General features: G+C 56.8%; 51 protein-coding genes and 4 pseudogenes (2 of these 55 only partly in view). 28 read left to right on the top strand and 27 right to left on the bottom strand.

Features of this window, described 5'->3' with window-relative positions:
• A protein-coding gene (locus AC1Q5O_RS24075) for an SIS domain-containing protein (protein WP_464665066.1) crosses the window boundary here: on the bottom strand, positions 1–732 show its 5' portion. 270 nt of this gene lie to the left of the window's left edge; 732 of the gene's 1002 nt are visible here — the first part of the coding sequence; it begins with the start codon at positions 730–732; its stop codon lies off the left edge, out of view.
• 207 nt (positions 733–939) lie between these two features.
• On the opposite strand from AC1Q5O_RS24075, the gene AC1Q5O_RS24070 reads away from it, so the two are divergent.
• Positions 940–1782 (top strand): PfkB family carbohydrate kinase, encoded by an 843-nt coding sequence (locus tag AC1Q5O_RS24070; protein WP_472460508.1) that lies wholly within the window; start codon positions 940–942, stop codon positions 1780–1782.
• Here AC1Q5O_RS24070 and AC1Q5O_RS24065 read toward each other — a convergent pair.
• Positions 1764–2870 carry a LacI family DNA-binding transcriptional regulator gene (locus AC1Q5O_RS24065; protein WP_472460509.1) on the bottom strand — a complete coding sequence of 369 codons (1107 nt, stop codon included), beginning with the start codon at positions 2868–2870 and terminating at the stop codon, positions 1764–1766. The two genes, AC1Q5O_RS24070 and AC1Q5O_RS24065, sit on opposite strands and share 19 nt — an antisense overlap.
• 312 nt (positions 2871–3182) lie before the next feature.
• On the opposite strand from AC1Q5O_RS24065, the gene AC1Q5O_RS24060 reads away from it, so the two are divergent.
• From AC1Q5O_RS24060 to AC1Q5O_RS24040, 5 genes and pseudogenes are all read left to right on the top strand, one after another.
• Positions 3183–4052: a transporter substrate-binding domain-containing protein gene (locus AC1Q5O_RS24060; protein WP_492566504.1), complete on the top strand. Its 870-nt coding sequence runs from the start codon at positions 3183–3185 to the stop codon at positions 4050–4052.
• Positions 4053–4127: 75 nt separating this feature from the next.
• Positions 4128–5069, top strand: coding sequence for an amino acid ABC transporter permease (locus tag AC1Q5O_RS24055; RefSeq protein ID WP_472460511.1), 942 nt, complete (start codon positions 4128–4130; stop codon positions 5067–5069).
• Positions 5066–5836, top strand: coding sequence for an amino acid ABC transporter ATP-binding protein (locus AC1Q5O_RS24050; RefSeq protein ID WP_464665058.1), 771 nt, complete (start codon positions 5066–5068; stop codon positions 5834–5836). Before AC1Q5O_RS24055 ends, AC1Q5O_RS24050 begins: the two co-directional genes overlap by 4 nt.
• A gap of 28 nt (positions 5837–5864) precedes the next feature.
• Complete coding sequence (lhpI, locus tag AC1Q5O_RS24045; RefSeq protein ID WP_464665056.1) at positions 5865–6818, top strand: bifunctional Delta(1)-pyrroline-2-carboxylate/Delta(1)-piperideine-2-carboxylate reductase; 954 nt, start codon at positions 5865–5867, stop codon at positions 6816–6818.
• Between the two features lie 486 nt (positions 6819–7304).
• Positions 7305–7991, top strand: a pseudogene (locus AC1Q5O_RS24040) (IS6 family transposase).
• A gap of 285 nt (positions 7992–8276) precedes the next feature.
• On the opposite strand, the gene AC1Q5O_RS24035 reads toward AC1Q5O_RS24040, so the two are convergent.
• The 4 genes from AC1Q5O_RS24035 to AC1Q5O_RS24020 are packed head-to-tail and all read right to left on the bottom strand — an operon-like array spanning position 8277 to position 13147.
• On the bottom strand, positions 8277–9278 hold the full coding sequence (locus AC1Q5O_RS24035; RefSeq protein WP_492566501.1) for a TRAP transporter substrate-binding protein: 1002 nt from the start codon (positions 9276–9278) through the stop codon (positions 8277–8279).
• 18 nt (positions 9279–9296) lie between these two features.
• Positions 9297–11099, bottom strand: a complete 1803-nt coding sequence (locus tag AC1Q5O_RS24030; RefSeq protein WP_492566666.1) for a TRAP transporter large permease — start codon at positions 11097–11099, stop codon at positions 9297–9299.
• Between the two features lie 59 nt (positions 11100–11158).
• Positions 11159–12289 carry an LLM class flavin-dependent oxidoreductase gene (locus AC1Q5O_RS24025; RefSeq protein ID WP_492566499.1) on the bottom strand — a complete coding sequence of 377 codons (1131 nt, stop codon included), beginning with the start codon at positions 12287–12289 and terminating at the stop codon, positions 11159–11161.
• Positions 12290–12304: 15 nt separating this feature from the next.
• Positions 12305–13147, bottom strand: coding sequence for an ABC transporter substrate-binding protein (locus AC1Q5O_RS24020; protein WP_492566497.1), 843 nt, complete (start codon positions 13145–13147; stop codon positions 12305–12307).
• Positions 13148–13371: 224 nt separating this feature from the next.
• Here AC1Q5O_RS24020 and AC1Q5O_RS24015 point away from each other — a divergent pair, with 224 nt between their 5' ends.
• The 3 genes from AC1Q5O_RS24015 to AC1Q5O_RS24005 are packed head-to-tail and all read left to right on the top strand — an operon-like array spanning position 13372 to position 14799.
• Positions 13372–13746, top strand: a complete 375-nt coding sequence (locus AC1Q5O_RS24015; protein ID WP_492566496.1) for an ArsR/SmtB family transcription factor — start codon at positions 13372–13374, stop codon at positions 13744–13746.
• A gap of 7 nt (positions 13747–13753) precedes the next feature.
• Positions 13754–14383: a glutathione S-transferase family protein gene (locus AC1Q5O_RS24010; protein WP_492566494.1), complete on the top strand. Its 630-nt coding sequence runs from the start codon at positions 13754–13756 to the stop codon at positions 14381–14383.
• 53 nt (positions 14384–14436) lie between these two features.
• The gene (locus tag AC1Q5O_RS24005; protein WP_492566492.1) at positions 14437–14799 is read left to right on the top strand and encodes a hypothetical protein; all 363 of its coding nucleotides are present in this window, start codon (positions 14437–14439) and stop codon (positions 14797–14799) included.
• A 40-nt stretch (positions 14800–14839) separates the two neighbouring features.
• Here the strand turns inward: AC1Q5O_RS24005 and AC1Q5O_RS24000 are convergent, their stop codons facing one another.
• Genes AC1Q5O_RS24000 through AC1Q5O_RS23990 form a run of 3 tightly spaced genes read right to left on the bottom strand, consistent with a single transcriptional unit; the run spans position 14840 to position 18179 of the window.
• Entirely contained in the window at positions 14840–15883 is a 1044-nt protein-coding gene (locus AC1Q5O_RS24000; protein ID WP_492566490.1) for an amino acid ABC transporter permease, read from the bottom strand.
• Between the two features lie 29 nt (positions 15884–15912).
• Positions 15913–17121 (bottom strand): amino acid ABC transporter permease, encoded by a 1209-nt coding sequence (locus AC1Q5O_RS23995; protein WP_464665044.1) that lies wholly within the window; start codon positions 17119–17121, stop codon positions 15913–15915.
• A 14-nt stretch (positions 17122–17135) separates the two neighbouring features.
• Positions 17136–18179, bottom strand: coding sequence for an amino acid ABC transporter substrate-binding protein (locus AC1Q5O_RS23990; RefSeq protein WP_464665042.1), 1044 nt, complete (start codon positions 18177–18179; stop codon positions 17136–17138).
• 312 nt (positions 18180–18491) lie between these two features.
• Here AC1Q5O_RS23990 and AC1Q5O_RS23985 point away from each other — a divergent pair.
• The 6 genes and pseudogenes from AC1Q5O_RS23985 to AC1Q5O_RS23960 all read left to right on the top strand — a co-directional run.
• Positions 18492–18570: pseudogene (locus AC1Q5O_RS23985) on the top strand (DMT family transporter); the annotation flags it as partial.
• A gap of 354 nt (positions 18571–18924) precedes the next feature.
• Positions 18925–20517, top strand: a complete 1593-nt coding sequence (locus AC1Q5O_RS23980; RefSeq protein WP_464665041.1) for an ABC transporter substrate-binding protein — start codon at positions 18925–18927, stop codon at positions 20515–20517.
• A gap of 108 nt (positions 20518–20625) precedes the next feature.
• Positions 20626–21600: an ABC transporter permease gene (locus AC1Q5O_RS23975; protein WP_464665039.1), complete on the top strand. Its 975-nt coding sequence runs from the start codon at positions 20626–20628 to the stop codon at positions 21598–21600.
• Positions 21597–22454, top strand: a complete 858-nt coding sequence (locus tag AC1Q5O_RS23970; RefSeq protein ID WP_464665038.1) for an ABC transporter permease — start codon at positions 21597–21599, stop codon at positions 22452–22454. The genes AC1Q5O_RS23975 and AC1Q5O_RS23970 overlap by 4 nt, the downstream gene beginning before the upstream one ends.
• On the top strand, positions 22447–23280 hold the full coding sequence (locus AC1Q5O_RS23965; RefSeq protein ID WP_464665036.1) for an ABC transporter ATP-binding protein: 834 nt from the start codon (positions 22447–22449) through the stop codon (positions 23278–23280). Before AC1Q5O_RS23970 ends, AC1Q5O_RS23965 begins: the two co-directional genes overlap by 8 nt.
• Positions 23277–23960, top strand: coding sequence for an ABC transporter ATP-binding protein (locus AC1Q5O_RS23960; protein WP_464665035.1), 684 nt, complete (start codon positions 23277–23279; stop codon positions 23958–23960). Before AC1Q5O_RS23965 ends, AC1Q5O_RS23960 begins: the two co-directional genes overlap by 4 nt.
• 317 nt (positions 23961–24277) lie before the next feature.
• Here AC1Q5O_RS23960 and AC1Q5O_RS23955 read toward each other — a convergent pair whose 3' ends face one another.
• Together AC1Q5O_RS23955 and AC1Q5O_RS23950 are read right to left on the bottom strand one after the other, a co-directional pair.
• Entirely contained in the window at positions 24278–25849 is a 1572-nt protein-coding gene (locus tag AC1Q5O_RS23955) for an ABC transporter substrate-binding protein (protein ID WP_464665033.1), read from the bottom strand.
• Positions 25850–26830: 981 nt separating this feature from the next.
• A complete protein-coding gene (locus AC1Q5O_RS23950) occupies positions 26831–27718 on the bottom strand; it encodes a LysR family transcriptional regulator (protein WP_464665426.1) in 888 nt (295 codons plus the stop codon).
• Positions 27719–27878: 160 nt separating this feature from the next.
• On the opposite strand from AC1Q5O_RS23950, the gene AC1Q5O_RS23945 reads away from it, so the two are divergent.
• Complete coding sequence (locus tag AC1Q5O_RS23945) at positions 27879–28775, top strand: DMT family transporter (RefSeq protein WP_464665032.1); 897 nt, start codon at positions 27879–27881, stop codon at positions 28773–28775.
• 124 nt (positions 28776–28899) lie between these two features.
• Here AC1Q5O_RS23945 and AC1Q5O_RS23940 read toward each other — a convergent pair whose 3' ends face one another.
• The 3 genes from AC1Q5O_RS23940 to AC1Q5O_RS23930 all read right to left on the bottom strand — a co-directional run bounded on the left by AC1Q5O_RS23940 (position 28900) and on the right by AC1Q5O_RS23930 (position 31359).
• The gene (locus AC1Q5O_RS23940; RefSeq protein WP_492566486.1) at positions 28900–29196 is read right to left on the bottom strand and encodes a c-type cytochrome; all 297 of its coding nucleotides are present in this window, start codon (positions 29194–29196) and stop codon (positions 28900–28902) included.
• Between the two features lie 287 nt (positions 29197–29483).
• On the bottom strand, positions 29484–30485 hold the full coding sequence (locus AC1Q5O_RS23935) for an NADP-dependent oxidoreductase (protein ID WP_464665030.1): 1002 nt from the start codon (positions 30483–30485) through the stop codon (positions 29484–29486).
• Positions 30486–30546: 61 nt separating this feature from the next.
• Complete coding sequence (locus AC1Q5O_RS23930; protein WP_464665029.1) at positions 30547–31359, bottom strand: oxidoreductase; 813 nt, start codon at positions 31357–31359, stop codon at positions 30547–30549.
• A gap of 87 nt (positions 31360–31446) precedes the next feature.
• Between AC1Q5O_RS23930 and AC1Q5O_RS23925 the strand changes: the two genes are divergently transcribed.
• The gene (locus AC1Q5O_RS23925) at positions 31447–31881 is read left to right on the top strand and encodes a winged helix-turn-helix transcriptional regulator (RefSeq protein WP_464665027.1); all 435 of its coding nucleotides are present in this window, start codon (positions 31447–31449) and stop codon (positions 31879–31881) included.
• A 284-nt stretch (positions 31882–32165) separates the two neighbouring features.
• Here the strand turns inward: AC1Q5O_RS23925 and AC1Q5O_RS23920 are convergent, their stop codons facing one another.
• Together AC1Q5O_RS23920 and AC1Q5O_RS23915 are read right to left on the bottom strand one after the other, a co-directional pair.
• The gene (locus tag AC1Q5O_RS23920) at positions 32166–35282 is read right to left on the bottom strand and encodes an efflux RND transporter permease subunit (protein ID WP_492566483.1); all 3117 of its coding nucleotides are present in this window, start codon (positions 35280–35282) and stop codon (positions 32166–32168) included.
• Positions 35282–36400: an efflux RND transporter periplasmic adaptor subunit gene (locus tag AC1Q5O_RS23915; protein WP_464665024.1), complete on the bottom strand. Its 1119-nt coding sequence runs from the start codon at positions 36398–36400 to the stop codon at positions 35282–35284. The genes AC1Q5O_RS23920 and AC1Q5O_RS23915 overlap by 1 nt, the downstream gene beginning before the upstream one ends.
• A 258-nt stretch (positions 36401–36658) precedes the next feature.
• On the opposite strand from AC1Q5O_RS23915, the gene AC1Q5O_RS23910 reads away from it, so the two are divergent.
• From AC1Q5O_RS23910 to AC1Q5O_RS23885, 6 genes are all read left to right on the top strand, one after another.
• Positions 36659–37237, top strand: a complete 579-nt coding sequence (locus tag AC1Q5O_RS23910) for a TetR/AcrR family transcriptional regulator (RefSeq protein ID WP_464665022.1) — start codon at positions 36659–36661, stop codon at positions 37235–37237.
• A 34-nt stretch (positions 37238–37271) separates the two neighbouring features.
• A complete protein-coding gene (locus tag AC1Q5O_RS23905) occupies positions 37272–37784 on the top strand; it encodes an SDR family NAD(P)-dependent oxidoreductase (protein WP_492566480.1) in 513 nt (170 codons plus the stop codon).
• Positions 37785–38252: 468 nt separating this feature from the next.
• Positions 38253–38831: a hypothetical protein gene (locus AC1Q5O_RS23900; RefSeq protein ID WP_492566478.1), complete on the top strand. Its 579-nt coding sequence runs from the start codon at positions 38253–38255 to the stop codon at positions 38829–38831.
• A gap of 208 nt (positions 38832–39039) precedes the next feature.
• Positions 39040–39531 (top strand): hypothetical protein, encoded by a 492-nt coding sequence (locus tag AC1Q5O_RS23895; protein ID WP_492566476.1) that lies wholly within the window; start codon positions 39040–39042, stop codon positions 39529–39531.
• 15 nt (positions 39532–39546) lie between these two features.
• Entirely contained in the window at positions 39547–40251 is a 705-nt protein-coding gene (locus AC1Q5O_RS23890; RefSeq protein WP_492566474.1) for a hypothetical protein, read from the top strand.
• Positions 40248–40493 (top strand): hypothetical protein, encoded by a 246-nt coding sequence (locus AC1Q5O_RS23885; protein WP_492566472.1) that lies wholly within the window; start codon positions 40248–40250, stop codon positions 40491–40493. Before AC1Q5O_RS23890 ends, AC1Q5O_RS23885 begins: the two co-directional genes overlap by 4 nt.
• A gap of 570 nt (positions 40494–41063) precedes the next feature.
• On the opposite strand, the gene AC1Q5O_RS23880 is transcribed toward AC1Q5O_RS23885, so the two are convergent.
• From AC1Q5O_RS23880 to AC1Q5O_RS23860, 5 genes and pseudogenes are all read right to left on the bottom strand, one after another.
• The gene (locus tag AC1Q5O_RS23880; RefSeq protein ID WP_492566470.1) at positions 41064–42194 is read right to left on the bottom strand and encodes an alpha/beta hydrolase; all 1131 of its coding nucleotides are present in this window, start codon (positions 42192–42194) and stop codon (positions 41064–41066) included.
• A 222-nt stretch (positions 42195–42416) separates the two neighbouring features.
• A pseudogene (locus AC1Q5O_RS23875) lies at positions 42417–42575 on the bottom strand (hydrolase); the annotation flags it as partial.
• Positions 42576–42797: 222 nt separating this feature from the next.
• Positions 42798–43139, bottom strand: a complete 342-nt coding sequence (locus tag AC1Q5O_RS23870) for a hypothetical protein (RefSeq protein ID WP_492566468.1) — start codon at positions 43137–43139, stop codon at positions 42798–42800.
• Positions 43140–43522: 383 nt separating this feature from the next.
• Positions 43523–43753 (bottom strand): pirin family protein, encoded by a 231-nt coding sequence (locus AC1Q5O_RS23865; protein ID WP_492566466.1) that lies wholly within the window; start codon positions 43751–43753, stop codon positions 43523–43525.
• 39 nt (positions 43754–43792) lie between these two features.
• Positions 43793–44701 carry a LysR family transcriptional regulator gene (locus AC1Q5O_RS23860; RefSeq protein ID WP_492566663.1) on the bottom strand — a complete coding sequence of 303 codons (909 nt, stop codon included), beginning with the start codon at positions 44699–44701 and terminating at the stop codon, positions 43793–43795.
• A 251-nt stretch (positions 44702–44952) separates the two neighbouring features.
• Between AC1Q5O_RS23860 and AC1Q5O_RS23855 the strand changes: the two genes are divergently transcribed.
• Positions 44953–46758 (top strand): amidohydrolase, encoded by a 1806-nt coding sequence (locus AC1Q5O_RS23855; RefSeq protein ID WP_492566464.1) that lies wholly within the window; start codon positions 44953–44955, stop codon positions 46756–46758.
• 322 nt (positions 46759–47080) lie between these two features.
• A complete protein-coding gene (locus AC1Q5O_RS23850) occupies positions 47081–48586 on the top strand; it encodes an alginate export family protein (RefSeq protein ID WP_492566661.1) in 1506 nt (501 codons plus the stop codon).
• Positions 48587–48735: 149 nt separating this feature from the next.
• Here the strand turns inward: AC1Q5O_RS23850 and AC1Q5O_RS23845 are convergent, their stop codons facing one another.
• The 3 genes from AC1Q5O_RS23845 to AC1Q5O_RS23835 all read right to left on the bottom strand — a co-directional run bounded on the left by AC1Q5O_RS23845 (position 48736) and on the right by AC1Q5O_RS23835 (position 51737).
• Entirely contained in the window at positions 48736–49152 is a 417-nt protein-coding gene (locus tag AC1Q5O_RS23845; protein ID WP_492566462.1) for a VOC family protein, read from the bottom strand.
• A gap of 842 nt (positions 49153–49994) precedes the next feature.
• A complete protein-coding gene (locus AC1Q5O_RS23840; RefSeq protein WP_492566460.1) occupies positions 49995–50735 on the bottom strand; it encodes an SDR family NAD(P)-dependent oxidoreductase in 741 nt (246 codons plus the stop codon).
• A 168-nt stretch (positions 50736–50903) separates the two neighbouring features.
• Entirely contained in the window at positions 50904–51737 is an 834-nt protein-coding gene (locus AC1Q5O_RS23835) for an enoyl-CoA hydratase/isomerase family protein (RefSeq protein WP_492566458.1), read from the bottom strand.
• Positions 51738–51863: 126 nt separating this feature from the next.
• On the opposite strand from AC1Q5O_RS23835, the gene AC1Q5O_RS23830 reads away from it, so the two are divergent.
• Positions 51864–52250, top strand: a complete 387-nt coding sequence (locus AC1Q5O_RS23830; protein ID WP_492566456.1) for a winged helix-turn-helix transcriptional regulator — start codon at positions 51864–51866, stop codon at positions 52248–52250.
• Positions 52251–52356: 106 nt separating this feature from the next.
• Here AC1Q5O_RS23830 and AC1Q5O_RS23825 read toward each other — a convergent pair whose 3' ends face one another.
• Positions 52357–52842 carry a TetR/AcrR family transcriptional regulator gene (locus AC1Q5O_RS23825; protein ID WP_492566454.1) on the bottom strand — a complete coding sequence of 162 codons (486 nt, stop codon included), beginning with the start codon at positions 52840–52842 and terminating at the stop codon, positions 52357–52359.
• Between the two features lie 245 nt (positions 52843–53087).
• Between AC1Q5O_RS23825 and AC1Q5O_RS23820 the strand changes: the two genes are divergently transcribed.
• Positions 53088–54095 carry an NAD(P)-dependent oxidoreductase gene (locus tag AC1Q5O_RS23820; RefSeq protein ID WP_492566452.1) on the top strand — a complete coding sequence of 336 codons (1008 nt, stop codon included), beginning with the start codon at positions 53088–53090 and terminating at the stop codon, positions 54093–54095.
• A gap of 179 nt (positions 54096–54274) precedes the next feature.
• Here AC1Q5O_RS23820 and AC1Q5O_RS23815 read toward each other — a convergent pair whose 3' ends face one another.
• Positions 54275–54859 carry a TetR/AcrR family transcriptional regulator gene (locus AC1Q5O_RS23815; protein WP_492566451.1) on the bottom strand — a complete coding sequence of 195 codons (585 nt, stop codon included), beginning with the start codon at positions 54857–54859 and terminating at the stop codon, positions 54275–54277.
• A gap of 91 nt (positions 54860–54950) precedes the next feature.
• On the opposite strand from AC1Q5O_RS23815, the pseudogene AC1Q5O_RS23810 reads away from it, so the two are divergent.
• Positions 54951–55953 (top strand): annotated as a pseudogene (locus AC1Q5O_RS23810) (SDR family NAD(P)-dependent oxidoreductase).
• A 117-nt stretch (positions 55954–56070) separates the two neighbouring features.
• On the opposite strand, the gene AC1Q5O_RS23805 reads toward AC1Q5O_RS23810, so the two are convergent.
• A protein-coding gene (locus AC1Q5O_RS23805; protein WP_492566448.1) for a LysR family transcriptional regulator crosses the window boundary here: on the bottom strand, positions 56071–56932 show its 3' portion. Its footprint extends 26 nt past the window's final position; 862 of the gene's 888 nt are visible here — the last part of the coding sequence; the start codon falls outside the window, past its right edge — the gene reads right to left on this strand; its stop codon occupies positions 56071–56073.

Here is a 56932-nt window from a genome sequence, read left to right as displayed (position 1 = left end):
TGTATCCTTGTCGACGACTTCGAACGGTCCATGGAAGAATTCGTTGGCATGGATAGCCTGCGAATTGATCCACTGCATTTCCATCAAAACACAGATTGCAAAGGAATAGGCGGCACCATAGTTCGCGCCGCTCGCCGTCGTATAGATCACATCGCGATCCTTGAAACGCTCGGCAAAGGTCGTGAACAGATCGGCGTACCGCACATGCGCCGCCTCGATGGCCGGCTGCAGGTTGCTGAGGCTCCTTAGCAGAGAAGGCAGATAGTCGGCTCCGTCGGCAATCTTTACCAGGCCGGCGAGCAGCATGTAGAGGATGGCGTAGTTGCTATCTGCAGCGTCGATGGCAATGCCTGTCGTGTAGGACGCTTGGTAACGCAGCACGAAATCGGCCGCATCGGCGAGCGGCGATGACGGATCGAGCGTCATGCCGATCACGGTTGCACCCTTTTCCTTGGCATGTCTGGCGGCGCGCACGGTCTCGCGGGTTGTTCCCGTCTGCGAGCATAGGATGACGATGGCGTCGGCATCGAGTTTCATCGGATCGCGGCAGACGAATTCATCGCCATTGTAAACATCTGACGTGATGGTCTTTGAATGGCGGTCGAGAAAATACTTGCCCGGATGCATGATGGACAGCGAGCCGCCGCAGGCGACAAGAAAGACTTGGGAAACAGGCTTTTTCGCGAGCGCCTCAAGCGCTTTGGCGATATCCGGACTAAGGGTAGCTTTCATAGAATCCTCTTGGGTATTGGCGCCGTCGCGGCGCTGCTTTTGAAATCCGGCTGTCGAACATTCTTCCTGTCCTGGCGCGGTTGGAAGCGCTGCCGGAGGGCATTTTCATTCCGACATTGCTACCAACCGTCCCGATCATCGTTCGCATTGACAGCTTTTACGCAATGTGCGAACGTTCTCACAACTTGTCAATCGGAAAGACTCCAGATGATCAAAATTGCTGCGATGGGCGACAATGTCGTTGATTGCTACATTTCCAAAGGCACGATGTTTCCCGGCGGAAACTGCCTCAACGTTTCCGTGTTTATCCGGCGTTTTGGCGGGTACTCAGCCTATATCGGGGTCATCGGCCAGGACGCAGCCGGCAAACTGATAGAGGCCGCTCTCCTAGATGAGGGCGTGGATCTGACAAGGCTGCGCATCTTTGACGGACCGACTGCATATTGCATCATCGGCCATCGCGATGCCGACCGGGTCTTTGTGCGCGCGGACCTCGGCGTGTCGATGTTTTCACCGGTCGATGACGATATCGCGTTCCTCAAGGATTTCACAGCCGTGCATATCGGACAATCGAGCGGGCTGGACAACCATGTTGCGGCGGCGGCGGCACAGACATTGCTGTCCTATGATTTCTCGACCCGCCGCGATCCCGGTCATCGCCGTGCGATTGCGCCCCATTGTTTCCTGGCATCGGTCTCCGGCGGCGACCTGACGAGCGACGAGGCGGTGGCCGTGGCAACCGAGCTCCGTGAGGGGGGCGCAAAATGGGCTCTGATCACACGTGGTAGCAAGGGCGCGATACTTCTGGGAGCTGAAGGCCAGTTCGAGGTTCCCGCCTCCCCCGCCGAACTGGTCGATACACTCGGTGCCGGCGACACCTTTATTGCACGCACGCTTTACGGACTGGTTGCCGCTGAGACGCCTCAGATTCTGCTCTCGGCAGCCGCAATCGCAGCCGCCGAAACATGCCGCTATTTCGGGGCCATCGGCCATGGCGCGCCGATCGCACTTTCGGGGGACGTGCCGGAGCTTCAGACTCTTTCGGCCTGAGGCGCCGTGACCGAACCGCGCAGCGCCAGCGTGTGCTTCAACACCTGGTGCTGTTCTTCGCCGCACTCTCCGCCGATCCGCGCGAGAATGAGTCGCGCGGAAGCCTCCCCCATCTCTGTCAAGGGCTGCGCGATCGCCGTGATGCCTGGCTTCAGGAAGCTCATCCAGTCAAGATCATCAAAGCAGATCAGTGATAGGTCTGTCGGGATTTGCAGGTCGAGCGAGGTGATCGCATCCATCGCAACGGCCGACATCAATCCGTCTGCGGTAAACAGCGCCGTTGGCCTATCGGGACGCGAAAGAAGGTCCATCGTCGCCGCTCTTGCCGCCGTTACCGAATAGGTTCCCACCCGGCCGATGAGGCTGCGGTCAATCGAAAGCCCAGCCGCACGGTGCGCCTCTATATAGCCAAACAAGCGTTGCCAGCTGGGAAACAGGCTTGCGGGATCGATCGATCCCTCGATGACCCGGTCGATGAAAGTTGCCATATCCCCGAACTCCCAGCGTTCCAACTCGGCCACCATGCCGATCCGGCGGTGGCCCGCGGCAAGCAACTGCGCGACACTATCGCTCGCCGCCCCGCGGTTGTCTAATGTTACCGAATCGGCAGGAAGCCCATTGACGCGCCGGTCTATCTGGACGATCGGGCAGCCTGAGGCAGCGGCAGCATGCAGATGGTGCGAAGCGGATGTGTCGCAAGGTGCGACGATCAATCCATCGATCTGTTTTTCGAGCAGCAGTTGCACAGCTTCGAGCTCGCGCTCCAGTAGTTCGTCGCTGTTGGTCAGCAGTACACCGAAGCCCTGGGCACGTGCAACGTCGGCGATCCCTCGCAGGATGCTGGCATAAAACGGGCTTTGGATATCGCCTGCGACGACGCCGATTGTCTTGGTTTTGCCAGTGATCAGGCTGCGGGCGAGCAAGTTGGGACGGTAACCCAAAGCCTCGGCGCTGCGGCGCACCCTTTCCTTGTTTTCCTCACTGGTATAACCGTAACCGCCCAGAACGCGGCCCGCCGTTGCTGTGCTCACTCCAGCCCGCTTCGCAACTTCGGTAATCGTCACTTTGTCAGCGCGTTTGTCTGCCATTCCACTTTCCCGTCACTGACTGCATCAACATCTTCACCGCTGAAAATCGACCGGACCTCGGCGGGAATGAAAGCGACGAATGCGGTCGGTCGGTTTCGGATACAACGCCAGACCTAATTTTGACAGGCCCTTTTGTTCGATTTTCCAGACGAAATGGCATTCGTGAACTTTATCCCTTGACGGATGTGAAAAACAGATGCTTGTATTGTGAGAACGTTCGCACAATTAGATCGCAGGTTCAATCTCCAATTTTGAGTGGCCTGTTTCCGGTGCGAACCGGAGGAGCAAATAAAGACAAGAAAGGGGAATGACATGACGATCAAAGCTCTTGCCAGCAAGCTTCTTGCCGGAACGGTTCTGGTCATCGCCATAGCGGTATCAGCCAATGCCGCGGGCGTCGATCAGAAATTGCACGGCGCAGTTCCGTCGGAATACCAGAAGAATGGTGTCAATGTGGCTGCGTTTAACGACTGGCCACCCGATGAATTCGTCGAAACCGGCGAGTTGAAGGGATGGAGCATCGATATGGCGAAGGCCATGTCGGAAAAGCTCGGTGTCGAATTCAAGTTCACGCCGACGAGTTTCGATGCCATCATTCCAGGGCTGGCTAGCAAGCGTTTCGATGCTGGTTTCTCCTCCTTTGGCGTCACCGAGGAGCGGCTTGAGGTCCTTGATTTTGTACCACAACGCAAGGAAGGAACGGCCTATGCGTTCCTTAAGGAAAAGAGCCTGGACATCCAATCGGAGAAAGATCTTTGCGGTCATTCCGTTGCTGTTCTGACCGGTGCCTGGGATTTCCAATACTTGACCAAGGTCAGCGTTGAAACTTGCGCCAAGGAAGGTGCTGCGTCGATCGACCTGCAACAGTTCACGACACAAAATGCGGCGGAGCTAGCGGTTTCGTCTGGTCGTGTCGAAATGGTCGCGGCAGGTTCGGCCAAATTGCAGTATCTTGCCAAACAGACCGGCCGCTTTGGTGTATCGAAGCTGACCAGCAATGCCGTCTTCAACGGCATCGGCGTGCGCCGTGACGATCCGCTTGGGCCAGTTCTCAGGGACGCGCTTCAAGCAATGATCGACGACGGCACCTACACGGCGCTGATGGCGAAATGGGGTGTCGACGGTTCTGGCATGCTCGACAAGGCATTACTGGTCAACAAGGCAAACCCTGTCACGAAGTAAGGGTGGATGATCCGCTCGATTCAAAATCGCGGAGCCGTATGCAGCGGCTCCGATCCTTTTCTGCCAGAGGTGCAAATGGCTCACGACAAGAAACCCCCAGCATCGGCGCGTCCCAATATTCACGAGACCAAACCGGTGCCACTGCGCCATCCATCCTGGTGGATTGGCGGGGCTGCTCTTTTGATCTTCGTGGTCATGTTCATTCGCCTCCTGGTCACGAATGAGAACCTGCATTGGGAGGTCGTCGCGCAATATATGTTCAGTGCGGAAATCCTGGCTGGGCTCGGACGCACTCTGCTGCTGACCTTCATCGCCATGATCATTGGCCTTGTAATCGGAGTGGTGCTTGCCATCATGCGTCTGTCGCGCAATCCAGTGTTCCAGACCGCAAGCTGGGTCTGGATCTGGTTTTTCCGTGGTGTACCGCCCCTCGTTCAACTGATCTTCTGGTACAATCTGGCGCTGCTGATCCCGACTGTGTCGATTGGTGTTCCCTTCGGACCTGAACTCTGGTCCGCCAGCATGAATTCGCTGATCACGCCCTTCAGCGCAGCCGTTCTCGGACTGGCCTTGACTGAAAGTGCCTATGCCGCCGAAATGATCCGTGCCGGCATTCAGGCAGTCAATGCTGGACAAACGGAGGCGGCCGCAACGCTCGGCATGACCCGCTCCCAAACGCTGCGGCGCATCGTGCTGCCGCAGGCGCTGAAAATCGTCATTCCGCCGATCGGCAACGACACCATCTCCATGCTGAAATTCACCTCGCTGGTCAGCGTGCTCGCGCTTCCGGACCTGCTTTATTCCGCGCAGATGATCTATTCGCGCACCTATCAGACCATCCCGCTGCTGATCGTTGCGACGATCTGGTATCTGGTGCTTTCAACTATCCTGACCCTTATTGAGCATTACATCGAACACCGTCTGAACGACGGCAAGTCGCTGGAACTCAGCCTTGTCCTGTCGTCCCTGTTTTACAGCAAGTTCTGGGCGCCACGCCGCACGAAGGTTTCCGCATGATTGCCACCATGCCTCTGCTCAATGTCGAGCGCCTCTCCAAGAGTTTCGGAACGCATCGGGTGCTCCACAGCATCGATATGAGCGTCAAGCTGGGCGACGTCACCTGCATCGTCGGGCCGTCGGGCTCCGGTAAGAGTACGCTGCTGCGCTGCCTGAATTATCTCGAAGTGCCGGATTCGGGCGTCGTTTTTCTCGACGGGAACCCTGTTGGCATGCGCTGGCACGGCGACACGCTGCGTCAGATGTCGTTCAACGAACTGGCAATCCAGCGCCAGCGCATGGGTATGGTTTTTCAGAGTTTCAACCTCTTTCCGCACAAAACCGCCCTTGAGAACATCATCGAAGCGCCGATCATCGTCCAGCGTCGCAAGAAGGCTGAAGCCATCGAGGAGGCGGTAGCGCTGCTCGACAAGGTTGGCCTTAGCGATCGCGCGCACTACTATCCGAAACAGCTTTCCGGCGGGCAGCAGCAGCGCGTGGCGATCGCCCGCTCGCTCGCGATGCGGCCAGCGGTGATGCTCTTCGACGAGCCGACCTCAGCTCTCGATCCGGAACTGGTAGGTGAGGTCCTGGCCGTGATGCGTCAGCTCGCAGAGGACGGCATGACGATGGTCGTCGTCACGCATGAAATGAGCTTTGCCCGTGACGTTGCCGATCACCTGATCTTCATGGATGGTGGCGTCATCGTCGAAGCAGGTCCGCCGAAGGAGGTGCTGTCCAATCCGCAGCACGCTCGTACAAAGTCTTTCCTCGCTCGCGTGCTCTGAGCCAGATATCCAAATCCGAAAGCGCCCCATGCAGCATCTGAATGCCGATACCGTCCATGCCCTGCTCGACTATCCCCGCCTGGTCGAGGCCCTGCGTCGTGCCCACCGCGATGGCACGATGCCCCAATCCCGCCTACAGGTTCTGAGCGACACTGGCAACGAGGCCAACAAATTCGTTTCTCTGATCGCCTGGGCGTCAGGGGACGTGATTGCGATCAAGCTTGTCGGCGTGTTTCCCGACAATCCTTCGCTCCCGGTTCCAGAGCCGTCGGTACAGGGTCTGGTCACGCTGATCAACGGCAAGACGGGCGCGCCGCTGATGACCTGCGACGGTGCGGCCCTCACCTTCCGCAAGACGGCGGCCGACTCGGCACTGGCCGTCGATCTTTTGGCCCGCAAGGATGCCGAAGTGCTGCTCGTTCTCGGTGCCGGCGGTCTCGCGCCGCACGTGATCGAGGCGCATATGACCGTGCGCCCATCGATCACCCGGGTAATGATCTGGAACCGGCATCCGCAGAAGGCGACCAACCTTTCGGAAAACCTCAGACATCTGCCTGTTGACATATCTGCCGTCGATAATCTGGACAACGCCCTGGCGCATGCCGACATCGTGTCCTGTGTAACCATGGCGACGGCCCCGCTCGTGAAGGGTGCCTTGCTCAAGTCCGGCTGCCATGTCGACCTGATCGGCGCCTACTTGCCCGAGATGCGCGAAGCGGACGATCAAGTTGTACGGCGAGCCGGCCGCATCTTCGTTGATACCCGGACCGCCTGCGAAGGATCCGGTGACGTGGCCGAACCGCTTGCCCGTGGGCTGATAACGCGCGAGCAGATCGCCGCCGACCTGTTCGATCTGTGTCAGGGTCGACATCCAGGGCGCAGCGACAATGACGAAATCACAATGTTCAAAAATGTCGGTGGCGGTCATCTTGATCTCTTCACCGCGCGCCACTTGCTTGGTCGAGCAGACATTGTCGGATGAGCCGTCGCCGCTTGCTCGCGCCAGGAAGGGTTCTGAATGGGGTGACCGCCCCTCGACGGCATCGATGTGCCAGGATGGAGACGTTGATCACCATTTAAGGGGGGCGTCCACCCCATCAGAACCATATGATCTCCCCAGGCCAAAGAAGAGCGCGGTTTAAGTGCTCCAAGGATATCCCTATCTTGGTCATCTGCCGCTCGAATGAAAACTTCCATCACCGCTCCTGTGTGAATTGCTATCATTACACTTTGGCCCATTTTCTACCTTGGCGGTCGTTCGAGCCAAGGGCTTCGTAAACTTAACCTGAGGTATTCCCCTTCTGTCCAACGGCAAGGCATTCGGCAACCATCAAGCGATGCGCCGACAGACTTAGACAACGCAAAGTAACTCCAGCTTCGGCTCACATGCCGGTTGACTGGTTCTGTTGCAAATGTTTCGTCAATGAGATGGATGTAGCGTTTGGGCTTTATCTGCAGAGTATAATCGATGTTCAAAGGCCGCCATTTCGACAAATCCGTCATCCTTCTGTGCGTGCGATGGTATCTGACTTAGAATCTGAGCCTGCGTGATTTGAAGGAGATGATGGCTGAGCGCGGCATTGCTATCGACGATTCGACCGTGCATCGCTGGGTTTTACATTTCAGCCCCAAATTGCTTGAGCGCTTCCATCGCAGGAAGCGCCACGTTGGGCGGAAATGGAACCTCGACGAGACCTACGTGAAGGTCAAAGGTGAGTGGATGTATCTGTATCGTGCCATTGACAGCAACGCAGATACGGTTGAGTTCTATTTCAGAAGAAATCGCGATCTCCAGGCCGCAAAGCGCTTTTTGCGCAAGGCTTTGGCCCGTCATGGCAGGCCAAAGCGGATCACCATTGACGGAAGTCAGACCAATCGCACGGCAATCATGCAGTGCGATGCAGAGAACCGGCTTTGGCGAGGTGGTCATCCCATCGCCATTCGCTCCAGCAAATACATGAACAATGCCATCGAGCAGGATCACCGCCGGGTCAAACGCCGGATAAAGTCCATGCTCGGTTTCAAATCCGAGCATGCCGCTGGGATCAGCCTTGCCGGTATCGAACTCATTCACATGATGCGCAAACAGCAGGGTGTCTCTGCAACAGCGAAAACCTTATCGCTCAGACAGCAATTCGCGGAACTCACTGCATAATTGCGTCCAGTGGTAAGCCGCGCTCCCTCAAAACCGAATTTTTGCAACAGATCCCAACATTCCCTTTTACACACAAGACTTTGTTAAAGGGGCTGTATTGGTCGGCACCCTGGCTATTACCTACGGTATTGGCCGGTGTTCATATTCCTGAACGTCTGAGCGATGGCGGACATCGCGGCAATGATATTGCTTATTTCAATGGCCCGCAGCACCACAGGTCGTTTCAAGAGCTGAAACGACTATGCGAAGCCGCAGGCCAGTCTGGTGTTCCTTTAACGGGCGCGCTTATGAAACAGCTTGGATGGTCTTGATCTTCTCAAGCCCTCCGACAATGGGAGCAAACTGCTCCCATACCCCTTGCGCGCCGCTTTCCCACGCCGCACGATTTTCCGGCTGGAGAATTTTACCCCCATGATCCCCGGCGGCTTTCATCGATCCGGTTTCGTCCTCGACGATCAATTGGCTGAAATAATCGGCGCCGGCGGCTGACGCTTCAAGGAAGACCTGCTTCTGCTCGGCGTTAAGGCCGCTCCAGAACGCCGCTGAATAATAGACGACGCCGGACGCCCAGACATGGCCTGTCTCAGTCAGATAGGGCACGACTTCGTACAGCTTGAAACCCGCATAGGCCGATTTCGTCAGATCCATTGCATCGGCAACGCCCGTTGACAGGGCATTGTAGGTTTCAGTGATGGGGATACCGATGGGCGTGGTGCCGAATGCCGCCCAGAGCTTGGTATGCAGAGGGCTCTGGATAACGCGGATCCGCTTGCCCTTGAGCTGCTCCGGTCGCGTGACAGGTTCCTTGGTCAGGAGGTGGCGCGCGCCGTAGTTGATATAGCCGCCGACGACAAAATTCTGCGCAAGAAGCTTCTCCTTGAGTCCCGTTCCCACATCTCCCTGCACGACTTTGCGCACATGCCCGGCATCGCGGAAGAGGAACGGCAGATCGAGAATCTGCAACTCGGGCACCCAGCCGGAAAGCCATGAGACCGTTGACTGGCTGGCCTGGATCGAGCCGAGCCGCACGCCTTCCGCAACTTCCTTCTCGCCCCCGAGCGCGCCATTCCTGACGATGTTGAACTTGAACTGGCCGGGCAGTTTCGCTTCGACGAGGTCGCGAATTTTGAACCATATCCTGGTTTCCGGTTTGTCATCGCCAAACAGAGAGGCAACAGTAATCGTTCGGGTTTGAGCGGCGGCACGGCCGACAAGCGCTGGGGCCGCAAGCAATGCCGTTCCAGCGACGGCGACGGATTTGATGAAGGTACGGCGATGCATGATCATTGGATGACTTCCTGATTTCTAGAAAATGATGGCCCAGGCGCAGATGACCGCCAGAGCTACAAGCAGTGCGAAGAGATAGGGAATAACAGCGCGAAACAGCGCCGATGCCGGCAGACGCGTGACACCGCTGACGACAAAGATCAGCATGCCGAGCGGCGGTGTCAGCCCATGGATCATCAGATTGACGACGATGATCACGCCGAAATGAACGGGATCGATACCGGCCGCCACCGCGGCAGGGAGCAGGATCGGGCCAAACAGAAGTATTGCAGCCCCGATATCGAGCACCAGACCGACTACGAGCAAAATGAGATTTGAAAGCAGAAGCACAGCAATTGCACTTCCGCCGAGCGCGGAGGTCAGGTTCGAGATAAGCCCGGAAACATCGTCCACCGCCAGCAGGAATGCAAACGGCCCCGCGGTTCCAATCAGCAGTCCGATGGCCGAAGCTTCCGTCGCCGCCTGACGGAACGCGCTGAAGAGCGAACCGAACCGCAGACGCGCCCCGATCCCGAGAAGCAGGGTATAGATCGCCGCAAGCGCCGCGGCTTCCGTCGTCGTGACGACGCCCATGCGGATACCGACAACGACGATGATGCCGAGGCCGAATGCCGGAATTGCGCCGATGGCGGCATTCCAGCGTTCTGCCCTGCCCGCACGCGGTTGCGGCTGTTGCTCGCGAACCGTGAGATGGATGGCAACTGCAAGACAGACGGCCATCACACCACCGGCAAAAAAACCGCCGACAAGCAGCGATCCCACCGAGAGATTGGTCGCCGCGGCCAGGATCAGGAATGCGACGGACGGCGGTATGATGTTGTCGAGAACAGAGGTGGAGGCGATAATGGCGGCAGCCTGCGCCGGCGGGTAGCCGCGCTTGACCAGTTCGGGCTGGAATGTCGATGCACCAAAGGCCGCATTGGCAACCGATGAACCGGACGCACCGGAAAACAGCACGCTGGTCAAAAGTGTCGTCTGCGCCAATCCGGCGCGGCGATGGCCGACAAGCGCCGATGCAAACCGCACCAACTGATTGGCAACACCCGATGCGGTCAGCAATCCGCCGGCCAGCAGGAAGAACGGAATGGCCAGGAGCAGAAACTTTGACATCCCGGTGACGGTAGAGGCGACAACGGCAGGCTCGGGCAATGTACTGCCAAAGGCAATCACGACATAGGCTGCCGCAAGAAACGCGTGCGGCAGCGGCGCTGCCACGACCAGACCTATGGCGGCGATCAATCCCAGAACGATGCTTGGAGGCCAGTTGAAACCCAGATCAAGGTGCGGAACAGCGAAGTAAAGGGCGGCCCCGATAATGCCGGCCGTGACGATCTGCACCGCTTTGCCGTCTGCCAAGCGTTGCAGCAGCACAGCGGCAAGCAACAATGAGCCGCCCGCGCCGAGGAAGCCGAACCGTATCCACTCCGGCAGCCCCAATGTCGGTGAAACGCCGCCGAGCATTGTCATGATCTCGCTGCCGCCGAAGCTCAGGATAAGTCCGGTCAAGACGGTAAAAATATCGGCAATGGCATTGGCAACAATCCTGCCGGATGGAGGCAACAGATTGGCAAAGACGTCAAGCCGCATGGCCAGGGCGCTGTTCAGGCTGAGAGGCGCACCGAAGGCGATGAGCGCAACGTGCAGCCACACCGACAGATCCTCCGATCCCATGAAGCCGGCGCTGAAGACGTACCGCAGCACGACCGTTGCCAGGACAACCGCGAGCAAGATGGCGAGCAAAGCGGCACAGAGCCAGCCAAGCACGGCCTCCAATCGCTTGAGCAGTTGGCTTGAAATCCGGGCTAGCCCTTCACCGGGCAGAGGTTCCGTGGTCTCGATAAGGGTCACGTATCTGTCTCTTTCGCTCAAGTGGCAAAAACTTATGCGGATTTGGCACTGCCCAGGTCTTTGTCGAACAATGTCGACCAGGTGAAATGTTTCGCCTGCGAAACCTCTCGCGTCACGTCGAGACGCGGCAATACGAGTTCGCCGAAGCGATATGCCTCTTCCAGAAGCGGCATCCCGGAGAGAATGAACGTGTCGACGCCTGCCTGCCTGTAAGCGTCTATCGTCCGCAGAACGGTATCAGGAGAACCAACAATGGCGGTCCCGGGCCCTGGGCGGACGAGGCCGATTCCGGCCCACAGATTGGGCGCTATTTCGAGATCGCGCAGATCGTCCGGTTTGTGGCCGCCATGCAGCGCGCTCATGCGTTGCTGACCGACGGAATCGCTCTTGGAAACAAATCGCTGGTTGGCAGCGATTGCAGCGGCATCCATACGCGCATAGAGATCATTGGCCGCATCCCACGCCTTGGCGTCGGTCTCCCGTACGATGACGTAGAGCCTGATCCCATATTCGAGCGTCCGGCCGAGCCGGGCCGCCCGCTCCTTGACCGCGTCGATCTTCTGCCTGATCTGGTCGGGTGTTTCGCCCCAGGAGAGGTATACGTCGACATGCTTGGCTGCAACGTCGAGCGCCTTGTCGGACGAACCGCCGAACCAGAGTGGCGGCGGGGCGATGCCGGTTCCAACGGGAAGGGCGAGTTTGGCACCCTCCGTTGAAAAATACTTGCCCTGATGGGTCACGCTTTCGCCGGCAAAGAGCCGATGCCACAGGGTGAGATATTCGTCCGCCATGTCATAACGCTGGTCGTGCGGCAATGTCATGCCATAGGCACCCAGCATTTTGGCATCGCCCGAGACAACATTGACAAGCAGGCGGCCGCGCGAAAACTCCTGGAACGTTGCCGCCATTTTGGCCAGCAGCGTTGGCGCAATCAGACCGGGATGCACCGCCACCAGAAATTTCATGCGCTCGGTATAGGGAAGAAGCGCACCCGCCAGCACCCAGACATCGTGAGCTCCGGTTGCAAAAAGTGCTCCGGTATAGCCGAGATGATCATAGGCCTGCGCCAATTGCCGGTAATATCCGTAGTCGACCTGACGCGAACCTTCCGGCTGCCAGGGATAGGCACCATCCGGTGCGCACATGTACCAAAGTACGTTCATGACATTCTCCTCCGCTCAGACGCTGCGGGCCAATTGTCCAAGGCGGACGGGGTTCTTGAAATATCCATGGCGATACAGGGTATCGGCCTCTTCCTGCTGCTCTGCGATGATGTCCGCATCGGCCGCCACAACGCTGAAATCCCGGGATCGAACCACGCGCTCCCACGCATCAAGGTCGGCATCGCCGGCGCCGTTCGCGACAAGCCGTTCGGCAGCAATGCGCGTATCCGCTGCCACCTCGCGGCCGATACGGGACAATTCCGCGACAATCCGCTGACGCGTTTCCCGGGACAGCCGGCGATCGTCCGTCGTCCAGAACAGGGAGCGGTTGGGAATTGTCGAGCCGCAGCGCGCAATCAGACGAATGTCGCTGCGTTCCATCGCCTTTTCCAGACGTGGCGCCATGGCAATCCAGGCATCCACACGTCCTTCAAGCAGGGCTGGCAACGAATCTGCGGCCCCCGTCTCAAGGCGGCTGACATCCGGCAGCCGCAGCCCTTCGCCTTCAAGGGCTCGCGCCAGAAGATAGGTGTGAAACGAGCCATCGATCAGGGAAATGCGTTTTCCCCTTAGATCGGCAATGGAACGGATCGGGCTGTTCCTGGCAACGAAAATACCGCCATTGGCTGGCCGCGGCGCGGATGCCGCGATGTAAGTGACATTCCAGCCAGACGCTTCGGCAGCAATCGGCGGCGTCGATCCGGTGCCGCCAAAATCAATCTGACCATTGCCGATCAGTCTGATGGTATCACGGCCTTCGTTGTAATTGACGAACTCCGGCTCAAGCCCCGAAAAAGCATCGGGCCAGGCCTGCGCGAGACGCAAGTGCAAATTGCTCGGATGAACGCCGATTTTCATGCTGATGTTCCAATAGGGTTGAAATGACTGCAGAAAACAATTTATATTTTTATATATTGTTCAGGAAAGGCAGCCATCCCAATTCACGCAGAACGGCGAGACAAGATTTCCAATGACTGGGGAAAAGAGAGAACAATTTTGCATTCTTGCCGGAGGTCGGTTTTGCGCATTGAAAGCGAAGACACCTCAATCTATCTTTTTATAAATGATGAGGGACACCAGTCATGGCAAAAGCGATTTCGACCAAACTCTGCCGCAGCGTGGGAGATGCAAGCGAGCTGCTCAAGCACATTGCCAATCCCAACCGCCTTTCGATCGTGTGCTATCTGATGGAAGAGGAAAGCTCCGTGTCACATCTTGAGGAGGAACTCGGCATTCGCCAGCCCACACTTTCCCAGCAGTTGAGCGAATTGCGTGATGCCGGCATTATTGAAGGGCGGCGTGACGGCAAGACCATTTACTACCGTGTCGCCGACCGCAGGATTGAAAGACTGGTGCAGACACTGCGCGACCTTTTTTCCGGGCTGGATGATGTTACCGGCAAGCATTCCATGAAAAATTCCGGCGGCCTCCCCGTCGATGAAATGATGTTCGACTGAAGCTGCCGTGATTGACCTCTACACTTGGATCACCCCCAACGGATTGAAGGTTGCCATCGCGCTGGAGGAGTTCGGGGTGCCCTACCGCATCCATACCATCGACATCACCAGGGGAGAACAGTTTGCCGCCAGCTATCTCGATATCAATCCCGGCGGGAAAATACCCGCGATCATTGACAATGAAACCGGTATCAAACTCACGGAATCGAGCGCAATTCTGCTCTATCTGGCGGAAAAGACCGGAACGTACCTGCCGCACAAGGGTGTTCTGCGCGTACAAACCCTGGAGTGGCTGATGTGGCAGACCGGCGGACTGGGGCCGACGCTGGGGCATGCGCATCACTTCCTGACCTACCACGAGGGGGAAGCCCCGTTCGCAGAGGATCTTTTCCGCAACGATACCCGCCGTCTCTACGGAACATTGGACGCGCGACTGGCTGACCGGCCTTATCTGGCCGGCAACTATTCGATAGCCGATATGGCAGCGTGGCCGTGGGTTTCACGTTTCACGCGTCACAAAATCGATCTGAATGATTATCCCCACGTGAAACGGTGGTATCTTCATATCGCGGAGCGGGAAGCCGTCCAGCGCGGCTATCGCGTGCCCCATTTCACCGGAGAAATTCCGCTACCTTGACGAATCCGGTGCGGTCTGGACTTGCTTCAGAGAAGTGTTGGAAGGAAACCGGAATGCCGAAGCAGAAGAATTTTACCAAGGAATTTGAGAAAGAAGCGGTGCGCCAGAAACTGGCCCATTATCAAAATGGAGGAGTTGCCGCCGCACGGTACGCATTTGGCAAAGGCCGCGCTGCTTTGATCGGGCCTCATCCCGAAGCGACCCAGGATTGGTACGATGATTACGGCTTACACAATCCAGACGGAGTAAATTCGAAACTCATCCAAGGATTGCTGGACGCGGCAATGGCAGACAAAGGTATGCGTAGCAGGGGGCGCCTCATGCTTGCTTTCCCGCAAGCGCGGCCATATTGGGACGTCGCTATCAATCCTTATAACGGCAGCCGTTCAACCACCGATCCTCGCCGACCGGCATAGTCAATGTGTATCTCTCTACACTCAATCCAGCCGCCTGAGGTCACGTTGCCTTGCGCAGATGTCTCTCGAGCCACAGGCTGTAACGAGACGCCGCATAACAAATAATAAAATATATGAGACCGGCAAACAGGTAGCTCTCATCATAGAAGCCGAGCCAGACCGGATCATTTGCGGCGTTCTTGGCTGCATTCAACAGATCGAAAATACCGATAACAGCAACCAATGTGGAATTAAGGAGGATACCGATGGCCAGATTAACGAGTGCAGGAATTACTGCCCGCAAGGCCTGCGGAAGAACGATCAGCCATACAATGGGCCAATAGCCAAGACCCAGCGCGGAAGCTGCTTCCGCCTGTTCATAGGGAACCGCGTGAAACCCTGCGCGCACCACCTCCGCCAGATAGGCAGATATAAAAAGGGTCAATCCGATTTGCGCGCGCACCAGAGCCTCCGGCGAAAACCCTGCCGGCAGCATCATCGGCACCAGCAGCATGGCCACATAGAGAATGGCGATCATCGGAACACCGCGAACGGCTTCAATATAAAGGATTGCCAGTATCCGCACCCCCGCCATTTTCGAGCGACGCGCCAGGGCGAGCAATACTGCAATGGGGAATGCACAGGCAAAGCCGACCACGGATATGAGGAGCGTTAACGCCAGACCACCCCAGCGGCCGGTCGGCACTTTCGGCCCGACGACCAACCCTGCCATCAGCATCCACACAAAAACAACAACCGCTATCCAGAGATAGACGAGATGGAGCGTCCAGAAACGAGGCATTCCCGTGATTGCAAGCAGTGCAACAATTGTAACGACAGTGACTGCAGGTCGCCAGTCAAGTTCCGGAGGATACAGCGCAAATAGAATAAAGCGCAGCTTCGTACCTATGAACGCCCAGCAGGCACCTGAACTGGCGGCACAGTCCTTGGCTGTGCCTGTCCATATCGCATCAAGCAAGGCCCAGCGGACCAGCGGCGGAATTGTCCACAACAGCAGTGCAACGGTCGCGAGGGTAACAATGGCATTCACCGGCGTGCCGAACAGTCCATGTCGCAACGCGGCGCAATGCTGCTGCCGTTTCATCCTGATATCCGTGCGGTTGACGATAGGGCTCATCGTGGCAAGTATCCCTGACGCTCGATGCGCTTGTTGTACCAATTCATCAGTGTCGAGACCGAGAGATTGAAAGTTAGATAGCAGATCACGATAATGGCAAGCGCCTCCAATGCCTGACCGCTCTGGTTGGCTGTCGTGTTGAGAACGCTGACAAGATCGGGAAAGCCGATGGCAACGGCCAGGCTGGAATTCTTCGTCAAATCAAGATAGCTAGACGTCATCAGCGGGATGATCACACGCAAGGCCTGAGGCAGCACGACGAGCCGCATGATACGGGCGGGTTGCAGGCCAAGAGAGCGGGCTGCCTCCCATTGCCCCGACGGCACCGACTGAATACCGCTGCGAACGATTTCGGCGATTGTGGCGGATGAATTCACGACCAGGCCAATCAGCAATGCGGCAAATTCCGGGGTCAGATTGAGCCCGCCGACGATGTTGAACCCTTTCAGCGCCGGTACGTCGATCCGGATACTGACGCTGGAAAGACGAAAAACCAACCCGATACCGATGAGCGTCAAAAGCAGTATTCCCGCACGTTCTGTCATGGTCACAGCATTTCCGCTACGCCGCCGCAATGAGAAATAGGCGCCGGAAACGATACATAGTCCCACCGAAACAAGCAGCGTTTTGAGCGATAAGTGCCCAGCCCCGATGCTCGGAACAAAAATTCCCCTGTTGCTCAAAAAGATCGCTGTGAAAATGCTGAATGCCTGTCGCGGCGCCGGCAAGGCGTGGGTGACGGCACTCCAGAAGAACAATTGCAGAAGCAAGGGCGTGCTGCGCAATGTCTCGACATAAATCCGCACCAAGCCGGCCAGAAGCACGTTGCCGGAGAGCCGGGCTATCCCCAGAAACACCCCGAGGATTGTCGCAAGAATGCAGCCGGATATGGCGATCGCTACCGTGTTCAGCAACCCGACGAGGGCCGCGCGGCCGAAGCTGTCGCTGGGCGAATAGGCTATCAGGCTTTCGCCAATAGCGAAATTTGCGCTTTGTCCGAGGAATCCGAAACCTGGCGTGATCCCGAGCCGGTGCATGGATTGAAGCATGTTCGATCCAAGCAGCCAGAAGATGGCGGCAAGGGCGAGAAAGACGCCAAGCTGCGTGACGGGATAACTCCCCCACCAGCGCAGCAGGGAAAGGCGAAAACCGGACCCTTGCGGGCCCGGAATCCGGTAGTTCAAAATCGGCGTATCTGCAGACATGATCGGGACTGCACTCAACGGAACGGCGGAGAGTACAACAGTCCCCCCTTCGTCCACGGTTGATTGTAACCGCGCTCGAAACCAACCGGCGATCCCTTGCCAATGGTGCGTTCGAAAATCTCGCCGTAATTGCCGAGTGTTTTGACAATGTTGTACGCAAACTTCGGATCAAGTCCGATGGCTTGGCCCAATGCCGGATCTGTCCCAAGGAACCGTTTGATCGCTGGATCTTCACTGGTCAGGAACGTGTCGATGTTGTTTTTGGTGATACCGAACTCTTCAGCCTGAATGGTTGCGTAGACCGTCCAGTTGACGATTTCGAGCCAGCGGTCGTCGCCCGAAGCAATAGCCGGTGCCAACGGTTCTTTCGAAAGGCGCTCCGGCAGCAATACGAAGTCATCAGGCTTCGAAAGTAATGTACGGCGCAAGGCAAGATCGGACGCATCCTGCGTCAAGGCATCCACGCGCCCTGTCTCAAGCGCCTTGAGGAATTCATTGCTGTCTTCGATGGTTACAGGCGTGAATTTGTGTCCTGATTTGCGGAAGAAATCGGCAATGTTCAACTCGCCCGTCGTTCCGCTCTGCACACCGATCGTGGCGCCATCCAGATCGCTCCCCTTGGTTATACCAAGAGACTTGCTCACGAGAAGACCTTGTCCGTCATAGAAGATGGTCGGTCCGAAGTGGAAACCAAGCTTGAACGCGCGCGTGATCGTCTGGGTAACACCCGAAAGCAGGATGTCGAACTCGCCCGACTGCAAGGCAGGCAACCGTTGCTGAGGCGACGAAGACGTGAATTCGACCTTGTCCGGATCGTTGAAAACGCTGATTGCCAGCGCCCGTCCGAACTCGACGAAAAAGCCCTGCCATTTGCCGTTGCCGTCAGGGGCGAAGAAACCCGGTGAAGTGCCGACACCAACCTTGATCGTACCGCGATCCTTGATTTTGTCCAGAGTAGGACCTGCCAGCGCGACACCACTGAACAATGTGGATGCTGCGACAAATCCGGCGACAAGCCTCGTTCTCCAGATGCCGTACCGTTTGTTATTCTTCTGCATTCAATCTCTCCTTTGGCAGAGCGTTCTTGGGTCAGGTGAGATTTGATCCTGCGATCACCCCCTGCATTCCCGCTGTCGAAAGGGTAGAGAAGAACAGTATCGGGAGGAGATATCGTTTTGCGCATGAATGACTATCTTTGCAGTAACATGCTCAAGGAGCGGCAATTTTCGGCTTTATTTCTCAAAGGGTTTGCCTATGAAGTTCCGAAACCCAATTCATCATTGCCTGACTTCATGACAGGCCGGCGAGCAGATCGCCAGATTCCAGTCTCTGGCCAAGGGCACGACAATGACCGCCGAAGGTGCCCCCTCAATGGTCAGCTTGCACATTATGGCAATGCCCTCGTCGCATCTTGGACTGCTCACGGTACAGGTACCGTTTTGAGCCTCCCCCGGCGGGTTATCAGGTGCCGGGGAAGAGCCGCTGTCGAACCGCAAAAATCCTGAGTTGTTGCTCCGAGGTGATAATCATCGGGACCACACGGCCGTTGCCGGGAAATCTTGCGTAACACACGTCCGGCCAGATTTTCTGTGTCTGGCTTTAATCTCAAAACAAAATTACCGTTATGATGAAACAATTGAAACACGGTTCTGAATTCCGGACTACCTCCTGTACTCAGGATGTGGGACATATTTGCGAAATTTTGAGCGGCGATGTTCCACAGCCGGTCAATGGAGCAGCCAGTCTGTGCCCGCAATCTCAAACCAAAATACAACAACCATAAGAAAAACAGGAGCTCTCGCAATGTGCCTTCCCATCAGCCGAACGAAATTGCTCGGCGCGGTATTCAGTCTTGGCCTGGCATTTGCCGCCACGGCGGCTCAATCGGAAACGCCTCCCAATGTTCTGGTTGTCGCGCAGTCCATTGACGATGCTGTCAGCTTTGATCCTGCCGAGGGATTTGAACTTACAACGGTTCAGTCATTCAACAATATTTATCAGCGCCTGGTGCAGGCGAACCGGGATGATGCGACGAAAATTGAGCCAGCCCTTGCTGCATCCTGGGAGATTGGCTCTGACGGGAAGAGTTTGACTTTCGCGTTGGCGGCCAAGAGCGCCTTCGCCTCTGGCAATGCGGTTCGCCCTGAAGATGTCATCTTCTCCCTCACCCGCGCCGTTAAACTCAACAAAACCCCGGCGTTTATTCTCAATGAGCTTGGCTGGTCGGCTGACAGCGTGGATGCTGCTGTCACGAAGGTGGATGACACCCACGTCAAGATCAGCTGGAGTGCAGATGTCGGACCGGCATTTGCTCTGGCGATTTTGACAGCACCCATCGCAAGTATTGTTGATACGCAAGTGGTCACGGCACAGGCCAAAGACAACGATTTTGGCAACAGCTGGCTGAAAACTAACTCGGCTGGCAGCGGACCCTTTAAGATTGCCAATTACACGCCCCACGAGGCACTCGTGCTTGAGGCCAATCCCACCTCGCCCAATGGGGCACCCAAACTGGCGAGCCTTATTATCCGCAATGTCCCTGATGCAGGTGCGCGCCGCTTGCTTGTCGAACAGGGTGACGCCGATATTGCCCGGGGCCTCGGCGCGGATCAGATTGATGCGCTCAAGCAAAAGCAAGGCATTGAGGTCCTCGCTGTTCCCTCGGCGCGGACGGATTATTTGCTGATCAACTCAAAAGCCAATGCCACACTCGGCAATCCGGCCTTTTGGGAAGCGGCCCGTTACCTGGTCGATTACAACGGCATCTCCAAGGATCTCCTGCGGGGGCAGAGCCAAGTTCACCAGGCGTTTCTTCCGGTTGGATTTCCGGGCGCTTTGACCGACACGCCATTCAAACTCGACATCGACAAGGCCAAGAAAATTCTTGCCGATGCGAAGATCGCAACACCGATCAAGGTTGACTTCCCGGTGTTCAACGACCAGCCATTTCTTTCCATCGCGCAATCCCTGCAGTCGAGCTTCGCCAAAGCAGGTATCGAACTTGACATCCAGCCCGGCGTCGCCAGCGAAATCTACGCCAAGGGCCGTTCAGGAAATTACCAGTTCACCCTGCGCTACTGGATTCCCGACTACTTCGACCCTCACTCGAATGCCAGCGCATTTGCAATCAACAAGGATAGTTCATCCAATACTGTGGCCAAGCAGGCGGGTTGGATAATTCCCGAGTTAACAGCCGAAACGCTCGCTGCCGTTAAAGAACAGGACCCGGCCAAACGCGCCGTCCTTTACGGCGAACTGCAGAAGAAAATCCAGGCAAGCTCACCCTATGTCTTTCTGTTGCAGGGCAGCGATCAGGTGGTTTTGCGCGATGTCGTAAAGGGCTATAAGCAGGGACTCAACGCGGATCAGGTTTACTACGATAGGGTCGAGAAGTAATTGCCACAAAAACAGGGTTTGTCCCTTGGTGAGAATGTGGACTCCCGTCAGCTGCGAGGCCGGCGGGAGTTGCGACTTGTATGGCGGCTCGCCAGCTGGTTGACATCGATGGCGATCACCCTGCTTGGCCTTGCTGTCGTGACCTTCGCCATGACAAGACTCGCGCCCCTCGATCCGGCCCTGCAGCTGGTTGGAGATCATGCCAGCGCGTCCACCTATGCCGCAGCCCGGGTGGAGCTTGGTCTTGACCAGCCTCTGCCGGTCCAGTTCGTGCGTTATCTCCAGGCCGCATTATCGGGCAATCTTGGCCAATCGATTGCTACCGGACAGCCGATCGTCAAGGACATTGCCCGCACCTTCCCGGCAACCATCGAACTTGCAACCGTGGCAATCATCCTCGGTGCATTTTTGGGGGTGTCCCTCGGGATTCTCGCCGCCGTGAAGCCGGGTAGCTGGGTTGACGGGCTGATCCGTCTTGTCGCCCTCATTGGCTATTCCGTTCCCATTTTCTGGCTGGGTTTGCTGATGCTTTTGCTGTTCTACGCAAAACTGCGATGGGCTCCCGGCCCTGGCCGCCTCGATGTGGTTTTCCAGTACACGATCCCATCGAGAACGGGCTTTGCTCTCATCGATACATGGCTTTCCGGCAAGGCTGGAGCTTTTCGCGATGCGATTGCCCATCTTGCATTACCTGCAACAGTTCTCGCCTTTTATTCGCTTGCAGGCATATCGCGACTGACCCGGTCCCTTATCCTGGCAGAAATGGGACAGGAATATGCGCTGACGGCCTCTGCCAAGGGTGCGGCAATCCATCGTGTTATATTCGTTCATATTCTGCCCAATATTGCCGGCGCTCTCATCACTGTTATCGCGCTCTCCTATGCGAGCCTGCTCGAAGGAGCAGTATTAACAGAGACAGTATTCGCCTGGCCCGGTATCGGACGCTACCTGACCGTTGCCATGTTTGCCGGTGACATGCCGGCAATACTGGGAGGGACACTCGTTGTGGGTGCATCTTTCGTCATTCTCAATACACTGACCGATCTTCTGGTGTCCAAATCGAAACCGGGAGATCGTCTATGACATCGAGCATTGCAGCGACGTCCAACGAAACAGGCTTTATCCGCCGATTGCTGAGATCACCGTCAGGCCTGATCGGGGCAAGCGGCGTTCTGCTGATCTTTGCAATTGCCTTGCTGGCCCCGCTGATCGCCCCCTACGATCCTATTCTACAAGAGACCGCCAACCGTCTGGCACCACCCGGAGCGCTGCATTTGTTGGGGACCGACGCTTTCGGGCGGGACATTCTTTCGCGCCTTATCTATGGCGCGCGCCCGACGATGGCGCTCTTGCTCTTCGTCATTCTCATCATGGCGCCCCTCGGCATCACGATTGGTGTGTTTGCCGGCTATTTCGGCGGCTACATCGAATCCATTCTGATGCGCCTTACCGATATCGTCATGTCGTTTCCCCGGCTGCTTCTCGCATTTGCCTTCGTGGCTATTATCGGGCCGGGCTTGATCAACGGCGCACTGGCGCTCGCCCTCACCAGCTGGCCGGCCTATGCCCGGCAAGCGCGCGTGGAGACGACTGCTCTGCGCCGCAGCGATTATCTCGCAGCTGCCGAGATGGTGGGAATTCGCGGCATTCGCCTTTTGTGGGGTCACGTATTACCGCTGGTGCTTCCCTCGGCGATCATCCGGCTCGCCCTCGATATGAGTGGGATGATACTTGCGGCGGCAGGCCTTGGCTTCCTTGGCCTTGGCGTGCGGCCACCAACTGCAGAATGGGGAACCATGGTTGCCGGTGGTACCGAGGTCATTTTTGATCAGTGGTGGGTTGCTGCCGCTCCGGGATTTGCAATCCTCATTGCCAGCCTTGCCTTCAACCTGCTTGCAGATGGATTGCGCGACGTCATGGATCCGCGCAATGACTAGACCTCTTCTGCACGTTGAAGATCTCTCCATTTCCTTTTCCTCACCGGCAGGACGTGTGGAGGTGGTCAAGTCCGTCTCATTTGAAATCAACCGCGAAATCGTTGCCCTCGTCGGAGAATCCGGTTCCGGCAAATCCCTCACCGGCCGCGCCCTCATGGGATTGTTACCGCGGCGCGCTGTATCGGCGGCCTCGATCCTTTCGCTTGAGGGACGCGATCTAAATGCCCTTTCTCCATCAGGGTGGCGAAAGCTGCGCGGCAATGATATCGGCCTTATCCTGCAGGACCCCAAGTTTTCGCTCAATCCCGCGTTGCAAATTGGACGGCAGGTGGAGGAGGCCCTTCTGCTGCACACAAAACTGACTTCTGCCGAGCGGCGGGAACGGGCACTTGATATGATGAACCAAGTCGGCCTGCCCGATCCCGTGCGCCTCTATAAGAATTACCCTGGCGAACTGTCCGGGGGGATGGGCCAGCGTGTGATGATTGCAGCAATGCTGGTCAACAGGCCGAAACTTCTCATCGCGGATGAACCAACGTCCGCGCTCGATCATGACCTTCAGATTCAGGTGCTGTCACTGCTGCGCAATCTGACAGAGAAATTGGGGATGGGACTTCTGCTCATCAGCCACGACCTGAAACAAGTCGCTCGCTATAGCAATCGCGTGCTGGTTATGCGCCACGGCACGATCGTCGATAGACTTGCTGGCAGCGACCTTGAGCAATCGCCCCATCCCTACACCCGAGCGCTGTGGAATGCGCGTCCATCGGCACAAACCTATGGAACGATGCTGCCCGTATTCAACGAGACTGATTTAAGCGCATGAGCACCGTTGTTGTCGAGAATCTGTCCATCGCATTTTCGCGAGCGACCGAAAAATTTAACGCCGTGCATGACGTGACGTTCTCGGTCGAACCGGGCGAAACCTTTGGTCTGATCGGACCATCCGGTTGCGGAAAAACATCCGTTTTGCGAGCAATTGCGGGCCTCAACACGCACTGGACTGGCAACGTAAACATACTGGGCACAGCGCTAGCAGCTGGACGGAAACTCGAAGGCGATTTGCGCCGGAACGTTCAGATGGTGTTTCAGGACCCCTATTCTTCCCTGCATCCAAAGCACCGTATCAACCGGATACTCGGCGAACCGCTGTCTATCAGAGGCGTTGCCAACAGTGATGTGAGGGTGCGCGAGGTGCTGGCGCAGGTTGGACTCCATGCCCAAATCGCCGAACGCTATCCGCATCAGCTTTCAGGGGGACAGCGGCAGCGCATCGCGATTGCACGGGCCCTTCTGCTTGAGCCAAAAGTGCTTCTGTTGGACGAACCAACCTCGGCACTCGATGTCTCGGTGCAAGCGGAAATTCTCAATCTTTTGTCTGAATTGAAGCGCACACTTGGAATGACCTACTTGTTGGTCAGCCATGATCCTGATGTCATCGGCCATATGTGCGACCGCACCGCAAGAATGGCTTCGGGGCGTATCGAAGCATTCACCAATCGATGACCTATCCCCGTCCTCCTTCGCAAGTACGTCGATACTTCCCTTATGTGGGATCAGAGTTTGAGCGACGCACGAACAGCATCAATGCCGGGAGCTCCATCGAACGCCGCTACGTCCTTGAGCCAGAGGTTTAGCCGATCAGGATGTGCTTTGATCCATTGCTTTTCCGTGGCCCGTCCGTGCTGCCCCTCGTCCAGAATCCTTCCCATAAGCTCGTTCTCGATGCGGCTATAGCCGGGTCGGCAGCGCTGCGATGCCTACAAGTGAAATCAGCGTGGCCGAGCTCCTGCCGGCGGCCAGGCTGATCGAGTTTCAAAACATCATTTGGAAACCGTGGAAACGATGTTCGGCCCAAAGGATTCAAGTTTGTAGTTCAATATATTGGCGCGAACGCCGGCAACTTCCGTCTGCTGGAACAGGAGAACGAACGGGCTGGTTGCCAGAACCTTCTTCTGCAGATCCTCATAGGTCTTGGCGCGCTTGGCAGTGTCGCGTTCCAGCAGGGCCGACTTGGTTTCCTTGGTCAGATCCGGCACATCCCAGGCATTGCGCCATGCGAGCGTCTTGTTGGTGCCCGTATCGGCATTGTCCGGATTGCTGGTGAAGGTTTCCGCATTGGAGTTCGGATCCCAGTAATCCGTTCCCCATGGGCCAATGAAAATATCATGCCCCCTCGCCCTGTATTTTGTCAGCGTCTGCTTACCGTCGCCGGGAATGATCTCCAGCTTCACGCCGCCCTGGGCAAAGGTCTGCTGCACGGATTCGGCAATGCCCGTCACCGGCTGGCCGTTGCGCACATCCATCGTCACCGAGAAACCATCCTTCAGGCCGGCCTTGGCCAGAAGTTCCTTGGCCTTCGCCACGTTGAGGGAATAGGGCTTTTCGTCCAGCTCGCCCAGAATGCCCTTCGGCAGGAAGGTCTGGTGGATTTCGCCGATGCCCTTGATCAGCTTTTCGCCGATGGCGTCATAATCGACGAGGTATTTCAGCGCTTCACGCACTTCCGGCTTGGCCAGGTTCGCATTCTTCTGGTTGAGGCTGAAATAATAGATCGTGCCCTTGGCTGCGCTGGTCGTCTTGATGTCGCTGTTCTTGACCACCTGTTCCAGATCGTTGGGCTCCAGATTGCGGGCAACGTCGATATCGCCCTTTTCCAGGAGCAGGCGCTGCGTGGCGCTTTCCTTGACATGGCGGTAGATCACGCGGTTGAGCGGCGCCTTGGTGCCGTGATAATTGTCGTTGCGCTCCAGAACGAGGATTTCGTTGGCGCGCCAGTCGCGGATCTTCATCGGGCCGGAACCGGCATAATTGGTCTTCATCCAGGCATTGCCGTAGTCATTGTCGACCACATGCTGCGAGATCAGCTTCTTGTCGACGACGGATGCAACCGTCGATGTCAGGCAGTTGAGCACGAAGCTCGGGGCATAGGGCTGGTCAACGGTGAAAACGAAGGTGCTCGGATCCGTTGCCTTGGCCTTTGCGGTGACATTGTCCGGCTTCAGGCCGAACTGGGTGAGGATGAAGGCGGGGCTCTTGTCGATCTTGATGGCGCGCTCGAAGGAATAGGCGACGTCTTCAGCCGTCAGCGGATTGCCGGAAGCAAACTTCAGGCCCGGCTTCAGCTTGAACGTATAGGTCAGGCCATCGTCGGAAACCGTCCAGCTCTCGGCAACGTCAGGAATGATCTTCGAGGCATTTTCCGGTGACGGTCTGACGAGCCGGTCATAGGCATTTCCACTGATCTCGCCGCTCGTCAATTCAAACGCTTCCGCAGGATCGAGGGTGACCAATTCGTCAAGCGCCCACGCTTCCACCAGTGTGTCCGCGGGTGTCTCCGCATAGGCTGGTAACCCAGTGGCAAGAAGAACAGACAAGCCGATGCTTGCGGGCATCCCAATTCTGCATGATCTGGAGGAGGCTACAAAATATGCCATGGGACGGTGATCCTTTTTTGGCCAAGCCTCCACAACTCCGGTTTCTACATTCAAGTAGAATCTGGACAATTGCCGTTTTCGGCCGGCGGTGATTACAAATTCTTCCTAAAACTTCCGGGATTCACGGGCTGACCGCAGGCGGCAAGACCGATATCAAAACAGGCCGGTGGGACTCCAATCAGCCGTCGCATATGTCATGTTGATATCCTCCAAGCTTCTCCGCATCACAGGATGGGAACTGCCAAAATTCCGACCAGTCGCACCATTTAGCCGTATGTGGTCACAATACCCGCTACGGTTTTTCTGTATAAACACGCCGTTCCATTTTTGAGCTCCAGGGAAAAATGCATTTCCCCGGTTGAGTGTGTTTCGAAACAAAACAACCCGGAGTTTTAACGGCCTGACATCAACTGAAATTTGAGCTTCAATATGCCTTTGGCTTGATTTGCAACCAGGGCTCGAAGCTCAGGCGAAATTGCGCCCCTTGCCGGAAAACTGAAACGCAGTCCCGGATTGACCGCTACCAGTCATGGTCAAGACATGGGACAACGTGCAAATCGGTAGGTGATGGGTTTCCACAAACCACGATATGGGCACCGGGGTTTAGGCCGAGCTTCGGCTATGGCCGCGAGCCGTCCGTTTTGAGACATCCCCGTTAGCTGGGCCAAAAAGCGAGACCTTAGAAAACTCTTTGGACAAATTTGAAAGTTGTGAGAAATTGATCAGTTGTACGCGAGGCAGAACATAAGCCCTTTTGGCTGGCATATATTAGTAAGCCGTGTTTCCCTCTCACGTTGACCAAAAACCTGGATTCTGCGCAAGGACCAGTGAGCTCGATAGCCGTGGTGACCATGGACCAACAGCGGCCATATCTGCCGGCAACCGAAGCGATCGGGATGCTTCAATAGGCAAATGCCACTGGTAATTGCGTCATGGCCATCAGCCGGCGAGAGCCAAACTTCCGTGACGGCCAATGTCCCTCTCAATCTCGCAGACCAAGTTGTCTAGCGCCGGGTTCCTCGATTTCCTTGCTCGGCGGACGACATACGCCAAGGCTGGCGGCCGAGGCAGTCGTTCAACGACAACGTGCATCTCGCCACGGATATGGCGGTCGCTCAGGAGCGCCACGCCCATGGCCGCGTTGACGGCCGAAACGATGCCGGCGGCGCTCGAGCACTCGAAGATGGTCTCGAGAACAGCATCATCCTGGCCGATGTCCAGGGCCCACTGACGGTAGAAACACTCGTCGTCAAACGACAGAAACGGAATCGGGCTGTCCCGCGGTAGCGCCAAATCCGGATGCTTCACCCAGTGAAGGTCTTCACGAAAGAGGACAATGTCGGTCGGTCGCACCTCGTGGCTGAAGACCTGAACGATTGCGGCATCCAGCTCGCCACGTTCGAGCATGGCGCGCAGAACCAGACTCATACGGACCTTGGTACGGACCGAAACGTTCGGATGCACACGCCGAAATCGCCCCAGAATTCGGGCGAGGTCGGTACACGCCGTGTCTTCGGTGAGTCCGAGGGCAAGCCTACCCGCGAGCGTGGTCTTCGAAAGGCTGAGCAGAGCCTCGTCATGCAGACCGAGGATACGTCCGGCGTAGTCGAGCAAGTCTTCTCCCGTAGCGGTAAACATCGGACCGCCCGCTTTCCGACCGAGCAGCTCACAGTCTAGGCTGACTTCAAGCCTCTTTATCTTATGGCTCACAGCCGACTGTGAGAGGCCTAAAGCGACGGCCGCTCTGGTAATGCCGCCATATTGGCGAATTGCCGAAAGCGCCCGCAAAGCGTCGATCTCGAGGCGGCGACTGTTGAGTTCATTCATGGCCATTTCCGTTTCGTTCTTTTCAGAGAGAAACTTATCACGAACAATGCCGGTCATGACACTGATTCGTGAATTGTCATGTCATCATCGAAATTTGTCATGTGCGCGTATTGTGCGATCCGCATATCAGTGGATCGTATTCCTCGCATCAGAGCGCTTAATGACCGACATTTCTCTTCCTTCCGTCACTGCGAGCCGCCATCCTCTGCTATGGCCACTGCTCGCCTCTCTCCTGATCATCGGATGGAGTTCAGGCTTCGTGGGCATTCGGTATGCCAACGAGGAGGCGAGCGTCATGCTTCTGCTGTTCTGGCGGACATTGCTTTCGGGACTGATCCTTCTGCCCTTCGCGTTGGCGATCGGGCCGAGCATATCCATGCGTGCGGTCAGAGATCAGGCCCTGTTCGGCATCATGGCCGTGTTCCTGTATCTGGGAGGCTTCGCGCTGGCTATCGAGCAAAAAGTGCCCACGGGGCTGGTCGCGCTCATCGCCGACCTTCTTCCGCTGGCGATCGCCGTCCTTTCCCAACCCGTCCTTGGCGAACGGCTGACCGCACGCCAATGGCTGGGCACTTTAACTGCCGTCATCGGTGTTTTGGTCGTGTCCGTCGACAGTCTCAGCTTCGGTACGGCCCCGGTGTGGGCATACGGACTGACGGTGGGTTCCATGCTGATATTCGCTGTCGCCTCGGTCCTGCACAGGAAACGCAAGACGCAGCATATGCCTGTCCATCAGAGCCTTTGCATCCAAACACTGATGGGTTCGGTTCTCTTCGGCCTGTGCGCGTTGACGCAGGGCAGCCTTACTCCACCAATGACCCGTGATTTTGCGGTCGGGATGATCTGGCTGGTCCTGATCGCGACGTTCCTCGCATACGCCGTCTACTATACCAGTCTGCGGCTATTCCCCGTGGCCAAGGTGAGCGCAGCAATCTATCTCAGCCCGCCCGTGACGATGCTATGGGCATGGATTCTATTCTCAGAACCTCTGACAGTCGCGATGTTCGCGGGGCTAGTGGTGACACTGGTGGGTGTGTGGATGACATCGCGCGGTTGAGCAACAAGCTGGGGCGGCCGGTATTTGGAGTTGTGCCGGCCCTGGTGCGTCAAGTCCGCCGAATGGCGGACCAATCCGGCGTCCAGCCGTGACGAGAAGCCATCGGCTTTGGCCGGTGGAGCATTTACTTTTCTAAAATCACACCGGTCAGGCATTCATTCAGATCCCGAAAATCGTTAACTGTCCACGCATGCGAAGGCAGCTTTACACCATTTTCTCGCAGGGTTTTGGGAATTAGATCTCCGTTTGGACGAAGTGTTACTGATGACACAATGACTCCTGGATAATCGAGCAGACGTTTCTTGAATGCTGTTCTCGTCAGGTCAGGTGTTGGGGGATCACTTTTATTCGCCAATGGTCCTGAACCTTTGGCATCGGTTCCGTGACACATTGTGCATCTTTCAGAAAAGAGCTTTTTCATTACCACTATCAGCAAAAGCGGATAATGATCCACAAAGCACGATAGAAAATGCAATGCTGGAAACTATTTTGAGTTTTATGAAGTTAGCTGGCGTGATGACGAACATAATTGAGTGTCCTGTTGCGACGCGCGCTAAACCGGGCCGAGAATACCTTGCCCATTCTTCGTTAAGGCTTAAGTAGCCTCTATGCTGGAGTGAGATAAATACCACAGCATCCCAAGGGCTGAGTCCTTACGATTGATCTTAATTTGGCCGTTTCTCCATTGCCCAAAGATGGCACCAATGGCTATTTCAGGGCAATGACAACTTTACCCTTGGCTCGGCCCGTCTCGACATAAGCCAGTGCCTCGTTCGCCTTCTCGAACCGGAACACCCTATCCACTACCGGCTTTATAACCCCTGCTTCTATCAAGGCAGTAATCTTGCCGAGCTGTCCGCCATTTGCCGTCATGAACAGAAAGGAATAGCTGACTTGATGGCGTTTCGATTTCCTTCGAATCCCAAAGCTCAGCAGGCGCATGACCTGCTGGAGCAACCAGCCTGAACCGTTCTGCTTGGCGAAGGCCGGATCAGGCGGACCGGAGATTGATATAAGCTTTCCGCCGGGCTTTAGCGCGCGGAGTGATTTTTCCAGCGTGTCCGTGCCAAGACTGTTGAGTACGACATCATAATCCTTCAGGACTTCCTCGAAATTCTGTGTCTTGTAGTCGATCACAACGTCTGCTCCGAGACTTTTGACGAGATCGACATTAGAAGTGCTCGTGGTCGTTGCGACCACCGCCCCGAGATATTTGGCAAGCTGGATTGCAATTGTGCCGACGCCGCCGGAACCTGCATGGATCAGAACTTTCTGTCCCTTTTGCAAGTTGGCCCGCTCGACAAGCACCTGCCATGCTGTCAGAGCGACAAGTGGGATCGAGGCGGCCTCCTCCATTGTCAGGTTTTTCGGCTTCATGGCCACGTCGGCCTCATTCATTGCGATGAACTGCGCGAACGCACCGATGCGGTCTTTGTCCGGACGTGCATAGACCTCATCGCCCGGTTTGAAACGGCTGACCTTTGACCCTACCCGAACCACAATGCCTGCCACATCGTTGCCAAGGATCAGGGGCAGCCGGTACGGCAGGATAAGCTTGAATTCGCCATCCCTGATCTTGGCATCGAGAACGTTGACGCTGGCAGCGTGAATCTGGACCATGACGTCAGTCTCCCGCAGCTCCGGCTCAGAAGTTTCGCCGAACCGCAAAGCAGCGCCTTTTGCATATCGATCGACCAGAAAAGCTTTCATGAGAATTGCCATTGTCTGTGAGTTAGCGATCCGCCGGAAAACACAACCCAGCGGTAAGTGTTTAGGCAGGAAGCTTATTGTATTTGCGAAGGTTTTTATCGACGAATGACTCGGGCAGGAAGCGGCGCAGAAAGTGAACTTGTCCTGCCACTTTTCCTACGGTGTAGCGCCTCTTGGGTGAAAATGCGTTTGCCGCCGTCACGACCACATCGGCGACCATCTCTGGCGTGTCCCCTGCTTCCACAATTTCACGCATCAGTCTTTCTGCGTCGGCACGAACGGTATCATACAAAGGCATCGGCTGATCTGCTCTGGTGAGGTTTTCCTCAAAAGAGGTACGAGTAGCGCCGGGCTCAACGAGAACGACGCGAATGCCTTGCGTGCGGATCTCGTGATCCAAGGATTCGGAATAGCCCTCGATTGCATGCTTTGTGGATGCATAGAGCGCGTTGTAGGGTGCAGGGATCAACCCGAGAATGGAGCTCATGTTGATAATTCTGCCTTTTCGCTGACGTCGCATGATCGGCAGGACCGTATTCGTTACCCGCAGGACGCCGAACACGTTTACGTCAAACAGAGCCCTGGCTTGCACTGCTGAGGATTCTTCAGCGCCGCCAAGCAGCCCAATCCCGGCATTGTTGACGAGAAGGTCGATCCGTCCAGTAAGACGTACGACCTCGTCGACCGCTTTCGCTACGGATTCTTCATCCGTGACATCGCAGACCAGCATTGTAATGCCCTGAACGTCAGCAACCTGCTTGCGGCTCGTTCCGAACACCCGGTAACCATCACGTTGCAGTGCTCGTGCGGTTGCCAGCCCTATACCAGAAGACGCGCCTGTGATCAGGGCAACGCCATGTTGTGTCTTGCTCATTTCATTGTCTCTCTTTTGGTCTGGATTATTGCCTGAGGATCATATACTATCGTTTCGATACTAAGTCACTATCAAAAAGATACCGACATGAAGAATCTTTCAGACCAGCCGTGTCTCATTGCCCGCAGCCTCGCACTTGTAGGCGATGCGTGGAGCATGCTCATCATGCGCGATGCCCATGCGGGGCTGACCCGCTTTGATGATTTTCGCAAGAGTCTGGGCATTGCGCCAACGATCCTGACCCGACGTCTGGCAGCCCTGACAGAAGACGGCTTGCTGGAGAAACGCCGCTACTCGGAGCGGCCGCCACGGGACGAGTACGTGCTGACGGTGGCGGGCCACGACTTTCTGCCGGTGTTATTTACAATCGGCGCATGGGGGCGCAAGCATCGGGCCGACGGAGCTGAAGTGACTCGGTTTTTTGACGCTGAATCCGGGACCGAAATCGACCCCGTAACCATCGACCGGGCGACCGGCGCGGAGATCGGCACCCGTCCCATTCGCATCGCTGAGCCTGAATGAGACTTTAAAGCGCGAATGTTTGCATTCCTGATCGACTTTATTGGCAGTGACCGCGGGACGGTTTATCAGCTCTCAACATAGCGCATACGGCCTGTTGATTTCTGCATCAAATTGACCCTCATTGCCACAGCGCGCTGACCCGACTTCTGCAGATAGAGGAGCATGCCGAATTACGGCTTTCACAACGAACTACTTTCCGATTTCCTCATCGACTGAGCGGCATGACAATTCGGACGCCAGCTTTGCTGCGCCTGCAATCCATCTTTCATAGAGAAGCATTCTATCTATTCTGCAGCCCTTGGCGTGTTCACTTCCAGTGCGCCTGCCGACACAGCAGGCCTGGGCACCTCATCCGGGGTCGGCTTGATGCGGAACCATGCGGCGTAGAGAGCGGGCAGAAAGAGGAGGATCAGCACCGTACCGGCTGCTGTACCGCCAATCAGCGTGTAGGCCATCGAGCCCCAGAACACCGAATGGGTGAGCGGAATGAAAGCCAGAACAGCGGCGAGCGCAGTCAGGATCACCGGGCGCGTCCGCTGAACCGTAGCCTCGATGACAGCATGATAATCATCAAGGCCCGCAGCCTGGTTTTCCTTGATCTGCTCGGTCAGGATCAAGGTGTTGCGCATCAGGATGCCAGCCAGTCCAATCAATCCGATGATCGCGTTGAAACCAAAGGGCTGGTTGAAAGCGATCAGCATCGGAACCACGCCAGCAAGGCCGAGTGGTGCCGTCAACATGACCATGCTCATTGTCGAAAGGCTCCGAACCTGCAGGATGATGACGATTAGCATGGCGGCGATCATGACCGGAAAGATTTTCACGAGCGCAACGTTGGCCTTGAGAGATTCCTCGATATTTCCACCCATTTCGATGCGATATCCGATCGGAAGCGAGGAGATCAGCGGCTGCAGCGCCGTCATGACCTGCTGCGAGACCTCCGGGGGCTGCGTCGCCTCATTGATGTCCGAGCGGATCGTGATGATTGACGTTCGATCGCGACGTTTGAGGATCGGCTCTTCAAATTGAATTTCGGAATGTCCGATCTGGTCGAGGGGAACCTGGCGGCCGTCCCGGCTCATCAGCGAAAAATCGGCCAACCGTGCCGGATCCAAACGGTTTTCGCCGGCACTGCGGGCGATGACAGGCACGTTGCGGATGTTCTCGCGGACCTGCGTAACGGGAATACCCGTCAGCAGCAGCTGCGTCTGCTGGGCTGCCTCTGCGGGCGAAAGGCCAATCAGATTAAGCCGCTCCTGGTCGGGGATATAGCGAAGAACAGGCGTGCGATTACCCCAATCACGGTTTGCCTGCCTGACATCCGGAACGCCCTTCATGATGTCGAGTGCTTTCTCCGAAATCTGGTACAGTTGCTTCGGATCAGGCCCCATAATACGGAACTCGACGGGAAATGGTGTGTATGGACCGAATACGAGCTGCGTGACGCGCACAAAGGCCTCCGGGGCGAGCCCTGCCGCTACTGCTTCCCTGAGCCGGTGCTTCAACGTCTCACGCGCCTCCGCGTCAGGGGTAAGCACGACCATCTTGGCAAATGCGGGATCGGGCAGCTCGGGTGCCATTGCGAAGAAGAAGCGCGGAGCTCCCTGCCCGATGTAACTCGTGACGATCTTCGCCTCGGGCTGGTCCTTCAGCCATTGTTCGAGCTTTTCGACGGAGGCGGTCGTCGTTTCGATGCTTGTGCCCTCCGGCAGGCGGACCTCGATGAGGACTTCGGGTCGATCCGACGTTGGGAAGAATTGCTGTTTCACTACCCCCATTCCGACGACGGAGAGAGCCATGATGATGCCGACGACGGTGCATGTCAGGAACTTATGGCGCACGGCATATGTGATAAGTTTCCGTAGTCGCCGGTAATTTGGAGTATTGTAGATCGCGTGGTGCCCTCCCTTCACCGGCTTGATCGCTGGCAGCATCTTGACGCCGAGGTAAGGGGTGAAGATCACGGCGACGATCCAGGAAACAATCAGCGCGAAGCCCACGACCCAGAAGATATTGCCGGCATATTCGCCGGCTGCTGATCTGGCAAAGCCAACCGGCATCAATCCGATGATTGTCACGAGTGTTCCGGACAACATAGGTGCTGCGGTATGGCTCCAGGCATAGGCGGCTGCCTTGATGCGATCCATGCCCTCTTCCATTTTCACCACCATCACCTCGATGGCGATTATGGCATCATCAACCAGAAGTCCGAGCGCCAGGATGAGCGCACCGAGCGTGATACGGTCGAAAAACCTGCCGGTTTCCAGCATGATGAGGAACACGACGGCAAGCGTCAGCGGAACAGCGAGCGCCACTACTATGCCGACACGCCAGCCGAGACTGACCAGGCTCACGAACAACACCACGCCAAGCGCCATCGCGAATTTCAGCATGAACTCGCCGACCGCCTCATCAATGTTCACCGCCTGATCGCTCACCTTGGCGAGCGTCATTCCGAGGGGTAGTGTCTGTGCGATCGCCGTCGATCTTTCTTCCAGAGCCTTGCCGAGATCCAATCCATTCCAGCCCTGCTGCATCACCGCTCCAAGCATGATGGTGGGCTCACCGTCGTGGCGGATGACATAGGTCGCCGGATCTTCATATCCACGCCGAACATCGGCGATGTCGGAGAGCTTCAACGTGCGTCCGGCAGCAACAATCGGTGTGTCGGCGATTGCCTGGCCACTGTTATATGCACCGTCAAACCTGATGAAGACCTGCGGGCCCCGCGTATCGATCGATCCTGCCGGTGTGACGGTGTTTTGCCGCTGCAAAGCGGCAGCGATGTCTTGCACGGAGATTCCGAGAGTAGCGAGTTTATCATAGGAGAACTCGACAAAGATCTGTTCAGGCCGCTCTCCGAGAATATTGATCTTCTTGACGCCTGGCACATGCAGCAGGTCCTGTCGGACCAATTCCGCCTGTCGTGCGAGCTCCCGCATGGGCATTCCCTTTGCCTTCAAGGCATAAAGAGCGAAGCTCACGTCAGAGTACTCGTCATTGACAAAAGGCCCGAACACACCTTGCGGCAAGCTTCGAGCTTCGTCTCCAAGCTTCTTGCGAGCCTGATAAAACTCTCCCTCGACCGCACCGGGTGGTGTGCTGTCCTTCAGTGTGACTGTCAAGAAGGCAAAGCCCGGGCGCGTTGTTGTCTCGACCCGGTCATACCAGGTCAATTCCTGAATCCGCTTCTCGAGTGGTTCGGCGACCAGATCTTGCATCTCGCGCGCCGTCGCGCCCGGCCATGCAGCGGTGACCGTCAGGGTCTTAATGGTAAAGGATGGGTCCTCTGCGCGCCCGAGCTTGGCAAAAGCGTAGACACCTGCCGCGGCCAAAAGCACGATGAAGAACAGGGTAACGGCTCGCTCGCGAACCGCGAGCGCGGAAAGATTGAAGCTCATCAGTTTACTGCCTCTGCCTGAACCGCGGTCTTGACGGCGACGCCTTCCTTGAGGAGATGCGCGCCGAGCGCCACGACCTCCTGTCCAAGTTCGATACCTGTGACAATCGCGGTTTCCCCGCCGAGCTGTTTGATCTGGACGGGAGCAAAGCGCACGGTCGAAGAGCCCCGATCAAAAACCCAGACCCCTGCGCGATTGCCGTCATCCAGCACGGCACCGATCGGCACCAAGACTTCTGATTGCCTTTCGGTGTTGGAGATTCTGATCGTTACCGTCGAGCCGAGTGGTGCCGAAGCGGCATTTCCTTCGAGCACGTAGCGCGCCTCATAGGTACGGGTCTGGGCATCGGCGGCATCGGAAATTTGCCGGAGGCGCGCAGTCCCGCCCCGCTCGGTGCCACCATATATGCCGGCTTCGGCTTCTGACCCGATCACGGGACGTATCGTTTCGGGAAGAGCGACCACCGCCTCACGCGGCCCGGCATGCGCCAGTTGAACCACAGTCTGTCCGGCAGCGACGACCTGTCCGGGTTCTCCGAGAGCCGCAACCACCGTTCCGTCTGCGCCAGCCACCAGAGTGGAATAAGTCGCTTCGTTCTCGGCAACATTCGCTTCCGCCTCGGCCGCGGCAAGCTGTGCTTCGGCCGTATCCAGCACGGCCTTGGCCTGCTCGTAACGCTGCGGGGTCGCCGCGACCCTGTCCCTGACAAGGGACGCGTAGCGCTTCTCGTCCGCGCTCGCCTGAACAAAGACCGCCCGCGCGGCGACAACCGCATTGCGTTTCGCGGTCAAGGCGAGACGCAAATCCGTGTCATCGATGCGCATCAAGGGTTGACCAACCTTGACCTGCTGGCCAACATCCACAAGACGTTCGACAATCTTGCCGGGAACGCGAAAACCAAGATTGCTCTGCACCCGCGCTGCAATCGTGCCTGTGAAAGACCTCACAGCGCCGGCCACGCGCGCAGTTTCGACAATTTTGACAAGTTGCGGCGCGACGCGGGGATCGGTTGCAGCTGATGCGTCCCGATTCGGCCACTGTGAAAAAAGAACAGCCGCTGTGATGGCGACCGCCGGCAACACAAGTGCGCCAATGAGAAGAAGCCGTTTGTGCCTCATGCTTGTGATCCTCGCAAGATTGCGCGTTACGACGCGCTTTAGATTGTGATCGAACTCTATATTCCATTTAAAGTTCGAGCGCAATCTAAATTGGGAGCAATCACGGGCAAGGCGAGTTGTCGCAGTGCCGGCAGGGCGACAGCGGGCACCTTGCGTCACGCGGCATGTGTCACGGCAATGATGGACTGAGAAAAACTTGCATAGTCATTGCCTATGGATTATAGAGTTCGAACGAAATCTAAAAGGAAGAATACCGCGATGCGTGTAAGTCGGGTTCAAGCCTCGGAAAACCGCCAGGCCGTCATTGATGTCGCAAGCCGCCTTTTCAGGGAGCATGGCTTCGATGGAATCGGGCTGAAGGGTTTGATGGAGGCCGCTGGATTGACGCAAGGTGCGTTCTACAAACAGTTCGCCTCCAAAGAGGATCTCATTGCGCTGGCATCAGCCCGGGCCTTGGAGAGCGCAACACAGCAATGGTCTGCTGCTGCGGCGGCAAAGCCCATGGATTCTCTGGGCGCAGTTGTCGCGTTTTATCTGAGCACGGATCATCAGTACGAAAAGATGGACGGCTGTCCCGTGGTCGCGCTTGGGGCAGATGCCGCCAGGCAAGGCACGACTGTAAAGGCGTCGTTCGAAGCGGGAATAAGGGCATATCTTGAAATGCTCAAACGTATGATTTCCGAAAAGGGCGATGAAAAGTCAGAGGGTAAGGCCATGGCCATTCTCTCCATCATGGTTGGTGCAATGACACTCGCACGCGCGGTTAATGACCAAACTCTCGCTCAGTCTCTCTTCGATTCAACCATCGAACAGGTTCAGAAGATTGCCGCGTCATGAGGAAGAACAACAGATGCTTCTTAAGTGAGCATTGATGATCGCCGATATCCCCGCGCAGGGGTCTGGTTTTTTGGAAACGCCGATCGAGCGTACTGTCGATATGATCCAGCTCAACATCACGGCGCTCACAGAACTAAGTTTTCTATTTGGCCGCGATATGGCCGCGCGAAATTCCGGACACATTCTTCTTGTCGCCAGTCTATTGGCTTTCCAGCCCGTCCCCACCTTTGCGGCGACGAAAGCTTATGTGTTGGCACTGGGTGAGGCATTGCACGATGAAATGCGCTCCCAAGGTGTGGTGGTAACCAGCCTTTGCCCGGGGCATACCGAAACAGGTTTTGATATTGCGGCCGGCGCAACCGTCTCGACCTTGCTGCGCATCCTCACGATGAAGCCTCGTCCCGTCGCAGCGAGTGGCATTAAGGCGCTTTCAAAAGGACGGGACAGCGTCGTTGCCGGTGTTCTGAACAACCTCGTTGTGCTTTTAAACCGACTGATACCACGCTCGATGCAACGATCGTCAATGCGAAAAGTGTTGGAATCCTAATGTTCGGTGACTCTCATTGGCTCATGTATAAAGTCGTTAAAAAACGATCGGTTGTACGCGCCGCAGACGCCTTGGAACTCTCGTTTGAAAATGCCGATAAGAGGCCAATTTTCATCGATTTTGATTGTAGCGCAGAGTTCTACAATCCTTGTTAAAGTCTTGATGTTAATGACTATCTGATGATCGTACTGTTTCAGGTAATGGGAGCGCGTGCCCTGAAAATCTGGCGTAGTTTCATGATATCGCTGCATCTTTGTACAAACTATCGCATATTCAATTCGCCATTTGTTGCGGATCAGAATGAGCGATGGCTGCTTTGCGCCGCCCATTCGATCATTCGTCGAGCTTCTGCCAACTCCTGCAAGCGGACGGCTGATTGGTGATAAGGTCGACCTTCACAGAGGAAAGGCCACGGAATCGATAAGTCGCCTGCATACAACAGGCACTACTTCGCGATACTATCGCTGCATGCCACGAAGCAAGAACAACCGCCGCAAGAAGCCGCCACAGAGAAAAGAGTCGAAGCTCGCACTCTCAAACTTTGCCATTAAGGAAGAGCGCCACGACGAATTTAAGAAGACCATCCTGGCTGCGGCGCGACACAGCGTCGATGAGTTCCCGGCGACTCTCCAAATTGTCACGGATGAGCTGCGAAAGTCGGACCCCATAGGGATCGTTCCAACATTCGCCGCTTATGGGCTTCAGACCCTGGCGGGACGTGAAGGCGTGAACACCAAATCCGTTCTCAAAGACATTCAGCAGCACCACGCCGAATTGCTGCTGGCGCTGGTGATGACCATTCCGCTGGACGAGTGGGGAAAAGACCCATTCACACCGGCCATCATGGGAACGGTGTTCGAGACTGTTCCGAAGGTCGCTGAGACGTTCCTGCACCAGCGCATCCTGGCCGCTGAGGGCGTCACGGATAAGCAGGAATTTACGGTCCTGTCGTTGCAGGAGCGCATTCGACTTCACACGCAGGCGGTCAGGAATTGGGGTACTACTCCGATGTCATCCGTATCAGCACCGATCTATACGGATCCCTAGACGACCGCCTGAAGCCGCATTTCGGGTTCGGGGCCACCGACCTGATTGAGGTGATGGCGGCTGTCGTTGGAGAGTTTGAGCGTCGGCATTCCGAACACTTTATGCGACTGTCGAAGGTCATTCGCTCGCCCAATGGTCGGCAGATGGTTCGGAACTATTACAAGTACTTCCTGAACTCAAAGGCGGGCCAGAAGACCTCCTGGCCGCCATGCCGCCGGGCGTTTCACGCGACGGCATGATGGGTATGATCATGGGGCATTGCGATCTCAGACATTCCGAACGCGCCAGCTTCACTGTCGCTGAAGTCGCAAAGCTTTCAGGGAAACCAAAAGATGTCGTCGAGGCGATCCTCGAGTCCCTGTCCCACGCACCGGGCGGTCTGGCTGGAACCAACCCTGACCACCTCTTCCTTGCCAATCCGATCTGGGATGCTCCGGGCATCGATCTTGATGATCTATTCGTGTTCCCCATCCCGCAAATGGTCTTCAGCCATATCCATCGCGTGATGGCGCGGCTGGCGGAGGGAGCTGGTATCAAGACCCAGCTTGAAAGCCGCAGGGCGGACTATCTCGAAAGCCAACTCGAAGACACGATGCGAAAAGCCCTGCCGGGAGCGACCATCGTTCCGACAGCAAAGTGGCAGGTTGGCGCCGAACAGTTCGAAACAGATCTACTCGTCACGCTCGATCGCACCGCGTAGCCCCTGCGGAGTAAGGTGATTGGACTTCGCCTCAGCGATAATCACCTTACTCCGCAGGGGCTACGCGGTGCGCCGGATCGCGTGAAACGGCACGTCTCCGACATGGTGCTATATCCATCCCAGCAATCTGCGCGCCTCGCCACGCTTATCACTTCTGCAAAGGAGGGCGATGCCGCAGCCGAAGCGATTGTCCGCCAGATCGGTATTGATCCCGCATCGGTCGATCAGATCATCAGGATATCGGTGACCCTTGATGATTTTTCGGTTCTCAGCTCAGCTGAGGCGGACTTCAAGGAAATAGGCTGGGTGCCTGCCGACCACCAACTCGCGCCGACGATCACGATCGCTGATCTCATCTGCATCTCCGACATTCTCGATCATCCGCTCACTTACCTTCACTACCTCGGTGAGCGCATCTACCTTCAAAAGTCATTCAGCCTGTTTGGGGATGAACTCGACTTCCTCGGCCTCTATCTCATTACGGGTTTCAACATCGCAGGCCTGCGGGAGGAAGATTGCATCTTCTCGGCTAGCGGAATGTCCGAACCGCTCGACCGGTACTACATAAGCCGCGATGCGGGCATCCCCCTGCCAAAACGAAACCTCAGTTGGGACCTCTGTTTGGTTCGATCATCAAGCAGCTCGAACAGCGTAAATCACCGGGCTGGACGACCGTCGGTCTGCACCTTTTGTCATCGGCTGATCCCAGCAAGCAGATGATCATCGAAAGGAACCTGATCAAGCTGCGTGCGATGGTGCGCAAGAATTTCCGCGAACCCGGCCACATCAGTTCGCTTCAGGTTCAGCCCCGGCTGCAGCGTAAGGCGCGCATTATTGTCTATGCATTTCCCGAGGCACTGCGTGGGGAATCGCGCAAGACCATGGAAGGATTGGCCGCCGAGGCGACGGAGGATGAACGGGTAGACCATATAGTAGTCTTTGCCCGTTGTACGGACCGCTGAGACGTCCCATACGAAGCAATGCTCTGGTTCGTCGTCCCCAGGAGACTTGACTGATAGCGCGAGCGCTTAGCCTAACAGGGCCAATCCTGACGCAACCTCTGCGCCGACAGCCGTCATGGTAGCCAAGTTTGCATTCCAAAAACGGGCCTTCGTAGTTTTCTCTGCGGTTGTATCCATCGTGATCTCCTTTTGGTCAGTGGTCTTCAACAGGAAGTACTGTGCTGCCACTACGGCAACGTACGTGAGGAGGCCGACGGCACAGAGGGTAGCCACGGGAATCGAACCCGCACCTGCTAGACCTGTTAGGCAAAGCGCTCAGGTATTGTTTTACTCTCTCCCTGCAGACATTCAAATCAAAAACGGTTGGTCGATGGGTTAGCATACGCGCCACGAGACAATCGGATTGCCTAGGTCTGCGTTGCTGGCCTCGCTCCCCATAAGCTGCCAGACCGCTGCCGGCCCCATCTCGGTCGTTCAAGTGCACCAGCTCAATGGTTGCTCTAGGCCCCCACTTTGACTCGCCCAACTTGAGCAAATGAGGACGGCGGTCAAATCGCTACTACGGCCTAGCTAGCGCTCGGTGGTCGTTGGATCTGCGACCCTCTGGACCAGTCGGGCGTCGAGCGTTTCGAACTTGTTAGCGACGTCAAGCTCGTAAACGCCCGGTCCGACGTCGGGAGCAACCCTTCCGTCCGAGCTCTGCGGGAGGCGGCCGTAGATAGAAGCGAAGGCCGCGAAACCATCGTGGCCGGCTCCCGCCTGCGTGGCCAGATTAGTTATGTCGATCACGCGGAGGTTTGAATTCCGCGCTTCGACGAGAACTTGGGGGTCATCGATATTGGCAGCGCCGGCGCGGAATTGCCCTCCGGCGATAAACCTGGATATCGACAGCGCCTGATCCTTCTTGGAGACGAGAACGGTGATGGGGGAGCGCAGGCGGCCGACGATCCGAAGTTGTTGAAGAAAAACTCCTGCGTCGATATCTGGCGCAGCGAGCGTGAGGTCGATGATCTTGCCGAGGGTACGTTCGTCTTTGGCGATCCGGATTTGCCGGACAGACTCCATTGTCAGCCAAGCCCCCATACTGTGGGCGCAAAGCTTCATCCCCCTGACATGGCGGTCGGCGGCGACCCGCTCGACCACCCGGGCAAGCGCATCGCGTGAGAAGGTCACCGCATCTTTGTCTGCGAGATACCCAGTGATCGCTGCCTTCGAAGGCCATGAGAATAGCACTGCCGATTGCGCGACATGGACGTCGGCGGTGAGTTGCGCCGTGCGGAACAGTGATTCCGGGAAGTTGTTGTTGAAGCCGTGGACGAAGATGCCGACATCCCGGCCTAGCACTTCCCCGCGTGCGGCAGAGGCTCCGACTTCCGCAAAGAACCTCCTTTCATCAAGGCGCTCGGACGAGACGACCGCGAAATCCCGGGCCGGGTCCGGCACATTCCTAGGCCACTCGATCTCGGTCGGTCGGTGGGGCGGTGGAATGGAGATGACATAGCGAACGTAGTTAGTCGTGGTCGTAATCCCATCGCTCAGGAAGGTTGGCGTGCTCGGCTCGGCTGCGCGCGTACTCGCCACGAAGATGGTAACGCGCTTCGCGCCCTCGACAGCAGTCACCGGAGCGAGGACAGATGAGCCGGGACGCGAGGCGCAAGCGCTCAATGCAAGCGCTAACGCCGCGACCAGAGCGACCGCCATATATCGCACTGATTGGTGTCGCTGCCTGATCGTCATCGCTCTCCGCCCCTCATCCCCTGACCAGAGTCTCTAAGCGCCGTGAAACCGCGAACGTCACGCCTTTCACTTCGAGTATGTGCTGCCGGTATCTCCCAATATGCAGGTTCCGATGGTATGATCCAGCTTTCTTCTGTCGCCCTGATCGTAGACCGAATTTCGGTCACGCAGCCCCAAATAATAATGGAAAGCTTTTGCCAGCTTCGCCGGGACGCTCACATTGTTGACCACGGTCTGAGGATCGCGGCTGTTTAGATTCGCCAGTAGATAGGGCAGATGATCAATCAGGACGAGGATCGAATCCTCTGGATGAAGGAGTGACTTCAGGCCATTGCGAAACATGATTTTCAATCCTTCTATTGACGTCACCGGTAGCGAGTGAGTGCGAAGCGCTGCAACCCCGTGCGCATAGCCCTCTTCTACCTTTGGATCGGGCGTCACTGTAGTATCGCCGCGCGTGAAACTGTGTCCTGTATCAAGGAACGCAAGCGGGGGGATCGAAATATCTGCAACGGCTCGTTGAGATAGCGAATGCCGGTACCTAACACCTAGTGATAAATTCTATTCTCACTTGGCTGGATAAGGCTCGATGTCCGCCGACCAATAGTCCTTAGCAATGTTCTGGCTGTTGCGGATAAGGTGGTAGGCGATATCCGGATCGCCTCCTTTAAAAGTCTCCGGGTCCGCACCACATATCAAACAATACATCTGTTGATAAACGCCGAATGCAAAATATTGCAGCACCGGCGTCGCATCCTTCTGGCCGATTGCTCGCATGTCATCGGCAGCCTGTTTGACCGCACTTTCCAACGCCAACGAAACTGCGGCAGCCAACTTCCTGTCCGCACGGCTGATGACGTCGGCGACTTCGCTTCCAGCCGACGTAAGATCATGTCCATTATTTGTCATTGTTTACCTCGCGGGTTGTTAATGTATTTCAATTGCGCTGCCACATCGCCTACTCTGGCGAGTGGTGAGAACCGACAAATAGCTTTTGCCTTCCGCATAAACTCGTGGACCCTGATCAGCCTATCCGAGGCACGTGCCTGATCGGCCAACACGCGAATAATAGTCTTCAACGCCAAGTTCTGCGTCGAGAGCGTGCGTGTTGCTGCTATTCACCCGAATCTTTGTGAACAGCCTTCTGGCGTTCCCTTCCTTCTGAAATGCTGCTGGGCGGCCTCGCTCTCTCGCCATTCGCCTTCTGATATCACCTGTTCGGCTAGCCGGGCCACGACCTAAGATACCCTCATCTGTCGATCAACCTTTCAACGCGGTTGGTACCGTTGCCGTCATAGGTTGGGTAGTCCTGGTATTCCCAATACACCGTCACCAAAGGCGGAACACGCGCCGGCTGTCCGCGCGGGATGGGAAGCACCACGCCCTGCGACCGTCCGGTCCAACACACCAAGATGGATAATCTGGTCAGCCCGAGTGCTGCCGCTGTAATGAAAGTCACTACGATACAGATATCTGACGGTACCAAGATCGATATGGGGATGGGGCCAAACATCGGGTCCCACGCCCTCAGTGCAAAGAACGTTACTACTCTGCCCTGATCGTTAAAATATCTTGTCGGTAGCCGACTTTCCCTCGCTAACGGACGGCGTTCCAAATCGTTCGATAAGCATCTCGGTGAGGGTTCGCACTTTTCGAGAGGGATACTGGCCAGGCGGCCGCACGACGAAGATACCGGCCGGCGGAATCGGATGACACGTCATGATTGGCACCAGCGCACCCGAACTAATATGATCCGCGACCAGCGGTTCCGGCAGATAGGCGACCCCAAGGCCGTCCAGAGCGGCCGCCACGAGAGACATTGCGTTATCAGCTATGAAACGTCCCTGGGGACGTACGGTGACGATCTTGTCGCCATCCATGAATTGCCACACCTCTGCGTCCCGCATAACGACTGGGTGCTTCACAATCTCATCCGGTGTTTCGGGAGCACCGTGAGCTTCGATATAGGCAGGACTCGCAACCAGCTTGCCAAAGATCGGTCCGATACGTCTTGCGACGAGGCTCGAATCCGACAGATGTCCCAGCCGAATTGCGCAATCAAAACCCTCTCCCACGAGATCCACGAAGCGATCAGTATATGAAGAAAGGATTTGTAGCTGCGGGTGTCGACTAGCCATCTGGGAGAGGATGGGGGCAAAATAGGTCGGACCAAATGACAGTGGCGCGGCTACGCGCATGCGACCTCGAAGCTCACCGGCGGGCAAGATCGTTTCCCGCACCAGATCCAATTCTGCGGAGGTCTTGGCTGCGTAATCGCGGAATGTGGCGCCTGCTTCCGTGAGCGCTATGCCGCGGGTCGTCCTTGCAAATAGCTGTGCGCCGAGTTGCTCTTCGAGCCTGGTGATCCGCCGGCTGACCATCGACTTGGAGATGCCCAGTCGCAGCGCTGCAGATGATACTCCGCCTGCATCAGCAACTTCGACGAATATTCTTAGATCCTCAATTTCCACAAGGCGTTCCTCATTCTGCAACATGGCTTCACACGACCGAGGGCTACCAAGGCAAAGAAGAGAATGACAATTTTGCTACGGCCAACTCTCGCTTGCAGTCATCCTCAAAACGTGCCTCACGAACCGCCAATATAGGATTTATTCCATAATCTTTCTATCAGCTTCAACTCACTTCTTCGTCCATCGCATGCGTCGGTAAGGAGCCGGCTTGCGCATGAGCGCAGTTTGTAAAATCAGTAGAACGGGGTAAAATGCTCAAAACACTATTCATCGCTCTTGTGGCGATTTCTTCTTTCTCTGCGGCTCAGGCACAAACCACGGAAGAACAACCCGGTGCGGATCTGATCGTTTTCAACGCAAAGATCTTCACCGGCAATCAAGCTCACCCCGAAGCTTCGGCTTTGGCCGTCAAGCAAGGCCGTATTTACTCCGTCGGCTCTGATGCGGACATTCTCGATTTGAAGAATTCCAATACCGAGATTGTTGATGCTCGCAGCCGCACACTGATCCCCGGCATCATAGATGCCCATATCCATGTTCTCAACGATCTAGCCTATAGCTACAATGTTCGATGGGATGGCGTCCCGACGCTGCGTGAGGCATTGGCGATGCTGAGCGAGCAGGCCGCACGCACGCCGAAGGGCCAATGGGTCAAAGTGATCGGAGGCTGGTCCCCTTACCAATTTGAGGAGAACCGCTTTCCCACGCTGGACGAATTGCGCAGCGCCGTGCCCGATCACCCCATGATTGTGCAATATGCTTACAACCAAGCTTTCTTGAACAAGCAGGCGATGGGCGCGCTTGGCGTAGGTACCGACCGGTTCCCAAAGGTGCCAGACACCGAATTCGAAAAGGACAGCCACGGCAATCCCACCGGTGTGGTCCACGGCTATACCTGGTTGTTCCTTGCCCTCGAGAGCATGGTGCCGCAGCCCACGTTCGACGAACAGGTGAGTTCGTTGATCTACAGCATTCACGGTCTGAACCGGTTCGGCGTGACCTCGATCATCGACAACGGCGGCAGGTGGCCTTACCCGGAGGCACAGGCAAGAGTAAGTGTGCTGGCACGAGACAACCGCCTCAATGTGCGCATGCCCTTTGTGGACTTGCAACTCGGTAACGGTGGTCCAGTAAACATGGTGGATCTGGAAATCGAGGCGATCACGAAAACGGCGCCGATAAGTCCAGGGCAAAACCTGCACCCTACCTTAGCACATGGCCATGAATATCGAGGTGCCGGGGAAGTTCTTAGCGGGGAAGTGCACGATCATGAGAACTTCGACCGTCCGGCGGTCATCATCGAGCCTGAGAAGATGCGGCGCTTCGTCGAGCAGGATGTGATGAAGCTCGTCCAGCGGCGCGTCCCGTTCCGCATGCACGCCAGCTACGACGAGAACATCTCGCCCTTTCTCGATGCCCTTGAGAAGGTGAACGAAACGACCCCGCTCGATGGCCTGAAATGGAGTCTCGAGCATGCAGAGACCATCAGCCCGGAGAACATCGATCGGGTGAAGAAGCTGGGGGGTGGCATCGCCCTGGATGCCAAGATGGCGCTGCACGCCGATGGCTTCATCAAGACATATAGTCGCGAGAAGGCGTTGGAGACGCCGCGTCTGCGCAAACTCGTGGATAGCGGCATTCCTCTGGCGATGACCACCGACGCTTTCCGGGCAGCCACGTTCAACCCTTGGGTCGGTATAAGCTGGATGGTGTCCGGCAAGTCCGTGTCCGGATCGAAGGTTCTCGCCGAGAACAACCGGCTCTCCCGCGCCGAAGCGCTGAAGCTGTTCACCAGTGGGGCAGCCTGGTTCATGAATGCAGAAGCCGAGCTAGGCACAATCGCCCCCGGAAATCTGGCAGACTTCGCCGTTCTCGATAGGGATTACTTCACTGTGCCGGAAGAGCAAATCAGCTCTATCTCGTCTGTCCTAACGATTATGGACGGAAAGGTCGTGTACGGCGCACAGGACTATAGCGCTCTATCGCCAAAACTGCCCGAAATCCTTCCAGCTTGGTCACCCGTAAAATACTTCGGCAGCTATCATGTGGAAAAATGAACCCCGCGGAAAGGTTTTTTCCGCTTTCCCCAACAGTTCCGTTGAAGAAGTTCATTGGACTCCGGTTTCGTCGCATGGCTGTTCCCTACTGCGTTGGAAGCACCGTCGCCTGAATATGGGGTCAGCAGTTGCTCGATATGCGAGTGTCGACGACCAAGAACGCTCGCTGTTCAAAAGTAGGGTTGATGAGAGTTCGGACGAGGCATCTCGAACAGCCACGTTGGCTCCAGCCTATTCATCCCGTCCCAAACGGCCCCGTGCTTCGCCGTACACGTGGCCAACGGCGGAGATCACCCATGAAAAGCTGACAAAGGACGTGGCCATGTGCCGAAGGTTGAATGGCAAGCAGGCGATCGACCGACAGAGTTTTGCCACCTCGCGTCTTTCAACAACACTTGGTCTTCGGTCCTTATCCAAGGCGCGGTCACTCCTGCTTGCGCTTGCCGTCCTTGCCTTTGCTCAATGGGACTACCGGTCAGCCCTGGCGGCGGATGATTTTCTCTTGGAGCAGGAGAGACCCTCGATAAAAGCCGACCGGTCGCGGGAGGACTGGTCGATGCTCGCGAATCCGAAACTACGGACTCAGCCGCTGGACAGTTTGAAATACATTCCGTTGTTTCCCTCCAATCCCAACAGCTACATCTCGCTCGGGCTCAATCTACGTGAAATCTTCGAAGTCAGTGATGCGCCAGCTTTCGGAACCGTGCGTGCGAACCCCAGAGACTCTTACTGGTTACAGCGCGCGCAGTTCCATATCGACGCTCACCTGAATGAAAACTGGCAAGTGTTCACGCAGTTCGAGGATGTGCGTGCGTTCAACAAGACGGTGATCGGTCCTAACGACGCAAACCGATTTGACCTTCGGCAAGCATTCGTCGGCTTTACGCAGGAGACTGACGCCGGAACATTCAGGGCAAGAGTCGGCCGTCAAGACTTTGCCTTTGACCTGGAGCGGTTCGTTTCAACGCGCGACGGGCCAAATGTCCGCCAGTCATTCGACGCTGTCTGGGCCGGGTGGGAGACGGATGCATGGCGCTTCTATGGTCTTGTCAGCCGGCCTGTTCAGTATCGCGATGACCGCCCTTTCGATGATCGATCAAACGGCGATGCAATGTTCAGCGGCGCGCGCGTTGAGTGGCAGCTCTCGCCGACGATCGAGGCATCCGCCTATTACGCGCTTTATCAGCGCAAGGACGCCACCTTTCTCACCGCGTCGGGTGAGGAGGACAGGCATATCCTCAATATCCGGACGGCTGGCAAATATGCCGGCTTCGACTGGGATGCGGAAGCGATGGGACAAGTTGGCAAGGTGGGCCCAGCCGACATTCTGGCCTGGGCCGTGGGTGCGAGGACCGGCTACACCTTCGAGGATCTCACCTGGTCGCCGCGGATCGGTCTGCAGTTCGACGTCGCGTCGGGCGACCGGGACGCGAGTGATGGCACGCTCGGCACCTTCAATCCGCTGTTTCCGAACGGCTTCTATTTCTCGCTCGGTGGTCATACTGGATACGCCAACCTCGTCCACATCAAACCATCGGTCACCGTTCAGCCGACAGAAGACCTGACCCTGATGGCTGGGGTCGGACTGCTCTGGCGACAGACAACACAGGACGCCGTCTACACCCTGCCAAGCATTCCCGTGGCTGGCACGGCGGGTCATGGGCCGGCATGGACGGGAGCCTATTTGCAAGCCAAGGCGGACTATCGCTTCAATCCCAATCTCACGGGGTCACTGGAAGCCGTCCATTATCAGGTCGGCTCGGCGCTTCGCGACGCCGGAGGCCGTGACAGCAACTATGTTCGAGCGGAATTGAAATACTCATGGTAGCGAATGCACCGCCAAACGCACCAACACCGGCCTTTCGCCGTGCCAAACATCTAGGGACGATGGATCGGTCGTCTCATACGTCGACGCGGTGTTGCACAGTGAGGAAAGCTGGATAAGGCATTCTGGAGCTGATATCAGAGTACTCATTCTCACGGCGCCGACTGAAACAACTCGACCAGCATCCTCTCATTGTCTCGGATGTAAGCGAAACAATCGCCGGAATTGTTGGGGACGGAGGACGGCGGTATGACGATTTCAACACCCTTAGCCGCCAGCGCGGCTACGGTCTCTTCCAGCTCATCCACATTGAGCGCGAAATGGTTGACGCCGCCGCGTTTCAGGAACGTTTCAATGTCTTCTCGCTCGTTCGCCATGGAGGCAACACCTTCGACTTGAAAGATTTCCAGCCGAGCTTCACCGCGAACGAGCATGGCCACCTGCGCGCCAGGCAGGGTGAAACTGTATTGGTGCTCGAACCCAAGCTTATCTCGATACCAGTCAAGGCTATCCTGCAGGTCATTGACGACGACACCGACATGATGGAGGTGACGGACGAAATCTTCCATGTGATTTCCTGGGTTTTATTTTTCTAGTTCCAGATCCGGTTCGAGAGACCATCCCCGCAATGGTTGCAGACTATGTGCTCTGCCGGAAACGGGGTTCATACTTCCTAAGTCAAGTCACCCACCCATTTTCCGATTACGGCAAGATTTACCACTCATGAGGGAAAGCAGGAAATGACCCTAACTTTGCAACTAAAATCCCGTTGAACACCACTTCCGAGAGCGGCTTGCACAGGCTTGTACTTCGCGTCCACGGATTCTTCGGTGCACCCGGTTGTTGTCGCAAATCTGCCGATGGCCACGGCACATTCAACCCGGAAACCTTGAACTGCGAGGTCACTTAGCGCTTCAAGACACCGCTCTGCCATACTTCGGGTTCAGTGGCCGCGTTCATTAGAACTCTTGGCGTGTAAGTTAGTCCTACATATACGGGCCGTATAGTCTCCCCAAATGCGAAACTCTGTTACAAAACGCAGAACAGGACGCCGATCAAGAATGTCATGATACCATTCTGGGAAGCGCCCGAAACCGGGCGTTGACCTGTGGATGGCGGACAGGGCAAGTAGCTCGCCTAGTCGAGAGACCGGCCAATGTCGGCTGGCCTGCCAGACCGGCCAGCCGTCATCTTGGCGTTGGCGATGCGCACACTCAACCTGAGGTCACAGAATGGGTTCACGTGCAGGACGAACTGGCGCGAGCGCATTTGGCCGGGCTGCCGATCCACGATCATCCGGTGCGGGAGCGTGCACCCGTCCTGGCCTGCTTTTCCGGATGGCGGTTCACACGCCGATCATCCGCGGGTGGAGCGAAGGTTCGCCCCCGGCATTACGGAAGAGCGAGCGCATTCATGCTATCGCGCCCCCATCGGCGGTCAGGATGGCACCCGTTATCAGGCTCGCGGCAGGACTTGCAAGAAAGACCACAGCATTCGCGATTTCGCGTGGCTCGCCGAAACGCCCCAGCGACGTGAGGCTCCGCTGGAAGTCAGCGGCCGCACCGTCCGCCGGATTTGCGTCCGTATCCACCGATCCAGGCTGTACGAGGTTTACCGTAATGCCGTTCGGACCAAGTTCGCGCGACAGCCCACGGGTGAAAGAGGTGAGCGCAGCCTTGGACATCGCATAAGCCGTTACACCCGGGAAGGGAACTCGCTCGCCGAGACCCGATCCGATAGAGATGATGCGCCCGCCAGCGGACAGATGCGGAATGACGGCCTTTGCGAATAGCACTGGCGCTCGCACGTTAACGTCCATCAACGTTTGATACTGAGCCACATCAAGGTCGGCGATCGTTCCGGAGTGGCCGATCGCCGCGCTGTTGACGAGAATATCAAGACCGCCGAGCGCCGTGATGGCATCGCTGGCTGCGCGTGTGATCGCCTCAGGATCGGCACTGTCGGCTTGAATAGCAATCGCGCGCCGCCCCGTACTCTCGATGGATTTGGCCACTGCGGCAGCTTTTTCAGCCGAGCGCTGGTACGTAAACGCCACGTCAGCGCCGTTCTCGGCCAGGGCCAATGCGATCGCGGCACCGATACCCCGCGACCCTCCGGTTATCAATGCACGTTTACCGTTCAGATCAATCATATGTTCTTCCTTTTCTACGTAGTCGACCCAAACCCCGCTGGTTCGCGCAAGCTGCGACAGCGCTCGACCGCCTGTCTCGCAAACTTAATGTTCCCCAGTAACGACTCCTAGTATCGAGAAGTGCTCAACTGTGTTGCAAAGCGCGGAACGTCGGGCGAAGCCGCGGCGTCAAGCCCGCAGCTCACGGAGCAGACCCTCCAGATTTCGCTCGCCGTCCTTGGTCTGTGCTCCTGCCTTAAGCCCACCCCGGATGAGCTTCTCGGCTGCAGGACGTGCGAACAGCCCCGCCCAGGCGTCGTGCTCTCGGAGAAACCCTTCCCGCAGGTTTACGGGAGGCACCGCCTTTTTGGCGGCGGCGATGACGCCTTCGGGTAAAGCGGCGATGTTGCGCGCCAACCGGCCGACAAAGCCATCAAGCTCCGAGGCCGGCAATGCCCGGTTGATCCAGCCGTAGCGCTCCGCCGTCGCCGCGTCGATGAGATCGGCGCCAAGGATCACTTCGAGGGCGCGGCCGCGCGTCATCCGTGATGACAGATACTGGGTGGCGCCGCCGCCCGGCGTGATGCCCATCAATGCCTCGCATTGGGCAAGTCCCGCCCGGCCTTCGGCGGCAAATGTCATGTCGGCCGCCGCGACGAACTCCGCGCCGCCGCCGCGTGCAAGCCCTGCGAGCTTGACGATCGTCACCTGCGGCTGCTTTCGCAGGAGCTCGCCGAACGCCTGGAACGGGTTGAGGCCTTCCGGAGCCTCACGGGCAATCTCGTCGAAGGCGTGCGGCTCATCGATCAATGTCATGTCGACATGGGCAATGAAGAACTCCGGGTCCGCGCTCTGGAAAACCAGAACGCGTGTGTCCGGATCATTACGAACGGAAAGGAGAAAGCTGCGGATTTCGCTCATCAAGGGGACATCGAGAACGTTTACCGGCGGATTGTCGATGGTGATCGTCGTAATACCGTCCGCCCGGGAAATCCGCAGCCGGCTGAAATCTGTGTCTGTCATACGTAAGGTCTCTGTTCTTCGGGAAACTCTGGCGCTGATCTTCCGCGCCATTGACTCTAAAGTATTCATCGGATACCTAGCGTCAATTACGCACCTGAAGCATCCCAGGGATGCCGGAGGATACCGATGGATGAGCCGACCAGTGAAAATGACCCGATCTACCGTGCCGACTGCCCGAGCCGAGTGATCCTCGACCAGATCGCCGACAAGTGGTCGATGATGGTGCTGGCGGTGCTCAGCGAGCCCCGTCGCTTCAATGCAATCAAACGCCGTCTCGATGGCGTGACCCAACGCGTGCTGACCCAGACACTGCGCAAACTGGAGCGCAACGGCATGGTGACGCGCAGGGTGCTGGATGGACGCGTGCTCGGTGTTGAATATGCCCTGACGCCGCTCGGGCGTTCCCTGCAAGGTCCGTTCTCGATCCTGTTCGACTGGACCGTTGAGAACATCGATGTGATTCAGGACTACCAGCGTAGCTTTGACGCGCACCAAGACCGGGCCGCGATCTGAACGGTGGGCGGTGCGAACAGGAAGTTCACCTCGAACGCGGTCACTCGTCACTTTAACAACATTCGGACCATCCACGTTGAAGGCAGTACGGAAGTGCCGATTTCTCTCAGCTCTTACCTCGGATGAACTTCTGCTCAGATCTTTCAGAGCCTGGTGCAATCATTCCGCCACCAATCAGCGATGCAAAAACCTCCACGGCTTCCCTCTGGTGCAAAGTCTGACGCACTACAGCCGACGAAAGCGCTTCTCCCGCGCCGACAAAGCCAATGCAACGCATCTCTAGATCCACTGCCGATAGAGTGTTGAAGGGCTTAAGGACTGCAGCGAACATCTGGACCGAGTTGTCGAGCAATTTCTGAAATACGACGGCTTTTTCTGCGCTCCCGGTTAAAGCTGCGCCGACGGTGTGAAATTCATCCGTCATGTCAGCAGCGCAGCGAATGTAAGCTTCCGCCAGCAGACGAATGGTTTCATCCAGACGCCGCGCACCGGCTGCCATCGCGGTCCGAAAGGCCCTCACCCGCTCGTCATCAATCCACCGGTAAAGCTCGATGAGCAGACCTGAACGGGTACCGAAATGTTCGTATACCACCGGTTTCGAAATTCCGGCACGGAAGCAAGATTACCCAGCGTCAGACGGTCTGCACCTTCATCGCGGACAATCAACAATGCGGTATCGAGCAGTTGCCGTCGTCTTTCTCCTTTCGAAAGCCTACGTGATGAGGTCTGTATGGCAACGTGATTGGAAGTGCCTGTCACTGTAGAGTCCTTGCAAATCCTACTTTTAGTAGGTATAGCCTACTAAAAGTAGGTTACCGCAAATGAGGACATATGACAATGATTTCCGATCCTATCCTCCTGATGGGTGGCACGGGCGCGATCGGGCGCCTGACTGCCCGCGCGCTTCGCTCCGTTTACCCCGATGTTCCTTTATTGATCGGTGGGCGCGATCTGCTCAAAAGCCGCAAGGCTGCTAGCGAGATCGGGCAAGCAGAGGGCGTCTTGATCGACTCGCATGCTGACGATCTCGGTCTCGGTGATCGCCAGGTAAGTGCCGTCGCGATTTTTTACACTGACGAACGATTGGCCAGCCTGCGCTTCGCTCAAAGCCGCAGGGTACCCCATCTGGGCATTTCTTCAGGTGTCTATGAAATTGCTCCCGAAGTTGCGACCTATATGCACGCGCCTGACGCGGCGGCAGTCGTCCTCGGCTATGAATGGCTGGTCGGTGCTACAACCGTCGCCACGTTCACATGCGCCAAACCATTTACCCGACTTCACGAGATCACGATCGGTGCCCTTGTCGATGAGCAGGATGGTGGCGGTCCGGCCGTCGCCGAGGATTTTGAGCGATTGAACCGGATGATGCCGGCCGCCCTCACCCGTCGTGACGGCAGCTATGTCTGGCGTAGTGAAGATGATGCCAAGGCCGAGTTCCGTGCAATCGATGGTACCAAGATGGCTGGGACAGGCTTTTCGTCTATCGATGTTGTCGGCCTAGCGGCAGCGACCGGGGCGCCGAATGTACAGTTCAACATTGCGACCGGCGTGAGTACGTCCCGTCGTCGCGGCGAACCCAAGTCGACGGAGATCATCATCGAGCTGGCTGGCGAGGATCACGACGGACAGCCGCTTCGCAACCGCCATGCAGTGTTTCACCCGGGCGGCGCTGCGCCCTTGACTGCACTGGGCGTCAGCATGATCCTTGAACGACTGATCGGGCTCGACGGTAATAGGCCGACCCCGGCAGGGCTGCATTTTCCTTTTCAGGTTCTCGATCACGCCAGCTATCTGTCCCGGTTGCACGCGGAAGGCGGCAGCATTGTCCCTCTGGACGCCAATTGACGTAATTGGCGAACCGGTGAGAAATTGTGTGTAGACGCCGGCTCACGTCAGGTCCGAGACATAGAGATTGAACATGGTGGATGGCATTATCCATCGATCTAATCCAACATGTTCCGGGGCTCTTCGAGAACAACGTGATGCCAGATTCAGGTAAACGCACAGTTTTCCCTTGATTACCGCTACATCACCCTGGCACTCAGTCCTGCGACAAGAATGGGGACCAACCGTCTTGCGTTGTGTTCCCATTCTGTCTGAGGACCGATGGTCGCCACGCCCGCAATGGCGCGCATGAGATCCAGCGGCTCAACGTCGGCTTTGATGCAACCTTCCGCGACCGCGCGCTCAACAAGCATTCGCAAAGCCGCTTTGACATCAGCGCCTGAAGGCCCGGAGAGGTCTGACGATAGTGAAACAAGTGCGCTGGCCGCCTCCGCGATTATCTGCTTGGTCGCGATGTAATCGATGAATGTTTCCAACCAGGCACCGAGCGCGTCCAACGGGGCGTGCGTAAAGGCCAGGGTCCTCGCAGCCCCAATCAGGTCACGAGTGTCTTCGCGGCAGACCTCCGCAACCAACGTGGCCCTTGTGGGGAAGTGACGGTAGAAAGTACCATTCCCGACCCCGGCGGCCTGGGCGATTTCATCCATACTTGCACCAGCGCCCTTGTCGGTCAGAACCCGTTTAGCAGCCTCCAGAATCAGGGCACGATTGCGTTGACCGTCAGCGCGCGCCTTGCGTTGTGGAAGCGTAGCGATATCAGCCATGTGCAAAATCATCCTTGATAAACGGAGTAGCACTCCGTATATGAAAGCGGAGTACTACTCCTCTTTCCCCAATCTATCGACATGAACTCGCATTGGCAATCCGGGCAGTGTTCATCGACCTCACGAAGGAGCCCGATTTGATGAAACTTCGACCACTGACGACGTGCTTGAGGGAGCCGATCTCAGAGGCAATCGCGTCCTTGTGACAGGCGTTTCAGCTGGTCTGGGCCTAGAGAGACGGCGCGCATCCTTGCATCTCATGGGGCCGAAGTTGTTGGTACGGCGCGGGACCTTGTTAAAGCTGAGAAAGCGATCGAGCCGGCCGTTTTCGGTGCGCGCAACGGCGGAAGCATTGAACTCATCGAACTCGATCTTGCTTCGCTGGCGAGCGTTCGTGAATGCGCAGACGTTCTCATCGCCGACGGTCGTGCGTTCGATGTCATCATCAACAATGCTGGTGTCGCCCATCCTCCGTTCGGTCGTGCCGTAGATGGTTTTGAGACCCAGTTCGGCACCAATCATCTCGGCCATTTCGTTCTTACCAACCGCATAGTGCCTTTGCTGGTGCCCGGCGGGCGGCTGATCATTGTTGCTTCTGCTGCGCATCGCTTCTCCGACATCGATCTGGGAGACCTGAACTACAACCACACATCCTACGATCCGTTTACCTCCTATGGCCGATCGAAAACCGCTTGCATCCTGTTCGGCGTTGAATTCGATCGCCGTCACAAAGAGCGCGGCATTCGCGCGATTTCGGTGCATCCGGGCGTCATCAGGACCGAGCTGTCACGTCATATCGACCAGGCTGGTGTCGATGAAATGCTTGAGAGCATGAATGCGGAAAGGGCAGCCGCGGGCAAGCCCCCGTTCAGGTACAAGACCATTCCCGAAGGTGCGGCAACGTCGGTCTGGGCTGGTTTCGTTGCCGAGGCGGACGAGGTCGGCGGCCGGTATTGCGAGAATTGCCACGTCGCCGACATCGTGGAGAGCCCACTCGATCCTGCCGATGAGGGCCTTTACGCCTATGCCGTGGATCCGAACGGGCAAAAGCACTCTGGCAAAAAAGCGAAGAACTGGTCGGAGAGCACTTATGACGCCGGACGGATCGCGGTTGCTTTCATGTCGATAACAGCCTTTCAAGGCTGAGATATTTCCAACACCCGCTCCACTATTTTCATGAAACCCGTACAGGGCTTCGCGTCATTCGGGCCCTAGTTTTCACGATGTGTCGAAAAGTCTTCAAAACACTCGACTAGCATCTCGGTGAGCACCCGTATCTTGCGTGCGGGGTGCTGCCCTGGCGGCCGGACGACATAGATGCCCAATTTGGGCGGCGGATAGCGCGTCATGACCGGGACCAACGCGCCGGAAGCCAGATGCTCCCTGATCAATTCTTCAGGGACACCGGCAAGACCGATCCCCGCAAGTGCTGCAGCCACAAGAGCCACGGCATTGTCGGCTTTGAAGCGCCCCTGCGGTTTCAACGTGATGATCTTGTCCCCATCCATCGCCAGCCAGGTTTCGGTTCCCTGCATGACGACCTCATGCGTGAGGAACTCCTCTGGCGTCTCGGGCGAGCCGTGCTTTTTGATGTAGTCCGGCGTTGCAACGTACTTGGCAGAGGTCCAGCCCACGCGTCTTGCAAGCATATTCGAGTCAGCAAGATGGCCGACCCTTATGGCGCAGTCGAACCCTTCTGCGATCAAGTCAACGAATCGATCGGTATAGCTGGCCTGAACCTGCAACTCCGGATGGCGCTGCGCCAAAGACGCGAGCACAGGGGCAAAGTGCGTCGGACCGAATGTAAGCGGAGCTGCTATTCTTAGCCGACCGCGAAGGTCGCCGGCGGGCAATATCGTTTCCTTGGCAATGTCGATCTCGGTGCAGACTCTTGCGGCATATTCCCGAAAGGTGATCCCAGCCTCCGTGAGGGCAGCGCCGCGTGTCGTGCGGGCGAGCAACTGCACGCCCAAATCCTTTTCAAGCCGAATGAGGCGCCGGCTGACCATCGACTTGGAGATGCCGAGCCGCCGCGCGGCGGGAGAAACCCCGCCAGTATCTGCAACTTCCACA

The sequence above is a fragment of the Phyllobacterium sp. MT110 genome (genome assembly GCF_058792715.1).
The sequence above is the reverse complement of the archived record's forward strand: the minus strand, read 5'-3'. Positions and strand labels throughout refer to the sequence as shown.

Excerpts from the sequence above, each read along its gene's own strand:
- AC1Q5O_RS23840 (WP_492566460.1), bottom strand. The coding sequence starts at position 50,735 with ATGATTGATCTGAACGGTAAACGTGCATTGATAACCGGAGGGTCGCGG.
- AC1Q5O_RS24025 (WP_492566499.1), bottom strand. The coding sequence starts at position 12,289 with ATGAACGTACTTTGGTACATGTGCGCACCGGATGGTGCCTATCCCTGG.
- AC1Q5O_RS23965 (WP_464665036.1), top strand. The coding sequence starts at position 22,447 with ATGACTAGACCTCTTCTGCACGTTGAAGATCTCTCCATTTCCTTTTCC.
- AC1Q5O_RS23960 (WP_464665035.1), top strand. The coding sequence starts at position 23,277 with ATGAGCACCGTTGTTGTCGAGAATCTGTCCATCGCATTTTCGCGAGCG.
- AC1Q5O_RS23935 (WP_464665030.1), bottom strand. The coding sequence starts at position 30,485 with ATGAAAGCTTTTCTGGTCGATCGATATGCAAAAGGCGCTGCTTTGCGG.
- AC1Q5O_RS23980 (WP_464665041.1), top strand. The coding sequence starts at position 18,925 with ATGTGCCTTCCCATCAGCCGAACGAAATTGCTCGGCGCGGTATTCAGT.
- AC1Q5O_RS23995 (WP_464665044.1), bottom strand. The coding sequence starts at position 17,121 with ATGTCTGCAGATACGCCGATTTTGAACTACCGGATTCCGGGCCCGCAA.
- AC1Q5O_RS23990 (WP_464665042.1), bottom strand. The coding sequence starts at position 18,179 with ATGCAGAAGAATAACAAACGGTACGGCATCTGGAGAACGAGGCTTGTC.
- AC1Q5O_RS23905 (WP_492566480.1), top strand. The coding sequence starts at position 37,272 with ATGATCGCCGATATCCCCGCGCAGGGGTCTGGTTTTTTGGAAACGCCG.
- AC1Q5O_RS23870 (WP_492566468.1), bottom strand. The coding sequence starts at position 43,139 with ATGACAAATAATGGACATGATCTTACGTCGGCTGGAAGCGAAGTCGCC.
- AC1Q5O_RS23945 (WP_464665032.1), top strand. The coding sequence starts at position 27,879 with ATGACCGACATTTCTCTTCCTTCCGTCACTGCGAGCCGCCATCCTCTG.
- AC1Q5O_RS23845 (WP_492566462.1), bottom strand. The coding sequence starts at position 49,152 with ATGGAAGATTTCGTCCGTCACCTCCATCATGTCGGTGTCGTCGTCAAT.
- AC1Q5O_RS23830 (WP_492566456.1), top strand. The coding sequence starts at position 51,864 with ATGGATGAGCCGACCAGTGAAAATGACCCGATCTACCGTGCCGACTGC.
- AC1Q5O_RS23910 (WP_464665022.1), top strand. The coding sequence starts at position 36,659 with ATGCGTGTAAGTCGGGTTCAAGCCTCGGAAAACCGCCAGGCCGTCATT.
- AC1Q5O_RS24060 (WP_492566504.1), top strand. The coding sequence starts at position 3,183 with ATGACGATCAAAGCTCTTGCCAGCAAGCTTCTTGCCGGAACGGTTCTG.
- AC1Q5O_RS24050 (WP_464665058.1), top strand. The coding sequence starts at position 5,066 with ATGATTGCCACCATGCCTCTGCTCAATGTCGAGCGCCTCTCCAAGAGT.
- AC1Q5O_RS23815 (WP_492566451.1), bottom strand. The coding sequence starts at position 54,859 with ATGGCTGATATCGCTACGCTTCCACAACGCAAGGCGCGCGCTGACGGT.
- AC1Q5O_RS23920 (WP_492566483.1), bottom strand. The coding sequence starts at position 35,282 with ATGAGCTTCAATCTTTCCGCGCTCGCGGTTCGCGAGCGAGCCGTTACC.
- AC1Q5O_RS23855 (WP_492566464.1), top strand. The coding sequence starts at position 44,953 with ATGCTCAAAACACTATTCATCGCTCTTGTGGCGATTTCTTCTTTCTCT.
- AC1Q5O_RS23930 (WP_464665029.1), bottom strand. The coding sequence starts at position 31,359 with ATGAGCAAGACACAACATGGCGTTGCCCTGATCACAGGCGCGTCTTCT.
- AC1Q5O_RS23820 (WP_492566452.1), top strand. The coding sequence starts at position 53,088 with ATGATTTCCGATCCTATCCTCCTGATGGGTGGCACGGGCGCGATCGGG.
- AC1Q5O_RS24020 (WP_492566497.1), bottom strand. The coding sequence starts at position 13,147 with ATGAAAATCGGCGTTCATCCGAGCAATTTGCACTTGCGTCTCGCGCAG.
- AC1Q5O_RS24000 (WP_492566490.1), bottom strand. The coding sequence starts at position 15,883 with ATGAAACGGCAGCAGCATTGCGCCGCGTTGCGACATGGACTGTTCGGC.
- AC1Q5O_RS23850 (WP_492566661.1), top strand. The coding sequence starts at position 47,081 with ATGTGCCGAAGGTTGAATGGCAAGCAGGCGATCGACCGACAGAGTTTT.
- AC1Q5O_RS23915 (WP_464665024.1), bottom strand. The coding sequence starts at position 36,400 with ATGAGGCACAAACGGCTTCTTCTCATTGGCGCACTTGTGTTGCCGGCG.
- AC1Q5O_RS24035 (WP_492566501.1), bottom strand. The coding sequence starts at position 9,278 with ATGATCATGCATCGCCGTACCTTCATCAAATCCGTCGCCGTCGCTGGA.
- AC1Q5O_RS23970 (WP_464665038.1), top strand. The coding sequence starts at position 21,597 with ATGACATCGAGCATTGCAGCGACGTCCAACGAAACAGGCTTTATCCGC.
- AC1Q5O_RS23975 (WP_464665039.1), top strand. The coding sequence starts at position 20,626 with ATGGCGATCACCCTGCTTGGCCTTGCTGTCGTGACCTTCGCCATGACA.
- AC1Q5O_RS23955 (WP_464665033.1), bottom strand. The coding sequence starts at position 25,849 with ATGCCCGCAAGCATCGGCTTGTCTGTTCTTCTTGCCACTGGGTTACCA.
- AC1Q5O_RS24070 (WP_472460508.1), top strand. The coding sequence starts at position 940 with ATGATCAAAATTGCTGCGATGGGCGACAATGTCGTTGATTGCTACATT.
- AC1Q5O_RS24005 (WP_492566492.1), top strand. The coding sequence starts at position 14,437 with ATGCCGAAGCAGAAGAATTTTACCAAGGAATTTGAGAAAGAAGCGGTG.
- AC1Q5O_RS23895 (WP_492566476.1), top strand. The coding sequence starts at position 39,040 with ATGCCGCCGGGCGTTTCACGCGACGGCATGATGGGTATGATCATGGGG.
- AC1Q5O_RS23940 (WP_492566486.1), bottom strand. The coding sequence starts at position 29,196 with ATGAAAAAGCTCTTTTCTGAAAGATGCACAATGTGTCACGGAACCGAT.
- AC1Q5O_RS23900 (WP_492566478.1), top strand. The coding sequence starts at position 38,253 with ATGCCACGAAGCAAGAACAACCGCCGCAAGAAGCCGCCACAGAGAAAA.
- AC1Q5O_RS24015 (WP_492566496.1), top strand. The coding sequence starts at position 13,372 with ATGGCAAAAGCGATTTCGACCAAACTCTGCCGCAGCGTGGGAGATGCA.
- AC1Q5O_RS24055 (WP_472460511.1), top strand. The coding sequence starts at position 4,128 with ATGGCTCACGACAAGAAACCCCCAGCATCGGCGCGTCCCAATATTCAC.
- AC1Q5O_RS24065 (WP_472460509.1), bottom strand. The coding sequence starts at position 2,870 with ATGGCAGACAAACGCGCTGACAAAGTGACGATTACCGAAGTTGCGAAG.
- AC1Q5O_RS23925 (WP_464665027.1), top strand. The coding sequence starts at position 31,447 with ATGAAGAATCTTTCAGACCAGCCGTGTCTCATTGCCCGCAGCCTCGCA.
- AC1Q5O_RS23950 (WP_464665426.1), bottom strand. The coding sequence starts at position 27,718 with ATGAATGAACTCAACAGTCGCCGCCTCGAGATCGACGCTTTGCGGGCG.
- lhpI (WP_464665056.1), top strand. The coding sequence starts at position 5,865 with ATGCAGCATCTGAATGCCGATACCGTCCATGCCCTGCTCGACTATCCC.
- AC1Q5O_RS23835 (WP_492566458.1), bottom strand. The coding sequence starts at position 51,737 with ATGACAGACACAGATTTCAGCCGGCTGCGGATTTCCCGGGCGGACGGT.
- AC1Q5O_RS23885 (WP_492566472.1), top strand. The coding sequence starts at position 40,248 with ATGATCATCGAAAGGAACCTGATCAAGCTGCGTGCGATGGTGCGCAAG.
- AC1Q5O_RS23880 (WP_492566470.1), bottom strand. The coding sequence starts at position 42,194 with ATGGCGGTCGCTCTGGTCGCGGCGTTAGCGCTTGCATTGAGCGCTTGC.